Here is a 57,671-nt window from a genome sequence, read left to right as displayed (position 1 = left end):
TTCGAGCATCGGCTCGGCCGGCTCGGTAAAGGTCACGTCATGCCCGCGTTCGGCCAGCCACAGCGACATGTGGCCCAGACCACCGCCGATGTCGAGAACACGCAACGGACGATCCGGCAGCGCTTCGGCGAGGTCAGCCTGCAACACCGCGAGGCGAATCGCGCCTTTGGCGCCGCCGTAGATTTTTTCGGCGAAGCGGGTCGCCAACTGATCGAAATGCCGGTCGCTCATCAGCTGAACCGCCGTTCGCTGTCAGCGAGCTTGCTGCGCACCACTTCATTCATGTCCAGCCCCAACTCGCTGCACAGCAGCAACAGATACAGGACGATGTCGCCGACTTCCTGCCCGGCGTGGGCGAGTTTGTCCGCCGGCAACTGGCGCGACTGGTCTTCCGTCAGCCATTGGAAGATCTCCACCAGCTCAGACATTTCGACGCTGGCGGCCATGGCGAGGTTTTTCGGGCTGTGAAATTGCCGCCAGTCATTGCGGTCGCGAATGGCGTGCAGGCGTTCGGTCAGTTCAACAAGGTTCATCGGGCTCTCCTGAAGGCGTATAGCTTCGGGGGGATGTCCACCAAAGGCAAGCAGCGCAGGTGATCTAATGTGGGAGCGAGCCTGCTCGCGAATGCGCTGTGTCATCAACCATTGATGTCACTGACACAACGCCTTCGCGAGCAGGCTCGCTCCCACAGAGATTGAGTAAACCCACTATCATGCAGGGAACTCGGCCACCTGCGTTGTGGCCCAAGGCTCAGCTCTTTCATCAGGATGCACACATGCAGGTAGAAAGCTTTTTCGAATGGCTCGGCCAGGCGCTCGGCTCGGTCATCCGCTTTATCGTTGATGGCCTCAGTGGCCTGTTCAACATTCTGAGCAATGCCGGTGGCAACTTTGTCGACGGGCTGGCCAAGACGCTGGGGATGGACACGTCGATCATCAGCATCATCGCGCTGATCGTCGGGTTGATGCTGCTGTGGTCGGCGATTCGCGCGTTCATGAATGCGTCGATCATTGCCGGGATTATCTGGTTGCTGCTGGGGTTGTGGTTGCTGAGCTGGATTATTCATTAACACCACCGCCCCCCTGTGGGAGCGAGCCTGCTCGCGAATGGCCGGCACCCCCGAGATCTACGCCGACGTACACATCGCCTTCGCGAGCAGGCTCGCTCCCACATTGGATCGCATGAATCGCTACAATCCCGCTCCCCCAAGGAGCCCGCATGTCCAACCTGATTGCCGACTGGCGCGACCGCCCGACCCATCGCAAGGTCTGGGCGCTTGCCGCGCCGATGATCCTCTCCAATATTTCCGTGCCGCTGGTGGCGCTGGTCGACAGCACCGTCATCGGCCATTTGCCGCACGCCCATCAACTCGGCGCGGTGGCAGTTGGCGCCAGCCTGTACACCTTTCTCGCCTGGGCCATGGGTTTTCTGCGCATGGGCACTACCGGCTTCGCGGCTCAGGCCGCCGGGCGCAGCGACGGTGCAGCGTTGCGGCAGATCCTCTTGCAGGGGTTGTTGCTGGCGATGGGGCTGGCACTGGTCCTAGGCATCCTGGGCGTACCACTGAGCGGTGTCGCGCTGCACTTCATGCAGCCGTCGGCGGAGCTTGATCAACTCACTCGCGACTTCTTCCACACCCGGCTGTTTGGCCTGCCGGCAGCGCTGGCCAGTTATGCACTGGTCGGCTGGTTCCTCGGCACCCAGAACGCCCGGGCGCCGCTGGCGATTCTGCTGACCACAAATCTGATCAACATCGCCCTCAATCTGTGGTTCGTCATCGGGCTGGACTGGGGCGTGGTCGGTTCGGCCCGGGCCTCGGTGATTGCCGAGTGGTGCGGTGCCCTGCTCGGCCTGTTGCTGACGCGCAAGGCGCTGCGCGCCTATCCCGGGCACATCGTCTGGGCCGCACTCAAGCTGTGGCAGAGCTGGCGTCCACTGCTGGCGGTCAATCGCGACATTTTCATTCGCAGCCTGGCGCTGCAATCGGTATTTTTCCTGATCACGGTGCAAGGCGCGCGACTCGGCGACGCAACAGTCGCCGCCAACGCCCTGTTGCTCAACGGTTTGCTGTTGACGGCCCATGCGCTGGACGGTCTGGCCCACGCGGTCGAGGCATTGTGCGGCCACGCCATCGGCGCTCGTGATCGCCTCGCCTTGCGTCGCTCGCTAGTGGTTGCCGGAGGCTGGTCGCTGATCGCCAGCCTCGGTTTTGCCCTGTTGTTCCTGCTGGCCGGGCACTTGTTCATCGAAATGCAGACCGATATCCAAAGCGTGCGCGACACCGCGTTCATTTATCTGCCGTACCTCGCCGTGCTGCCATTGATTGCGGTCTGGAGCTATTTACTCGATGGCTTGTTCATCGGCGCCACCCGTGCCCGGGAAATGCGCAACGGCATGCTCATGACCGTGGTTTTTCTCGTGCCGTTCGCATGGCTGCTACAAGGTCTGGGCAATCATGGTCTGTGGATAACGTTTCTGCTGTTCATGGTGCTGCGCAGCCTGACCCTCGGTGCGCAAGCCTGGTGGCTCAAGCGCAACGACGGCTGGTTCAACGGCGTCGCTCACTGAGTCGGCGTGTGTTCGATGAACCCGACCACTTGATCGAGCACCGGTGCCAGTCGCCGCAACGGTCGCGACAGCGTCGCGACCAAGGTGATGTGACTGGGCCGAGAATAGTACAGATCCTGCACCGGCACCCCGGCTTCGCGCAGTTTGCGCGCCAGACCGCCGGTGTTGCGTGTCGGGTTGACCAGGTCATCCTTGCTCGCCGCGATCAGCAGGGCGGGTGGTGCGCCGCGACTGACATGATTGATTGGCTGCGATTGCGGCGGTGAGTCCGGCCAGAAAAACACCGGACGCACCTCGGGATTCTTGATTGGCAGAAAATCGTAGGGCCCGGCCAGGCCGATCCAGCCGCTGAGATCCTTCGGTGACATGCCCACCGCACCGAGCAAGCTGCCATCGAGCGCCAGCATCGCCGCGTTGTAGCCACCCGAACTGTGCCCCATCAGATACAAGCGCTGCGGATTGCCGGAAAACTCGCCAATGTGCGCCCGGGTCCAGGCCACCGCTCGCGCGCCATCCTCAAGAAACAGGGGATAACGCACCTGCGGAAACAACCGATAATCCGCCACGACCGCGACGATGCCGCGAGACGCCAGCGCCTCGCCGACAAAGCCGTAGTCTTCGCGCGCACCGCTGTTCCAGCTGCCACCGTAGAAAAACACCACCACCGGCGCATCCGCCAGCGCCCGACGTGGCACGTACACATCGAGTTTCTGCCGAGGATCGTCGCCATAAGCAATGCCGGCGGTTTTCTCGAACGTGCTGTCCGGGGTCAAGGCATTGAGCAGTTTCACCGGCGAACAGGCGCTCAGCGCCAATAGCACAACAGCGCCGATCAACGCGCTAAACCTTTGCCGAAAAAAAGCTCTCATAGGCGCCAAACCTCATGTCAAACCGGACCATCGCGCCATTGGCGCCGCACATGCTCAAGCCGCTCCTGCTGGGTCAAGCCCTCGGGTGGCGGCACCAATACGGCACGCGGATGCAGCAAGCGTAGCCACAACCAGCCATCGAGCACGGTGCGGTCGCTGAAGCCCAGCGCCAGCCCCTGTTGAACATGGGAGGCCATCGTTATGTAGTCGGTTCCCAGCGATTGGCACCACCGCCAGATGTGCTGTTCCAGCAGGCACGTTTGCAGATGTTCGCGTTGACGCCGGGTGAGGCTTTCTTCGATGTTCAGGGGTTCGACCACCAGTCCGGGATTGCGCAACTGCTGCCAGCCCTGACTGCCGATTGCACGGTCGGCCCAGGTGCCGCCGAACCAGCGCAACTGGCGGATCGGCCCGAGCCAGCGGCTCAATTCGCCGGCATCGCAGGCGTCGAAAAAATAGCTCGCGGTCTGGCGGTTGTAGTAGCTGAGCAAGGCCCGATGATTCAATCCGAACGAGACCGTGAGCATGCGCTGCAAGTGACTCAGCAACACCTGCGCAGGCGCGTTGCTGCTGAGCAACAGCCCACGCCAGGTGTCCGGATCGCTGTGACACAAGGCTGACAACGCGGAGCTGTCGCACAGGTCGACCAATACCGGGCCATGTTCGCTGACCGGCTCGAATTCGGTCCCCTCGAACAGCCAGAAGCGCCGTATTCCGGGAAACGCCTGGCGTAACACCGTCAGCGCCCGCGCAGCATCCGGGCTGTCGAGCAGCAGCCATTGCGCCTTAGGCTCAAGCGCCGCGCCGCTCATGTTGCGCCGCTCTGTTCAAGCGAAGCCATCAACCGACAACTGCACACGGCCTCTGCGCAGTGGCTGAAACTGCCGCCGCCCGGGATCAGGCACAACAGCAACAACGGTTCGCCAGACGCCAGCAACTGCTGCAACCCTTCACTCACCAATTTGTCCGGCAGCGGCAACGGAGGATCATCGGTGATCTGCGCGACGGCCATCGGCGGTTGCAAGACGCCGCTGATCATCGGCTGATCCGGGTCACCTTCAAAGAAGCTCACCACCACCTCGACCCCATCACCCAGTGCCGCCAACGGCGCCTCGGCCAAGGACGGCGCGAGCGGCAGCCAACAGTGACTTGGCGCCGCACCCTCGCCCTGATAGAGCCAGTCGAATTGCACCGCCACCGGCCGCAAACGGTCGGGCTGCGGTTCGTCGACCGTCACCACCCAGGCCCGTTGCAGGCTATGCATGCGCAGCCGTGACGCTGCCGCAACCGCCGCCGGCGACAGCTGCGCAGCGGCAAACAGCCGGTTGGCATAAGGCAGATCGAGGGACGGATCAGCGCAATGTTCAATACGGGTCAACAACCACTGACGATTGCACTCGGCGAAAGGATGGCCGACCAATCGCAGCCAGTGACCGCTGCGCAACGTGGTCAGATCGCTGCGCCCTTCGGCTCGTTGCGCCTGCCGCGAATCCGCCTGCAAAATTTCTTCAAATTGCCAGTGATGCACGGTGGGGGCGACGCGATGGCCGTCATCTACGTCCTGATACAGCGCAGCGCCTGCCAATGGCAACTGCGCCTGATCGTCGCCGAACACCAGGCAATGCCGGTCGCGCCCGTGCTCGAAGAAATAGTGAATCCGCGCCTGCGCACACAGACGCTGCAGCAGTTGCAGATCCGATTCACGGTATTGCGTGCAGAACGTGCGGGCCGGGTAGTCGCCGTGCAGCTCGAAGCGTCGCTGAGCGCCGACAATCCCATGCTCCCTGAGCACTTGCTCGATGATCTGCGGCACCGAACGGCCACTAAAAATGCGTTGACTGATGCGCAGATCGAGGCAACCGAGTTTCGGCCCCAGACGAATCCGGCACAACCTCGAACCGAGCCCGTGTTCATGCTGGACAAGGCTCTGCAATTGCCCGTGCACGCCCTCCCCTGACGGTCCGAAACACAAATACGCGAAACGGTAAAGCAGACCGGCGAGATCCAGTTGCGGATCGTCGATCAACACATCGATTTCGAACGCAAAGGGTTCGCTGATGGCTTCGCTACCGGTAAAGGCCAAGACTTCGAAAGGGTCGGACAGGCCCGCTACATCGAGACGAAACGACGACTCGCAGACTGGATCGAACATAGGCGGATCTCTACAGGAGGGGCGGTCGGGGATTCTCGCCGAGAGCCATGGCCGAGTAGAGAGCTGAAGTACAACTTAGGAAATGACCTACGCGAAAAGCAGACCGGATGACTTTGCTGGCGGGGATAGCCAAGCATTTCGCGAAGATTTTGGGATATATCCCACCGGGTCATCCGAATTTTCCACAGCTTTCGGGAAAATTTCAGACAACCCGGCAAGATAGCAACCTGGCCTCAGGAAGACAGGTAGGAGGAGCGGGTCAGGCCCAGACGCAAGGCATCGAGAAATTGCGTGCGCTCGCTGGCACTGATGCGGGCACTGGCGCATTTGTCGCGGTAGTGAGTCATCAGTTCTTCCGGCGACAAGTGCACGTAACGCAGCATGTCTTCGATGGTGTCGTGGGTCTCGATGCCGGCGTGGTACACGCTGCCATCGGCGTTCTGATAGATGTTCACCGAGTCGGTGTCACCGAACAGGTTGTGCATGTCGCCGAGGATTTCCTGATAGGCGCCGACCAGGAACACGCCCAGCAGGTAGTCTTCGCCTTCGTTCAGACCGTGCACCGGCAGACTGGTCTCGATGCTCTGCTCGTCGACGTACTGGTTGATCTTGCCGTCGGAGTCGCAAGTCAGATCCTGCAGCACCGCGCGGCGCAGCGGTTCTTCGTCGAGACGGTGCAGGGGGATGATCGGCAGCACCTGATCGATCGCCCAGGTGTCCGGCAGGCTCTGGAATACCGAGAAGTTGCAGATGTACTTGTCGGCCAGCTTGTCGTTGAGCTCGTCGAGCACCTGACGGTGCGAACGCTGACGCGCCTTCAACGAGTTGTGCAGGCGACGGCACACGGCGAAGTAGCACTGCTCGGCCAGGGCTTTCTCGGCCAGGGTCAGTTTGCCGTCGGCGTACTGTGCGGCCACATCGCTCATGTAGTGGGTGGCGCGCCAGTAGGTTTCGGTGACCATTTCAATATCGGTCGGACCCAGCAGGTCAACCAGCCACTGCACGGTTTCCGGCAGGTTTTCCTTGTTTTCGATCAGCGGGATTTCGTCGTTGTGTTTCTCGACGTCAGTCACCTGCACCACCAGCATCGCGTGGTGGGCGGTCAGCGAGCGGCCGCTTTCGGAGAAGATGTGCGGGTGCGGCAGGCTCTGCGCGTCGCAGAATTCCTTGAGCATGCCCACAACGACACCGGCGTAATCGTCCATGTCGTAGTTGATCGAACTGGCGTTGCGCGAGTGAGTGCCGTCGTAGTCGACGCCCAGACCGCCACCGACGTCGATGTGATCAACCGGCAGACCAAGGTTGCGCAGCTCGCCGTAGTAGCGGATCGCTTCCTTGAAGCCGTGCTGATAGTCAGCCAGGTTGGCGATTTGCGAACCCATGTGGAAGTGCAGCAGGCGAATGCCCTGATCCAGACCGGCAGCGCGGAAGCGCTCGACTACCGACAGCAACTGCGCCGCCGACAGACCGAACTTGGATTTCTCGCCACCGGTGTCCGCCCATTTCGACGACGCCAGCGACGACAGACGTACGCGCAGACCAACCTGCGGCTTGACCTTCAGCGAGGCGGCTTCTTCGATCACCAGACCGACTTCGGATTCTTTCTCGATCACGATGAACACGTTGTGGCCGAGCTTCTGGCCCATCAGCGCCAGACGGATGAACTCGCGGTCCTTGTAACCGTTGCAGACGATGGTGCCGCCCTTCGGTGCCAGTGCCAGTACGGCCAGCAACTCAGGCTTGGAGCCGGCTTCCAGACCGATGGAAACGTCCTGGGTAGCGATGATGTTCTCGATCACCGCTTCTTGCTGGTTGACCTTGATCGGGTACAGAGCGGTGTACTTGCTCTGGTATTCAAGACGCTCGATGTTCGAATCGAATGCACCGGTCAACTGGCGAACACGGTCTTGCAGGATGTCGGGGAAACGAACCAGCAACGGCAACGACAAACCGCTTTTGCGCAGTTGGTCGACTTGCTCGAACAGGTCGATAGGCGAGCTGCTCGGGCCGTTCGGACGAACTTCGACGCGACCGGCGTCATTGATCGCGAAATACCCGGCCCCCCAATGGCGAATCCCGTAAACACTGCGGCTGTCCGCAACTGTCCATTGGCTGCCATCGTCTTTGCGTGTGCGTCGTACGGACATCGAAGTCCCCTATAAAGAAGTCATAGTGCGTCGCCTGACGTTCAGGCCGGCGCAGTCTAAAGAATGAAAATGACGGTTCGTCAGCGCGGTGGTAGACCGCGCTGACTGCGTGGAGTTTAGAAACCGGTCATGAACAGGCTCTGTGAAAACCATGGAGACGACGCCGGAGCCGAAGATATTCAGAGCCGGATCAAGCCGCAGGTGGTTTTCACAGAGGCTGCTAGCCGCCGGACTTCTTCGCTTTGAAACCGTGCTTGATCAGTTCTGCCAAGAGTAGCTCGACATGATCGCCCTGGATTTCGATGATCCCGTCCTTCAACGCGCCGCCGGTGCCGCAACGTTTCTTCAACGTTGTCGCCAACTCTTTGAGCGCGTCTTCGGCCAGTGGTACACCGGTGATGGTGGTCACCGTCTTGCCGCCACGGCCCTTGCTCTCGCGACGCACGCGGGCAATGCCGTCGCCGGCCGGGATCACGGTTTGTTTGCAGATACAGGCGTCCACCGGCTTACTGCATTCCGGGCAATGACGACCTGCGTCGGTGGAAAATACCAGGCCACCTAAGGCGGCGAAGGATGCGGCTTTTTTGGCCACCGGCAATCCTCTTGGGAGGACAAAGACTGATCGCGACCTTGGGCAAGGTCATCGACCGCGAAGCCCCACTCAGGCAGGGGCAGCGCTACTGCACCGGTTCTTCAATAAAAGCAGGCCGGTGCAGCTTGAAAAGGTCGCGCAGTGTAACGGCAAAAAACCTAAATGCTAAGTGCCAATCGGCGCCAATTTATGTGTTCTTTGCGACGTCGCTTTGCTGAGCCTTGAGATAGCGCTTCAACGCTGCCAGAGAGTCCGGGCAGTAAGGCTTTTGCTCGATTTCAAGCAGCACTTGTTCGACCGGAATGAAGCGCGCTTCCAGGACTTCTTCCGGCTGCAGTTTCAACGGACCGTCCCAGACTGCGGAAAATGCCGAGCACCACAGGCGATTGCCGGTGTCCTCGAAGTAGAAATGGTCGTGAGCGGTGAGCGCTACGCCACTCACACCCAGCTCCTCTTCCAGCTCACGGGCTGCCGATTCGGCGTAAGTCTCGTTCGCCTGGACCATGCCGCCCGCCGCCACGTCCCAGTAACCGGGGTAGATCGCCTTGCTCAAGGTGCGCCGGTGCACGCAAAGCTCACCGGCGGAATTGAACAGCATGATGTAAGTGCCACGGCCGATCAGCCCGCGCTCGCGCAAATCGGCCCGTACCAAGGCGCCGAGCAGGTTGTCCTGCTCGTCGACCCAGGCGATCTGTTCGGCATCGGAGGCGGCGCGGTGGGCCGCCTCTTTGGCGCTATCGACCATGGCTCAGCCCTGATTGAGCAGTTGGCGCAGATCGATCACTGCGGCGTTGGCTCGGGAAATATAGTTGGCCATGACCAGCGAGTGGTTGGCCAGCACACCGAAGCCGCTGCCATTGAGGATCATCGGGCTCCAGACCGGCTCTTGCGAAGCTTCGAGTTCACGGATGATCTGACGCACGCTGACCGTGGCGTTCTTCTTCGCCAGCACATCGGCGAAGTCGACTTCGATGGCACGCAGCAAGTGCGACAGTGCCCAGGCCTGACCGCGTGCTTCGTAGAACACGTTGTCGATCTGCATCCACGGGGTCTCGACGACTTCTTCATCAACCTGCGGCACTTCGCCGACTGCCGGGACTTCGGTTTTCAGCGCGGTGTTGAGTTTGACGCGACCGACGCTGGCCGAAAGACGTTGCGACAGCGAACCAAGACGGGTACCGACGTCGCCCAGCCAGTTGTTGAGGTTGTCGGCGCGCGCATAGAACAGCGCGTTTTTCTGGGTTGGATCAGACAGACGTGCCTGATAGCGGCTCAGAGAATTGATGCCTTCCTGATATTCCGATTCGCTGGACGGCAGGATCCAGCTCTTGTTGTCGAAGTTGAAGCGCGGTTCGGCCTTGGCCAGATCGGCATCTTCCGCCGACTGCGATTGCGAACGGGCGAAATCCTTGCGCAGTGCACGGGTCAGGTCACGCACCTGCACCAGCACGCCGTATTCCCAGCTCGGCGTGTTGTCCATCCACAGGCCCGGCGGGAAGCGGTCGTTGGAGATGTAGCCGCCCGGCTTGTCGAGCAATGTGCCGGCGACGGTCTTCAAGGTTTCGACCGTGGTGTAACCGACTACCATTTGCTTGCCTTCTTTTTCAGCGGCCGCCTGGGCGTTTTGCGCCACCGGAAACAGCGCCGGCTCCTGGCTCCAGTACCAGCCCAGGCCAATGGTCACCAGCAGATAAATACCGATGAGCGTAGCCAGCGCGCGGCTGAACAGCAGCCCACCGACATAGCTGCGGGTGGCCGACTTGGGCTCGGCGGCACGTTCAGGCGCGCTGCCCGCGCGGTTTTTCCAGTCCAGCATGGCGATATCCTTTCAATCACTTGAGTTCATCGGTTCGACCACAACCATACAACAACGTGCCAAGGCCGGGCACCCGCGCTTAAAGATAAGCAGCAAATCGCGCAGGTCGCTGGTGCATCTGTCAGATCTAAGGGAATCCCTGATGCCACCTCCCCTATGACTCCTTCGCAGCGCATTGATAACCCTCGAAAAGCGCATTCACCACGATGATGTCAGCGGCGCAGAAATTCAACGAATTGCCGGCCTGTTCGCTGCTATCCCCAATGCGTACGGGGACTTGACCGACGAAGAGGTCAAAAACAAAACCACTCGGTCAGAAACTGAATAGTGACGCATTGCAGATTATTGACGTGCGACACTCGTCTAAGGGAAAAGAGGTGCTAGCATAGAGCCACCAGTCGATCTCAGCATGCACCCTAACTAGTAGTCAGGATATGACCGAGCCAGAAGACCCCAGCCGTGAGCGTCTCAAGCACCACTTTGCCCAGCGGGTAATTCATCAGGCACGTCAGATTCTTGAGATATGGCAGCGCCTGCAACGCAGTGAATGGTCCACCGTCGACCTCGCCGAACTGAGCGAGGCCAACTTGCGCCTGCTGCGTTTTGCCGAGCGTTTCGAACAGCCCGAGCATACCCAGCTCGCGCGCCATATCAGTCAGTCGCTGGAAGCGGTGGACGCTAATCGCGGACGCCTGAGCAGCGGCCTGATCACTGACCTCAATCGCTTGATGCAGCGCCTGTCGCGCACCGGCCTGCGCCATGGCGATCAACTCGACCAGACGTTCCTGCCGCCATTGCGCAAGCCGATCTACGTGATGTTGCAGGATCACGACCGCGCCGAGCGCTTGGCCAAGCAACTGGAGTTTTTCGGTTTGACCGCGCAGGCGCTGGACAGCGTCGCGGCGTTTCGCTCCTCGATGGTCGAACGCTTGCCAGCGGCGATCGTCATGGACGTCGACTTCAGCGGCCCCGGCATCGGCCTGAAACTGGCCGCCGAAGCCCAGGTAGGTCTGGACGAACCGCTGCCGCTGCTGTTTTTCAGCCTGCACGAAACCGACACGCCGACACGCCTCGCCGCTGTACGCGCCGGTGGTCAGGAATTCCTCACCGGCACCCTCGAAGCGTCGAGCCTGCTGGAAAAGATCGAAGTCCTCACCTGCGTCGCCCAGTACGAACCCTATAAAGTGCTGATCATCGACGATTCGCGTGCGCAGGCCTTGCACACCGAGCGCCTGCTCAACAGTGCCGGGATCGTCACCCGCACGCTGATCGAACCGATTCAGGCGATGGCGGAGCTGGCGGATTTCCAGCCGGACCTGATCATCCTCGACATGTACATGCCGGCCTGCACCGGCACCGAACTGGCCAAAGTCATCCGCCACAACGACCGCTACGTCAGCGTGCCGATCATTTACCTGTCGGCCGAGGACGATCTGGACAAGCAGCTCGACGCCATGAGCGAGGGCGGCGACGACTTCCTGACCAAACCGATCAAGCCACGGCATCTGATCACGACGGTGCGCAACCGCGCCGCCCGCGCGCGCAATCTCAAGGCGCGCATGGTCCGCGACAGCCTCACGGGGTTGTACAACCACACGCATATCCTGCAATTGCTTGAAGACTGCTCGTTCCGCGCCCGCCGCGAAAACAAGCCGCTGAGCTTTGCCATGCTCGACATCGACCACTTCAAACGGGTCAACGACAGCCACGGCCACCCGATGGGCGACCGCGTGATCAAGAGCCTGGCGCTGTTCCTCAAGCAACGTTTGCGCAAGACCGATTTCATTGGTCGTTACGGCGGCGAAGAGTTCGCCATCGTCATGCCCGACACCGATATCGAGGCGGCGCACAAAGTGCTCGACGAGATCCGCCAGCGCTTCGCCGAAATCCATTACCCGGCACAGCCGCAGGACTTGTGGTGCACTTTCAGCGCTGGCGTGGTGGAAATGCGCGACGACTCTGACAGCCTGATGATGGCCAGCCAGGCCGACGAGGCGCTGTACCGCGCCAAGGGTGAAGGGCGCAATCGGGTGCAGACCGCGCGGGACTCAAAGCAAAGTGCCACTTTTTCATCGGAATCCACCGATTCGGTCATAACCCTGTAACAGAACCGCAATAAATTCAGGCGCTTACCATTTCTGCCGTTGGTAGCCGTCATGCGCCTGAAGTTGCTCACCAATCTCAATACGCTGCTGCTGGTCGCCGTGTGCCTCGCACTTGGCGCCACGCTGTGGTGGTCACAAAAAGCCCTGGAACGCCCATATCTGCTGATGGAGCGTTATCTGGGGCTGTCGCAGCGGTTTCAGAACGAGGTGGCGCGCAACGTCGAGGACTACCTCGCCAATGGCGACGCCCTACGCCTGAGCAGCGCCACCCAGGCCATCGAGGGCTTGCAGAAAGAACTCGCTGAACTGCCGCCAGCGCTCGCCGACAGCCTGCGCCCGAGCCTGACCGGCCTTGAAGAATTCAGCAAAACCGACCTGCTCGCCGCCGGCAAACTGGCCGGTGATCCGCAAGCCTTGCTGTTGCAGGCCGAGCGCGAATTGAGTGCCAGCCTCGAGCAGCTCAGCACCTATGCCAATGGCAACGCGACGTACCTGACGCCACTGCTCGCCGCTTCGCAGCACTTGGGCAAACTGTCGCTGGCGCGAGACAAACTGGTCAGCAGCGGACGCAGTGAACTGGCCGCCGACGTTGAGCGCGAGGTCAGCAATATCCGCGCGCAGGCGCATGTGATCGATGCCCTGCCCTTGCTCGGAGTGGTCACCAGCACTGAATCGAGCAGCGATGATTTCGCCGCCATGATGGGAATCGAAAGCACCGAAAAAGCCGTTGCCGAAGATGCCGGCGTGGGCCTCAAACGTGAACTCAACAGCCTGCTTGGCCGCTACCCCGCTGAACTTGCACGCACTCGCGATCAGATCCAGAAACGCGCCGACCTCAGCGCCGCCACCCATCAGAAAATCGCCGCCGTACAGCAGGCCATCGCCGGCCTGGAACCGGTAGTGCGTGCGCAACATGGGCAGATTCAATCAGAAGTGCGACTGATGCAGGGCGTGATGATCGGCCTCATTCTGCTGATCGCGTTGCTGATCGATACCTTGCAGCGCCGGCTCTCGCGCACCCTGACCAATCTGGCGCCGGCACTGTCGACCTGGGCCGAAGGCGATTTCAGTCGCGACATTCATCTGGGCAAGACCAACCGCGAATTGCACGACATCGAAGCCTCGCTGAACCGCTTGCGTGCCTATCTGGTGGATCTGGTCGCAACCATTCGTGGCAATGCCGAGCAAGTGGCGGGCAGCAGCCGGACCCTCGCCGAATTGAGCAACGACTTGCACAGCGGCGCCGAGCATCAGGCCGGTGACACCGCACTGATTCGCGATTCTTTGGGTGAACTGGAAGCGACCATCCAGCAGGTGGCCGGCGATGCGCGGCAGGCGGCGGATGCCAGTCGCCATGCGGGGCTGGCCGTCGAACACGGTCAAACCGTCATCGGCCAGAGCCTGACCGGGCTGCACGCCCTGGTTGGTGAAGTGCAGGGCAATGCGGAGATGATCGAACATCTGGCCGAGGAGTCGGCGACCATCGGCGGCGTGCTGACGGTGATTCGCTCGATTGCCGACCAGACCAACCTGCTGGCATTGAACGCGGCGATTGAAGCGGCACGGGCCGGGGAAATGGGTCGCGGTTTTGCCGTGGTGGCCGAGGAAGTGCGCTCGCTGGCGCAGCGTACGGCCGGGGCGACGGCGGAGATTCAAACCCTGATTGCCGGCCTGCAAAGCGCCGCCCGGCAATCGGTTGAAGGTATGCGCGCGCAGGTCGAACACGCCGAAGCCACGGCCAATCAGGCGCAAGCGGCTGACGGGGCGCTGGATAAAATCGTCGGTGCGATCCAGACCATTTCCGACACGGCGATCCGCATTGCCGATATCACCGCCCAGCAAAGTGGCGCGGTCAGCGAGATTCGTGATCACAGCGAGCGGATTCATCAGTTGGGTGGGGATAACTTGCTGCGTATCGGCCGTGGGCGCGAACAGGGCGAGAACCTGCTGGTGCTAGGCGGCCAGCTTCATACCGCCGTCCAGGCGTTCCGCGTCTGAAAATCGCTATCGCGAGCAGGCTCACTCCCACATTGAAATACATAACCCTGCGGGAGCGGGCTTGCCCGCGAAGGCGTCGGTCCGTACACCACAAATGACCGGATCAAATCACACGGTCACATATTTTGCGCAAACATCGGCTATCGTGCTGGCTATTGCATAGAACTGGACAGTCACAAAGTCTTTGCGGCATAGTCGCCGGGTTCTGACGACTGCTCATTCATCACAAGGACTACGCAGATGGCAACCCTACTGGTGCTGCACGGCCCCAACCTGAACCTGCTTGGCACCCGCGAACCGGGCACCTATGGGTCGACGACCCTGGCGCAGATCAATCAGGATCTGGAGCGCCGCGCCCGTGAAGCCGGCCATCATCTGCTGTATCTGCAAAGCAATGCCGAGTACGAATTGATCGACCGCATCCACGCCGCACGCGGCGAGGGAGTGGATTTCATCCTGATCAATCCAGCCGCATTTACACATACAAGTGTTGCATTACGTGACGCGTTGCTGGGAGTGAGCATCCCATTCATCGAAGTGCATTTGTCCAACGTGCACAAACGCGAACCTTTCCGCCATCACTCTTACTTCTCCGATGTAGCGGTGGGAGTGATCTGCGGCCTTGGCGCCAGCGGTTACCGACTGGCCCTGGAGGCTGCACTAGAACAGCTTGAAACACAGGCAACGGCTTGAACTACAAGCGTTAAACGCCCCTGACCGACCCTTGGGAGTTGATGATTCATGGATATCCGTAAAGTTAAGAAACTGATCGAATTGCTGGAAGAGTCCGGCATCGACGAGCTCGAGATCAAGGAAGGCGAAGAGTCCGTACGCATCAGCCGTCACAGCAAGACGCCGGCTCAGCAGTACTACGCGCCGGCTCCGATGCAAGCACCGGCCGCTGCACCTGCCGCCGCTGCTGCTCCGGTCGCTGCTGCAGCCCCGGCTGCCGCTGCTGCTCCAGCGCTGAACGGCACTGTTGCCCGTTCGCCGATGGTCGGCACTTTCTACCGTAAATCTTCGCCAACCTCGCCGTCCTTCGTTGAAGTCGGCCAGACCGTGAAGAAAGGCGACACTCTGTGCATCGTCGAAGCCATGAAGATGATGAACCACATCGAAGCTGAAACCAGCGGTGTGATCGAGTCCATCCTCGTCGAAGACGGCCAGCCGGTTGAGTACGACCAACCGCTGTTCACCATCGTTTGAACTGCGGAGAGCCTTTGATGACTGCGAAGTTGGAAAAAGTTCTGATCGCTAACCGCGGTGAGATCGCCCTGCGGATTCTGCGTGCCTGCAAAGAGATGGGCATCAAGACCGTCGCCGTTTACTCCAAGGCCGACAAAGAGCTGATGCACCTGGGTCTGGCAGACGAATCCGTCTGCATCGGCCCGGCTTCTGCCGCGCACTCTTACCTGCACATCCCGGCAATCATTGCGGCGGCTGAAGTGACTGGCGCTACCGCCATTCACCCAGGCTACGGTTTCCTCGCGGAAAACGCCGACTTTGCCGAGCAGGTCGAGAACTCTGGCTTCGCCTTCATCGGCCCGAAAGCCGACACCATTCGCCTGATGGGCGACAAGGTATCGGCCAAGCACGCGATGATCGAAGCCGGCGTGCCAACCGTTCCAGGTTCTGACGGCCCGCTGCCGGAAGACGAAGAAGCGGCGCTGCGCATCGGTCGTGAAGTCGGCTACCCGGTGATCATCAAAGCCGCTGGCGGCGGTGGTGGTCGCGGCATGCGTGTGGTGCACAAGGAAGAAGACCTGATCGCCTCGGCGAAACTGACCCGCTCCGAAGCTGGCGCGGCGTTCGGCAACCCGATGGTCTATCTGGAAAAATTCCTGACCAACCCGCGCCACGTCGAAGTGCAAGTGCTGTCCGACGGCCAGGGCCACGCCATCCATCTGGGCGACCGCGATTGCTCGCTGCAACGTCGTCACCAGAAGGTTCTCGAAGAAGCACCGGCACCGGGCATCGACGAGAAAGCTCGCCAGGAAGTTCTGGCTCGCTGCGTCAAAGCGTGCATCGACATCGGCTACCGTGGCGCCGGCACTTTCGAGTTCCTGTACGAGAACGGCCGTTTCTACTTCATCGAAATGAACACCCGTGTTCAGGTGGAGCACCCGGTTTCGGAAATGGTCACCGGTATCGACATCGTCAAGGAGATGCTCAGCATCGCCGCTGGCAACAAGCTGTCGTTCACGCAGGATGACGTGGTTATCCGCGGTCACTCGCTGGAATGCCGGATCAACGCTGAAGACCCGAAAACCTTCATGCCGAGCCCGGGTACGGTCAAGCATTTCCACGCCCCAGGCGGCAACGGCGTTCGCGTCGATTCGCACCTGTACAGCGGTTATGCGGTTCCGCCGAACTACGACTCGCTGATCGGCAAGCTGATCACTTACGGCGCTACCCGCGACGAAGCCATGGCCCGCATGCGCAATGCCCTGGACGAAATCGTGGTTGACGGGATCAAGACCAACATCCCGCTGCACCGTGATCTGGTTCGTGATGAAGGCTTCTGCAAAGGCGGAGTCAACATCCACTACCTGGAACACAAGCTGGCCAGCGAACACTGATCAGCCCTGTGTAACACCCGAAAAGGCCGCGTACTGCGGCCTTTTCTCATTCTGCAAGGACGCAAAACATGACATTGAAAACCCGTTGCCAATCGATCGGCAGCGCCTTCGGCGAAGCCATGACCTGCCTGGCCCTGGCGTTACGCTCCAGCCTGCGCCCCGGCATTGTGATGCGCTCTAGCCTCCTGTGCCTGCTGGCCTTCGGCCTGTGGAGCTGGCTCTTCTACAACCACTTTGAATTGATCAGCATCGCTTCAGGCTACCTCTCCTTGTTCATCGTCGGTGGCGGCGCGGTGCTGGGTTTTATCCCCACCGGTGGCGGCCTGGGACTTGGCGGTGTAGGGGCCGGGGGCGGTTTTACCGGGGTCGCCAGCGGCGCCGGCGTCCTTGGCATGCTGTTGATCTATGCCGCCCTGCTGACACTGGCCGTGATTGTCTTGTTGTATCTCAGCCTGATTGTGCTGAGCATCCGCCTGGCCTTGCGCTGGGTGTTGATGGGCAGCCTGCGCCAACGTGCCCTGCAGCAATACCCACACCTGACTCAGCAGACTCGCGGCTCTGCGAAGCTGCTCAGCGGCGCACGCTACTTCGTCGCCCCGTGGCTGGGCCTGGGGATCGGCCCTCTTGTGTGTCTGTTGGTTCCCGTCATCAACGGTGCATTGCTGATCGTACTGCTGGCCTATCTGAACGTACGCTTCCTCACCGCCCCCGCACTCTCCGGCATCGCCAGTGGCAGCGAACAACTGCAAGCCGTCCGACAACAACGAGGCGCCATGATTTTCTTCGGCCTGCTAATCTTCCTCATCGCACTGGTGCCCGTCCTCAATCTGCTGGTCCCGGCGCTACTCGGTGCAGGTTCTTGCCATCTGGCCTATCGAGGGATGGAGCGCGCGCAAAGCCCGGCTGGCGCGGTCTGCGCACCTCAAGTAAGCTTGCCGCCCCTGTAAAGGTCCATTTTTCAGCGTCTTCGAGGTTCCACAATGCCCTGGTTACAAGTCCGTCTCGCCATCACTCCGCAACAGGCCGAGACCTACGAAGACGCGCTGCTTGAAGTCGGCGCCGTATCCGTGACCTTCATGGACGCCGAAGACCAGCCGATCTTCGAGCCGGAACTCAATACCACCCCGCTGTGGAAGCACACGCACCTGCTGGCGCTGTTCGAGGGCGGTACCGAGCCTGCGCCGGTCCTGGCCCATCTGGAACTGCTGACCGGCAGCCCGCTGCCCGAGCATCACAGCGAAGTCATCGAAGACCAGGACTGGGAACGCAGCTGGATGGACGGTTTCCAGCCGATGCGTTTCGGCCAGCGCCTGTGGATCGTGCCGAGCTGGCACGCCGCGCCTGAGCCCGACGCGGTGAACCTGCTGCTGGATCCGGGTCTGGCGTTCGGCACCGGCACTCATCCGACCACCGCGCTGTGCCTGGAATGGCTCGACGGTCAGGACCTGAAAGGCTGCAACGTGCTCGACTTCGGTTGCGGCTCGGGGATTCTGGCGATTGCCGCCCTGCTGCTCGGCGCCAAGGAAGCCGTCGGTACCGACATCGACGTGCAGGCACTGGAAGCTTCACGCGATAACGCCGGGCGCAACAACATCGCCGACGAGCTGTTCCCGCTGTACCTGCCGGAAGATCTGCCGCAGGTTCAGGCCGATGTGCTGGTTGCCAACATTCTGGCCGGCCCGCTGGTTTCACTGGCGCCGCAATTGACCAGCCTGGTCAAGTCCGGTGGACGCCTGGCCCTGTCGGGCATCCTCGCCGAACAAGGTGAAGAAGTCGCGGCCGCGTACGCCCAGGACTTCGATCTCGACCCGATCGCCAATCGCGATGGCTGGGTGCGCATCACCGGCCGTCGGCGCTAGAATGGCCGACTGCATAATCCGGATCGCCGCATGACCGACAGTTTCGTCACCCAGTGCCCGCATTGCCAAACCAGTTTCCGCGTCAGCCATGCTCAATTGAGCGTGGCCCGCGGGGTGGTTCGTTGCGGCTCCTGCCTGCAAGTGTTCAACGCCGCCAAACAGCTGCTTGAGCAACACGCCGGCAAGGACGCGGTGACGCCGGTCGCCCCCTCAATTGTCGAGCCGACGCCGGTTGCACCGCCGCCGGTGGTGGAATCGCCCACTGTCGTAGAGCCACCCGCGCCGCGCGCCATCAGCCAAAAGCAGTGGAGCGCCTCGGAGCTGGATCTCGACAGCCTCGATCTGGACGAAGAACTCGCCCGGCTCGAACAACGGGAAATTCAGCCGACCACCGAATTCGGTCGCCCACGTGAAGACGCCTTGAGCGCCCGCCGTGACAGCGCCGAAGCCGATGAAACCGAGTGGCGCGACAGTCTGTTCAGCGCACGCGACGATGAGCATCTGCCCGAGGCCGAGCCAGAAGCCGAACCCGAGATCGTTGAACCCGAGCCGGCAAAAAGTACGCGCACCGAACCTTCGCTGTCGCTGGAACCGGTGGATCTGGATGACGAGCCAGCCATTCCGCAACTGCGCCTGCACGATCCGATCGATCCGAATGCCCGCCGCGAACACCTGTCGGCCAGCGACGAAGTCGACGACGACCTGCCTTCGATCGAACCGCCACGCAAAAAACGCGAGCGCGCAGAACCCGGCGTGCGCGCCGAAGTCCTGCAAGACCTGACCGACGATCCGCTGCAACTGGACTGGCAAAAACGCCGTTCGCCGTGGGGCCGCCGCCTGCTCTGGCTGTTATTGGTGCTGATTGCAGCGTTCGGCCTGGCGGCTCAGTACATTGCCTACCATTTCGATGAACTGGCGCGACAGGATCAGTACCGCCCATGGTTCCAGCAAGTCTGCCCGCAGATCGGTTGCACGGTGCCGTCCAAGGTCGACATCGCCAGAATCAAGAGCAGCAATCTGGTGGTGCGCAGTCATCCGGAGTTCAGCGGCGCGCTGGTGGTCGATGCGATCATCTATAACCGCGCAACTTTCTCGCAACCGTTTCCACTGCTGGAACTACGCTTCGCCGACCTCAACGGCCACTTGATCGCCAGTCGTCGCTTCAAACCCGGCGAATACCTCAGTGGCGATCTCGAAGGTCTGGCGGAGATGCCGCCGCAGACACCGATTCACATCGCGCTGGATATTCTTGATCCAGGCCAGAAAGCGGTGAATTACAGCCTCAGTTTTCACTCGCCCGAGTGAATCGCTTCACGCTTTTCAATTGACGGCAATTTTCTGACTTCGCGTGGCGCAACCAAACCGCTGGCGATAACAGAATAACTGTTCAGATTTTGTTCAATTCAGCCTTTATCCAGTCATCGAGAGCGGGTATCATGCCAACCCTTTTTCGAACTCTCATGATCCGGCCCCACTTCAGGGAAGTCCTATGTCGGCGGTACGCATCGGCCCATATACATTGCAGAACGGCTTGATTCTCGCCCCGATGGCGGGCGTCACCGATCAGCCCTTTCGTCAGCTGTGCAAGCGTCTGGGCGCAGGGCTTGTAGTCTCGGAAATGGTCACCAGTGACATGAGCCTGTGGAATACCCGCAAGTCGCGCATGCGCATGATCCACGAAGGCGATCCCGAGCCACGCTCGGTACAGATTGCCGGTGGCGACGCGCAGATGCTGGCGGATGCGGCCCGGGCCAACGTCGAACTGGGCGCACAGATTATTGATATCAACATGGGTTGCCCGGCCAAAAAGGTCTGCAACAAGGCTGCCGGCTCCGCGTTGTTGAAGGATGAAGCACTGGTGACCGAGATCCTGCAGGCCGTGGTGGCTGCGGTTGATGTGCCGGTCACCCTGAAGATCCGCACGGGCTGGGATCGCGACAACAAGAACGGCCTGACCGTGGCGAAGATCGCCGAACAGGCCGGGATCACCGCGCTGGCAGTGCATGGCCGCACGCGCGCCGATCTGTACACCGGTGAAGCCGAGTACGACACGATTGCCGCGATCAAGCAGGCCGTGTCGATGCCGGTGTTTGCCAATGGCGATATCGATTCGCCGGAGAAGGCCCGCTACGTGCTCGACGCGACCGGTGCCGATGGCCTGTTGATAGGCCGAGCCGCCCAGGGGCGGCCATGGATTTTTCGCGAGATCGATCACTTCCTGCGTACCGGCGAGAAATTGCCGGCACCGGAGCTGATCGAGGTGGAACGCATTCTGCTAGAGCATCTGGCCGCACTTCACGCTTTTTATGGGGACGTGATGGGCGTGCGCATTGCTCGAAAGCATGTGGGCTGGTATCTCGCAACCTTGCCGGGCGCCAGGGAGTTTCGCGCCCGTTTCAATCGTTTGGATGGTACGGAAACACAATGCGCCAATGTTCGGGAGTTCTTCGCCGAGCATTACAAGAGCCTGACAGGGGACGATGAAGGGGTGGCCGCATGACGATGATGACCGAGACTTTAGTGAGTGGAACAACACCCGTGAGCGACAACGTGAATTTGAAACAGCACCTCAACACCCCGAGCGAAGAAGGCCAGACCCTTCGCGGGAGTGTCGAGAAGGCGCTGCACAATTATTTCGCCCACCTTGAGGGCGCGTCCGTCACGGACGTGTACAACCTGGTGCTCTCCGAAGTCGAGGCTCCCCTGCTCGAAAGCGTGATGAACTACGTCAAGGGCAACCAGACCAAGGCCAGTGAACTGCTGGGACTCAACCGCGGCACGCTGCGCAAGAAACTCAAGCAGTACGATCTGCTGTAAGCATTCAATCAAACCAGAAAGGCGCCCGCGTAAAACCGGTCGCCTTTTTTGCTGACTTCCTTTGCTTTTGATGGAAATTGAGATGACCGACCAGACTACCCGCCTGCCGATCCGCCGCGCCTTGATCAGCGTTTCCGACAAGACCGGGATCCTCGAATTCGCCAAGGAGCTTGAAGCTCTGGGCGTCGAGATCCTCTCCACCGGCGGAACGTTCAAGCTGCTGCGCGACAACGGCGTTGCCGCAGTGGAAGTCGCGGACTACACCGGCTTCGCGGAAATGATGGACGGCCGGGTGAAAACCCTGCACCCGAAAATCCACGGCGGGATCCTCGGTCGTCGCGGTATCGACGACGCAATCATGAACGAACACGGCATCAAGCCGATCGATCTGGTGGCGGTCAACCTGTACCCGTTCGAAGCCACCATCAACAAGCCAGGCTGCGACCTGCCGACCGCCATCGAGAATATCGACATCGGCGGCCCGACCATGGTCCGTTCGGCGGCGAAAAACCATAAAGACGTGGCCATCGTGGTGAATGCCAGCGATTACGCCAACGTTTTGGAAAACCTCAAGGCCGGTGGCCTGACCTACGCTCAGCGTTTCGACCTGATGCTCAAGGCGTTCGAACACACTGCCGCCTACGACGGCATGATCGCCAACTACATGGGCACCGTGAACCAGGCTGCCGAGACACTCAGCACCGAAGGCCGCAGCGAATTCCCGCGCACCTTCAACAGCCAGTTCATCAAGGCGCAGGAAATGCGTTACGGCGAGAACCCGCACCAGAGCGCGGCGTTCTATGTTGAGGCCAAGCCTGCCGAAGTCGGTATCGCCACCGCGACCCAGCTGCAAGGCAAAGAACTGTCGTACAACAACGTGGCCGACACCGACGCCGCGCTGGAATGCGTGAAGAGCTTCGTCAAACCGGCCTGCGTGATCGTCAAGCACGCCAACCCGTGCGGCGTGGCCGTGAGCCCGGACGCTGAAGGCGGCATTCGTCAGGCCTACGAACTGGCTTACGCCACCGACACCGAGTCGGCATTCGGCGGCATCATCGCCTTCAACCGTGAACTGGATGCCGAGACCGCCAAGGCGATCGTCGAGCGTCAGTTCGTTGAAGTGATCATCGCCCCGAGCGTCAGCGAAGAAGCTCGCGCCATTGTCGCGGCCAAAGCCAACGTACGCCTGCTGGCCTGCGGCGAGTGGTCGGCTGACCGCGCAGCGGCCTGGGACTACAAGCGTGTCAACGGTGGCCTGCTGGTGCAGAGCCGTGACATCGGCATGATCGGCAGCGAAGACCTGAAAGTCGTGACCAAGCGTGCACCGACCGAGCAGGAAATCAACGACCTGATCTTCGCCTGGAAAGTCGCCAAGTACGTTAAATCCAACGCCATCGTCTACGCCAAGAACCGTCAGACCATCGGTGTCGGCGCCGGCCAGATGAGCCGCGTAAACTCGGCGCGTATTGCCGCGATCAAAGCTGAGCACGCCGGCCTGCAAGTTGCCGGTTCGGTGATGGCGTCGGATGCGTTCTTCCCGTTCCGCGACGGCCTCGACAACGCAGCCAAGGTGGGTATCACTGCGGTGATCCAGCCGGGCGGCTCGATGCGTGATGCTGAAGTGATTGCTGCTGCTGATGAGGCCGGCATTGCCATGGTATTCACCGGCATGCGCCACTTCCGTCACTGATTCAACTCGATCCAAATGTGGGAGCTGGCTTGCCAGCGATAGCATCCCCTCGGTCTGACTGATGAACCGAGTCGCCTGCATCGCTGGCAAGCCAGCTCCCACAGAAAAGCAGCTTCAATGCTGCCTCCAGAATTAGCGTCATCCGAGGTTTTTGAAATGAATGTTTTGATCATTGGCAGCGGTGGCCGTGAACACGCCCTGGCCTGGAAAGTGGCTCAGGATCCGCGCGTGCAGAAGGTTTTTGTCGCGCCGGGCAACGCCGGTACTGCGATTGAAGCCAAGTGCGAGAACGTCGCCATCGACGTGCTGGCCCTCGAGCAGCTCGCAGACTTCGCCGAGAAAAACGTTTCCCTGACCATCGTCGGCCCGGAAGTGCCGCTGGTCGCTGGCGTCGTTGATCTGTTCCGCTCCCGTGGCCTGGACTGCTTCGGCCCGACCGCCGGTGCTGCGCAGCTGGAAGGCTCGAAAGCCTTCACCAAAGACTTCCTCGCACGCCACAAGATCCCGACCGCCGACTACCAGAACTTCACCGAGATCGAGCCGGCCCTGGCTTATCTGCGTGAAAAAGGCGCGCCGATCGTGATCAAGGCCGACGGCCTGGCTGCCGGTAAAGGCGTGATCGTCGCCATGACCCTGACTGAAGCCGAAGACGCGGTACGCGACATGCTCGCCGGCAACGCTTTCGGTGACGCCGGTTCGCGTGTGGTGATCGAAGAGTTCCTCGACGGTGAAGAAGCTTCATTCATCGTCATGGTCGACGGCAAAAACGTTCTGCCGATGGCCACCAGCCAGGACCACAAACGTGTTGGCGACGGCGACAGCGGCCCGAACACTGGCGGCATGGGTGCTTACTCCCCTGCCCCGGTGGTCACCGCCGACGTGCACAAACGCGTGATGGATCTGGTGATCTGGCCGACCGTGCGCGGCATGGCTGAAGAAGGCAACGTCTACACCGGCTTCCTCTACGCAGGTCTGATGATCGACAAGGCCGGTAACCCGAAAGTCATCGAGTTCAACTGCCGTTTCGGTGACCCGGAAACCCAACCGGTGATGCTGCGCCTGCAATCGAGCCTGGTGCTGCTGGTTGAAGCTGCACTGGCGCAGGCGCTGGACAAGGTTGAAGCGCAGTGGGATCCGCGTCCAAGCGTCGGCATCGTGCTGGCCGCTGGCGGCTACCCGGGCGACTACGCCAAAGGCGCGGCGATCAATGGTCTGGAGGCTGCGGCCAGCCTGGAAGGCAAAGTCTTCCACGCCGGCACTGCGCTGAAGGACGGTCAGGTTGTCACCGCCGGTGGCCGCGTGCTTTGCGCCACTGCCATGGGCGCCAGCGTCAGCGACGCGCAACAGCAGGCGTACAAGCTGGCAGCGGCCATCGACTGGGAAGGCTGCTTCTATCGCAAGGACATTGGCTACCGCGCCATTGCCCGTGAACGTGGCGAAACCCAGGAATAAGCTGCACACCAAGTCCGGCGAAGGATGCCCTTCCTCGCCGGGCTGTTCCGCCGTCGCGCATCGTTATATTCTGGCATCAACCTACGAAGGGATTTCGCCGTGCGCTGGCTCAGGATTGCCATAAGCTTCACCGTCACGCTGCTGACCTTGCTCTGCATGCTTCCGGCCCAGGCCGCGCAAGGCAGTGGCTGGTCGGTATTGCTTGATGATCAGGGCAATCTGCAATTAAGCGACATCCGTTCCGCTCGCTACACCAATCAATTCAGCCCCATCGACCTTGACCGCCTCACCGCGGCCGAGCCCGATGGCGCCTTGTGGCTGCGCTTCCGGCTGGCGCCGGGCAAGCACGAACAAGTGCTGCGCGTCTTCGCCCCCGACCTGTCACACCTCAATCTGTACGTACTCGACGGCGACCAGCTGATCGAGCAACGCAACACCGGCACCGACCAGCCCCAGGCCGAACGGCCGTTGCCGAGCAGCGACTTCATGCTGCCGCTGCCGCAAAGCGACAAACCCCTCGACGTTTATCTGCGGATGGTTTCCGACCATCAGTTGCGCCCGCACATCACCCTGCAATCGGCGGTGATGAGCGCGGCCAATCATAATCAGACGCTGATCTTCGGTTTGCTGTTCGGCTGTCTCGGCATGCTGCTGCTGCATAATCTGGTGCGTTACGCCTATTCCCGTTCGCGCAGCAGCCTGTGGCTGGCGGTGTGCGAAGGCCTGCTGGGCCTCAGTCTGTTGTTGTTGCTCAACCTCGCCGGCCCGTGGCTGCCGAACTGGCACGCGATCCAGACCCCGGGCGCCTATCTGGCCTTGCTGCTGACCGCCCCGGCCGGGTTGATGTTTGCCTTGCGCTTCTTCGCTCCGCTCGGCCCGCACCCGCTGAACAAACTGCTGCTGGGCGACATCTTGTTCATCGTGACCTGTAGCTTGCTGCTGTTGTTCGTCAACACCCTGCCGCTGAACATCATCACTTACGCGCTGGTGGCGCTGGCCGGCCTGAGCATGTTGCTGGTCGCCTCCTATCACTGGCAGAAAGGCTACCGCCCGGCACGCCTGTTCGTGGCCGCGATGGTGGTGTTCAACATCGGTACGCTGATCATTCTTCCGGCGCTGCTGGGTCTGACGCTGGTCGCACCGCAAGGCTTGATCATGACGTTGATGGCGTTCATCTGCGTCAGTGGCCTGCTGATGAGCATTGCGCTGGGCGAGCGTCAGCGCAGCATCACCGAAAGCCGCTTCAGCATCAGCCGCGACCTCGCCGCCAGCAATGCCGAGATCAATGCCAAGGCCGAGTTCCTCGCCAAGATCAGCCATGAGATCCGCACCCCGATGAACGGTGTGCTGGGCATGACCGAACTGCTGCTGGGTACGCCGCTGTCAGTCAAACAACGTGACTACGTGCAGACCATCCACAGCGCCGGCAACGAACTGCTGACCCTGATCAACGAGATCCTCGACATCTCCAAGCTCGAATCCGGGCAGATCGAACTCGACGACGTGCAGTTCGACCTCAACGCCTTGATCGACGATTGCCTGAGCATCTACCGCGCCAAGGCCGAACAACAGAATGTCGAGCTGATCAGCTTCATTCAGCCGCAAGTGCCACGGGTGATCAGCGGCGATCCGACGCGTCTGCGCCAGACCCTGCTGAGCCTGTTGGAAAATGCCCTGAAGAAAACCGAAGAAGGCGAAGTGCTGATCGTTGTCGCCCTCGACGAGCGCAGCAGCAAACCGCGACTGCGCATCGCCGTGCAGGACAGTGGCGCACCGATGGAGCAAGAAGAGCGCGACGCGCTGATGCACGCCGAACTGCACAGCAAACACTTCCTCTCGGCCAATCGTCTGGGCGGCAATCTGGGGCTGGTGATCGCGCGGCAACTGATCCGTTTGATGCAAGGTGAATTCGGCATCAAGAGCGGCACCAATCAGGGCAGCACCCTGTGGTTGACCCTGCCGCTGGACCCTGACCGCCTCGAACATCCAACGTCCGATCTCGACAGTCCGCTGCAAGGCGCACGGGTGCTGGTGGTCGACGACAACGATACCTGCCGCAAAGTCCTCGTGCAGCAATGCAGCGCCTGGGGCCTCAACGTCAGCGCCGTGCCATCGGGCAAGGAAGCGCTGGCGTTGCTGCGTACCAAGGCGCACCTGCGCGATTACTTTGATGTGGTCCTGCTCGATCAGAACATGCCCGGTATGACCGGCATGCAACTGGCGGCCAAGATCAAGGAAGACCCGAGCCTGAACCACGACATTCTGCTGATCATGCTCACCGGCATCAGCAACGCGCCGAGCAAGATCATTGCGCGCAATTCGGGGATCAAACGCATCCTTGCCAAACCGGTGGCCGGCTACACCCTCAAGACCACCCTGGCGGACGAACTCAACCAGCGCAACAAAGGCCAGGTAGTGTTTCAGCCACAAGTGGTCACCCCGGCCACAGCGGCGAAAGTGCCCAGCGACTTCCGCATCCTCGTCGCCGAAGACAATACGATTTCCACCAAAGTGATTCGCGGCATGCTCGGCAAACTCAACCTGCAACCGGATACCGCCAGCAACGGCGAAGAAGCGCTGCAAGCGATGAAAGCCCAGCGTTACGATCTGGTGTTGATGGATTGTGAAATGCCGGTATTGGACGGTTTCTCCGCGACCCAGCAATTGCGTGCGTGGGAAGTCAGCAACCAACGGATCCGCACGCCGATCGTCGCGCTGACGGCGCACATCCTCGCCGAGCACAAGGAGCGCGCGCGACAAGCGGGGATGGATGGGCACATGTCCAAACCCGTCGAGCTGTCGCAGTTGCGCGAATTGATCGAGCACTGGGTTGCCCAGCGTGATCAGCAGAACCGGGCCACCCCACTACCGTCCTGAGCCGACAGACTGTTTGGCGCCTGATAGACTCCCTCGACTTCCCTCGCCAGTGAGCTTGCCCAATGCTCCACGTGTTATTCAGCGTTTACCTGAAGATGCTGGTGCTCTACAGCCCGTTCTTCGTGTTGTCCTGCTTTATCAGCCTGACCCGGGGTTATTCGCGCAAGGAGCAACGACGCCTGGCCTGGAAAGTAGCCATCGCCACCCTGGTCTCCAGCGTCCTGCTGTATCTGTTCGGGCGGGTGATTTTCGATGTGTTCGGCATCACAGTGGATGCCTTCCGGATCGGCGCCGGCAGCGTGCTGTTCATTTCGGCGCTGGGCATGGCCCAAGGCAAGTCAGTGGTGCAAACCGACAATGTGCAGCAAGACGTGACCATCGTGCCGCTGACCATTCCGCTGACCGTCGGCCCCGGCACCATCGGTGCGCTGCTGGTGATGGGCGTCAGCCAGCCGCACTGGGACGACAAACTCACGGCGATCATGAGTATTGCCCTGGCCAGTTTCACGGTCGGCGTGGTGCTGTATCTGTCGAACCGCATCGAGCGGATTCTCGGTGATCAGGGCTTGCAGATTGTCAGCCGTCTGATGGGATTGTTTGTCTGCGCCCTGGCGGCGCAGATCATCTTCACCGGGGTCAAAGGCTATCTGGTGCCCTGAGAGCTGACGCCGGGGTAATGACCGCACAGCAAAACGCCGCGAACGCTATCATTCGCGGCGTTTTGCTGTCGGCCTGACTTAACCGGCGCTCGCCGGCTCTGCCATCAGCGCCTGCAACGTCACGTTTTTCGTGCGCACGTTGCCGGCCTGCAAGCGCTGCACCCATGTCGATATGGCATGGGATTGCTGTTTTTTGAACGCGAGGAAGACCTCGCCACGCAACGTCACGTCAGCGGCACAGACATCTCGAAAGATCAGGCTGTGCTCACTGTCCGGGTCAACGATCAGCAGATGATCCCCGATGATCTCGAACAGCAGTTTTTCCGGCGAATCAAAATCCCAGATCAGCTTGCCCGGCACCGCCGGCACTTCACCCAACGCATGCCGGCAGTCGATGATCAGCGAGTCGAGCCGCAACCAGGCGGCCTTCGACAGCTTGCAGGTGACGTTACCCTGTCCCAGCCGCAGCACCATCGTGTTGACGTCATCGGGAATTAACGGCAGCAGATCATCCAGCCTGTTCTGCCCCGCCACGGTCACCACGTGAGCATCGCGCTCCAGGTAGTCGAACTTCCCGAGGCTGTGCATACCCGGGTAAACCTGCACCGTGCCGTCCCGAGGCTGGTGCAGCAACACCTTGGTTGGCGCCTCGCTCTGTGACGGGTTTTGCGTGCCGAGCAACGCGAAGTCAGTGGGCAGGGTGTTACTGGTGATGTGCAGCAGCCTGGCGCTTTGCACGTCATACCATTGCAGGTTGTCAGGCGCGGATTCGACGGAAACGAAATCTTCGTGATCCACGTCGTTCAACAACCCTTGCAACCGTGCGACCAGAGGGCCGTCCTGCGACATCACCCAGTGCCGATTGACCGCACAGACCACCTCCGGCGCCTGATAGCGCAGCTTCATCGACACGCCCTCGCGTGTTGTGCCATATAACCCGGAGCCATCAACACGCACTTCAGCAAACTGCCACTCGGCCCACTCCTGGCTCGGAGTCGGCAGTGCGTCTGCCTCTAACAGCTGCGAACCCTTGCCGAAAGCACGGTCGAGGTTCTGCGGCTCAATCAGTTCCTGGCTCCAGATCTCGCCACTGGACAGATTGAACAGCCAACCGGCCTTGTTATCCGGCGTCAGGCCCAGCAGGCGCACTTCCTGGTCGCGCCCCAGGTCACACAACAGTAGGCGGTCATTCACAAACCAGGCGTTGAGGTTGCCGTTACCGGCGACGTTGCGTAACCCGACAATGGCGAAACTGTCGACTGGATAGCGCTTGGCGACCGACGCCAGCGCCAGCCACCATTGCGACCGATCCTTGAGCCATTGTTCACCGAGGCCGCCCAAGAGCAGATCGCCCTGGACGGTCAGATTGAAGAAGCGTCCAGCATCGTCGATTACCAGATACCCCCCGTCGACGGCCACCACCTGCGTCAACCCTTCGGGCTCGATCCAGCGGTTGGACCATTGCGCCTGGCCCTGCGTAACGGCTCGCTGCTGGCGGCACAGGGTCTGGTCGATCCGGTTGTAAACGAAGAACACATCAGCGTCGTCCGGCATCGGCATCAGTACCAGATCGTTGAGGTTCCTGATCGAATTTTTCCAACCGCGAGCATGACGAGCCAGCGGCTGTGGATGGATCAGCAGTCGATCTGCACTGCGGATCCATACCAGGTCGCGCTTGTCCGTAGCGAATGCCCAACTGACCGAAACATAGGCCGCCGGCTGCCAGTCCACCACCGTGAACTCTTCCTTCTCGGGTAACACAGGGGCGGTCAGATACTGGCCCAATAACAATGACCAGTCGGCCAGCGTATCACTGGCAAACGCGATGGACTGCAGCTCACGGTGCAGATCGTAAGTCACCGAACTGAGCAGCAACTGACCGTCATGGATCAGATAACTCAACTCGCGCGGGCCATCGACATCGCTGACGGTTTGCACAAAATGAATCACGCCGTGGGCATCGGTCTGGAACTTGCCAATCGTGCTGTCGCCCTCGGCGAGCAGTAGACGGTATCGATACTTGAGCAGGCCGCTGAGTGCATCCACCTGCCAGATGTCGTAGCTGTCCGTTACGCAGAAGTACGCATAGCCACCGGCGACCAGCGCCAGTTGCGCCTCCTCGGTGTCCCCGGCGTCCTCGGTGCGGATGTACAGAAAGCGCTCTTCGTGGGCGTCATACCAGGCTGTGACGTGACGGGGCTGCTGCGGTGATTCGAACGGGATCAGCCAGTCATGAATCGGTGTGTAGGGCAGCAGCAGACGATGCTCGCCAGCCAACGCTTTGTAGTGCTCGAGCAACGCCTGCTCATCGAGCCCGGCGGGCGCACTCTGTTCGAGGATGTCCAGCTGACGCTTGACCTGATCAACGTAAAACAGTTGCTGACCGGCCGTGCGGATCAGCACGGCATGAGCCCCATGACCGGACAATTTCACGTGAACATCGCCGATGTACAGATCACCCCGTTCGATGCGGATATCCGCTTCACCGGCCCAGCCCGCCTCCAGCACCCAGCGGCAACTTTTCAGACTCGGCGACTGCAACTCGACGTTGGCGCCGCGATTGAGCACCAGTGTGCAGGACGCCCCGGCGCTGGAAATTTTGTAGGAGACTTTGCCTTTCCAGGCACTTGGCAGCGACGGCACCACGAGCGTGCGTTCGACCGCGTCCAACTGCACTTCGAGGGTGGTCTCGCGATAATCGGCAAACAGTCGCTGCACGATGTAATCGGAAGGAAACGAATAAAACGAAAACCGGAACAGCCATGTACCGTCCGCCTGAATTTTTTCCAGACGCCGAGCCGTATCGAATCCACTGTCGTGGCGCCAGTTGGCAAACGGCAACGCCTTGTACTCGTAGCCGTAGCAAGTCTGCGGTGTGCACGGCAGCACGATGGTCTGCCCGGCGGATGGCGTAAAGGCGATCTCTCCCGGCAGGTGCAACTGCTGGCGGATATCAATCGCCCGGGCATAGTCGACGTCGTAGTCCGGTACACCGAAGTGGTCACGTAACGGGTACAGCTTTGGGCTGTCGAGGTGCAATTTGCCCTTGCCCAGATCAATGCGTTTGACCAGCAGCGAAGGCTGCACAGTCCAGACCCCAAGAGTGGCATCGAAGCGGTATCCGACTCCGCGATAAGCGTGCTCCAGGTCAGCGAAGAATTTGCCGACGGCCTGCGCATCACGCGCAATGCCGGCAAAGCCCTGAGCGAGTGCCGCGACACCGACAGCAAGGCCGCCGACGATCACGCCGACCCCGCCCAAAACCGCCGCCGCCGTCGAGGCTCCGGTCAATGCCGCACCCACACCCGCCCCTGTCAATGCCAGGCTGGCCGAGTCAAAAGCCAATTGAGTGCCGAACTGAGCCTTTTCGACATCGTCCTCGGCAGTCGCCAACTGATAGATATCAAAGCCGACGTTGGCCAGCCCCAGCACAGCGCCGACACCCTCATTGGCGGCGTGGCCCAGCGCTTCGCTGACCACCGGCGCCACGATGCGAGCGATAACCTTTTCTTCATTGAGTGCCGTGCGCACCAGACGAATCAGTCCGACTACGTCCACCACGTTGCCATGCACCAACTGTGCATAGTTGACGTAAGCGTGCAGGCGCACGGCTGTGGTCAGCGTGCGGCCCTCGCCTTCGCGGCTGCGCAACGCGTTCATCAACGCTTGAATGGTGAAACCGGCATTAAGGGTATGCACGCTGCCGGCTTCGGTCGGATCGATCACGCCCGTCGTCGGCTGCGGTTTGCGCGCCAGATTGGAAAACTGCTCGGACAACCAGGTCTTGATCCGCAGCAGTCGATGGTCTTCGCTGAGCACTTCAACCACGTGTTCAGGCTTCGACGGATCAATCAGGCTCAGTCGATACTTGCCTTCGGGCGTGACCTCAAGGGTGTCGAACAACGGCACCAGCGTGCTTGCCGAAGGATGCAGCTCTTGCAGAGCCGTCGTCGCCTCAGCCATTTGCTGGCCCCACCAATGGCTGTCCAGCCCCAGCAGGCTTCGCCCCAGATGCGCATTGTCGGCCAACGACCGCCCATGTGCGCTATTCAAACGCTGGCGCAGCTTTTGTGCCGGTTGTCCCGGCAACGGGTCCGCTGTCAGGACTTTGGCCACTTCATACCCGGCCGACAGCGGCAAGGCCGCTATTCGTTCACCGTCCAGTTCGACCAGATCGAAGGTCGGCCGGGTATCGGCACCGTACGCGGCATAGTATTTCGCCATGCCCATCTTCAGCAGAAAATGCTCGAGCGCCGTCTTGAACATGACGGGATCGGTGAACTCGAAGACGCCGAAATTAGGGTCATAAAAGTGATAGGTGCTGACCTTGTCCACCACCGTTTTTGCCACCAGCATCGAATGATTGTCAGAGTTGAGCATCAGCGTACGGTTGGTCGCGTGGTTTTCCAGCGCAGTGGTGATCTGCGCCAGATCACCCCGACTCAAGGACGTGCCGACCTCGCCCAGTGGTGTTCCTCGCATTTCTTCCAACGCTTCTACAAAGGCAATCGAATCACTCTGCTGCGGCTCGAGAATGGCCAGATAACAACGTTCGCGCAGACGATGGGACGCCGTCTCGCCTTGGGTCAGGGCGGCGCTCATCATCAACGCCAAGGGGTAGCAGCGCGCGCCGATGGTCTCGCCGAGACCGTTGCGCATCAAATCCTGCGGTACCGGCTGGACGCTGCTGGCATTCATCTGAGCAAAGACCTGATCCACCCGCTCACCGATCTGCAAGCGATGCTCGAGGGTGGCGACCTGCTGGATCTGCGCCACATAACGGCCCCACTGTTGCAGGGTATGTGCCTTCGTCAGCGCGCCCTTCTTCAGCTCCAGCGCGCTGGTCGATGACGTTGAAGCGTCGATGACGTCAGCGGCCAGACCGTGAAGAAAGGCAGAGTCCTTGCGTTGATAAAGATGTCGCTCGATAGCCGCGTAACGACTCGATGCGCCGAGGTCGCGAACACCGTTGGCGAGGTTATCCAGAGCACCGCTGAATGTCGCGAAGTTCTGGTTATGCAGTGAATCCATCCCCAACAACGCGCCCAGTGCCAGACGCTGCAGCGGAGTCGTCTGGACAACGTCCAGTTCTCCATGTCCCAGCCCGGCCAGCACTTCGTCCGGCCCCAGCGTCTGGAATTTTGCATCGCTTGGAAACACTGGAGGCCGTGCACTGGCAGGTTGCTGCTTGATCGACTGACGATCGGCGAAGCTCAGCGGCAGCGGTTGCTCAAAGGTGATTGCACCGTTATGCCCTTCGCGCATCGCGTTGATGAAGGGTTCGCCAAGTCCGTCGACCAGGCGCTGCAAGACATCAGTGAGCAACACCGCGCGTCCTTCGATCAATGGCCAGCCGTGTTCAAACTCAAGGGTCGAGCCCTTGAGCAATTCGCCGAGATCACCGTTGTAGCGGGTCGTATAATCGCCGGCGCTCCAGCTTTCCTTCTCTATTTTCAGCCAGTCCGCGTCGTTTTCCGTGTTGTCTTTCCAGGAGTGATCCAGTTCCTCTTCGGTGGACCGGTTGACCGAGGCATAACGGGCAATGGCCGACTCTGCGTTGATCATGGCGGCCTGCGAATCACTGAAATGCACCATGGCGTAATCGGCCATGCCATCAATGACCGCACCGGGGCCGGTCAGATAGATGGTGCCCTCGCTGCCAGGACGGATGCCATCACTGAAGTAAGTTGCGGCGGAAAATGCCAGAAATCTTGCAGGAATCTCCTGAATATCCGGCAGTGCGCCCAGTGAACCGTAGAATTTCTCCAGAATAGACTCGGCCAGCTTCCACCTGGTTTGACCATCGGTCAATGCGATACCGCGCTGCGTCGCCAGCAGCATCGTGGCATCGATCAGTTGATAGTTGAACCGGATACGTTGAATAACCGTTTGCAACGTGGCGGACCCGGCGTGAGCCATCAGGAACGCGTTATTGATCTTCTGGCCTTCGGATACGGCACGCAGCATGAACGGGCGGGCCTGCAAATCGGTCGGTGCCTGAAACACCTGACTCAGTGCAGGAGAACTTTTCGCGAATGTCCGCAGCGCCGGCAAATGCTCTTCCGGAATGCGCATCAAGTGACCTTCGGAGCTTTTACGCCCCGGCATCCAGCCAGGGTTTTCATTCAGCAACAACTGCAAGACGCCGAGGCGCTCACTCGTCCCCATTGCCTGAACATCGACACCGCCCATTTTTTCCACCAGGGGTGGCAGGTTATCCACATCGGCATAACTGCCACTCTCGGTATACAGGGCTTCAAGACGAACGACGTCGGATGCCGCCGCAAGATTGCCGCGCAAGCGCATTTCACGCTCGTAGATATCCTGGAGTTGCAACGGTACTTCGCGCGTGTCCAGATCACGCAAATTGAAGCCGGCCTTGGCCATTTCCTGCATGCTGCCGCGATTACGTTCACGGAGTGCTTCGAGCGCATCGGCATCCTGGCCATAGGCGCGAACCAGCAAGTCGATTCGCGCATCATCGGCGGTGCCGCCGTTTGCCACGGCGGCATTGATGTGGGCGTACATTTGTTGCTTCAGAACAATCGCCCGTGCCTCGTAATGGTCAGCCAGTTCTGTTGGCGTAAGATCCTGGCCTGCGAATTGACCCAAGGCATCGGCCTTGGCGGCTTCGACAATCAGCTTGTTGGTTTGATGCGCCAGCAGGGCATCACTGTCGTACCAGAGATTGAACGTGTAACCGTGATCCGCCAGCACCTGTTTCCAGATATTGAGGTAATCGCACTGAATGGTGCCCAGGCCACCACCCAACCAGGCAAAATGCAGGTTTTTGGGTACGGCGCTCGTCGGAGTTTTCAGCAACGCAATGCCCGATTGAACACGTGATTCGAACCCTTGCACTTTGTCGTAGATTTGCCCTGCCGCCGAAGACGCCGGGAGTTCGCCATCGCGGCGGACCCGCCCCTTGCCGAGCATTTGCTCAAGCGTCTGACGGAACAATCCCAACGGTTCAGGTAGTTGCGACGAATCTGTTGCGGCCACGCAAGCGAAGTAATAACGCAACATCGCCTCATAACTTTTGTTGCCTTTATGAGCGGCTAGCGCCGTTTCAAGATCCGCCAGCTTGAAAAGTTTTACGAATTCGACTTCACCATTAACGCCTTGAACATTGCGCATAATTTCCAACTCATCAGATTAACCAAAGAGGACACGCTAACGATTGAAAACAGCGAATTCAAACCGCAAAAGATTCAATTATTTTCCGGCACTTGAAAAACTCGCACCGGCAAAATCCGGTAACTTCGCCTTTTTGGAGCTTTATATTTCACTCCGGCACCCAGGCCACTTGAACCCCAACAAATACTGAGCACCCGCACACACTTCATCATCATTTAAAATAAAAAAGGCCGTGAACTTATTGTTCACGACCTTACACTTTTAATTCTCCTTTATATGTCAAATGTCGTTATTAAAGAACGCCGCAATTGTGACCTCCCCATTATTACCCTGACGCTGTTCCAAAACATTCAGCCAGTGATCCAGCAGTAACCTCTCGTACTGACCGTCGACGTTAATGCTGATTTGCACCGGCACGCCCGATGCACCGTCTTCGGGTTTGACGTCACGCACAATCAGCGTGTGCGCATTGTCCGGATCGCTGAACAGCAAGTGCCCGTCGACCAGCGACACCAGTAGATGTCGGCAGTCGGCCATGTCCAGAACCAGCGTACCGATGACCGACTCTTCAGCGCCCTCCGGCTGCCGGGGATCGAGCACGATACAGTCCAGCCGCTGCCAGGCTTCGTCCGAGATCCGATAGGTCGATGCCTGCGCACCGAACGTCAGTAGCAACTTGTCGACGCCATCGGGCAGCATCGCCACGACATCGCTGACCACGCCGTTCATTTCCAGGGTCAGCACCTCTTTTTCACGCTGGGCATAGCTGTTCCCAAGCCAGATATCAGGCGCCGCACCACGACTGAAGATCAGTCCGTCCACCGGGTCGAAGAGCATCGGTACCGACGCGTTGCGCGTCCCCAGAAAAACCGCCCATTGGCCATCCGCACGCCCGGCGACGTCGAACAGACGATCCAGTTGCGGCACGTAGTATTTGTAACGATTTCCGGCGTTTTCCACGGTCAGCACCGGCGCGTGGGTTTGGCCCTGCAGCAGTGTTTTCAAACGTGCCTGCAACTGTGTCGGCGTTTGCCCCGGAAGATACGACCACTGATTTTCCACGCCGATGACAAGCGCGGGCTGCTGATCCAGCAGTTGCAGATTCACCCCATCGCGAGTGCACCCGAGCAGGCCTTGTCCGTGTGCCGTCACCTCGGCAAACGTCCATTGCGCCCAGACCTTCTGTGCCACTGGCAAGCGTTCGGGACGCAGCAGTTGCCCGCCGGCAAACGCAGAATGCAATGCATCGATCCGGACCAGCGTCTGACGGTAGAGTTGCCCCGCCGAAACATCCAGCAGCCAGGCAGCCTGTTGATCAGGGGTCAGCCCCAGCAGCGACAATTCCCTGCCGTGGCCGATGTCCGCCAACAGAAGCCGCTCACCGACGCACCACGCCGCGAGAACGCCACTGCCAGATGCATTGCGCAAACCGATGATCGGAAACGGCGCCTCTTGCGTGGTTTTCATCAACGCGGGAAGTACCGCCAGCCAGTCCGGGTGGCTGGCGAGCCAGCGCTGGCCGACACCGACGAATTTCAGCGAGGCATCGCGGTCGACTTCGAACAGTCGTCCGTCCGTTCGGGTGGCGATGTACCGACCGCCAAGCGAAGCGACTTCAACGACATCCGTCTCGAGAATGTCATCGATAAAACCGCCCGGGTCGTTCGGGTCGCCGTAACTGCGAATCAGCGCTGTCCGGTGCTTGTCGAAAAACAGCTGGCTTGATGCATCGGCCTGATCCCACATCAGCATGGCACGTTCGGGCGAACCACTGTCGTCGCGATAGAACGCGTTGTCGTGCAAACGAATCCACACCGAATACTGGAATTCGCTGAACAGATGCACACGCCCGTTCACAAACGGAGTGGGTTTCCAGGTGCTGATCGACTCAGCCATGGCTGGCGTTCCGTCATCGAAGGTTTGCTCTGGCTGCAAGCGCTCGATCCACAGGCTCCAGTCCTGTTCGTCATTGGCAAACACCCGATCATGGCGCCAGGTTTCCCAAGTGTTGATGCCGACGAGTGTCAGGCTCTGGGCGGCGATCACATAATCCATGGTCATGTTGGCGCCGAACGTTGTCCTTTTGCTGATGTGTTGCGTCACCCGCAGTTGCCCGTCAGCGAATTGCTCGACAGCGCTGATCGTTGAACCGCCGTCCGCGTTCATCAGCCGATAGCGGTGATTGACCGTGCCGGTGACGGTGTCGACACGCCAGAGGGTGGGATGGTCAGGGTGGTAGAACCAGGCGTGTTGACCACTGACGCCGCCGAGCAGAAGGCCTTCATTGACCGCCTTCGGCAAATCCCGGGCATACAGCACCCGATCATTCGCGGTGTCGAAGTAAGCCGTGGTGAACACCGGTTGAGCTGCCGGCGTGAAAGGCACCTTGAACTTGTACAGCGGAAGGTAGGCCGCGGCCAATCGCTGCGCCTTGGCCAGTTGACGGATCCGCGCCAGAGCTTTCGGCAGACTGCCACGGTCTTCAAGGGTCACCCCAAAGGCGCCTTCGCCCGGCGCCACGCTGTTGTCCTCGACCGTGATGGACAGCAGACTCAAGCGCTTGCCTGTGCGATCAACCTGAAACAGCTCGCCACCGGCCAGACTGAGAAAGTCCACGCGCCCATCCAGCCGTATGCCGTCGATCAGCAGGGAGTCGCCCTCAAAGTGAATCTGCGTGTCTTTGACCCACGGTGCGTTGACCGCCCATTGACCGGGCTCTGCCACTTTCAGTGCAACGGTCACCAATCCCGGGGTCAGCCTGAGCTGAGACACTCCCGTCGAGCGGGCAGTGATTTCGTAACTGATGAATGTGTGCCACTCCGGTGGCAGTTGCGGCACCACCAACTGGCGAACCAGGGCATCCAGTGTCACGACTATTTTCGTCGGCTGGCAGACCGGCGTCAGCTTGTAAAGAATGTGCGGAATCGGCGTATTGGCAAAGAAATAGAAACGTCGATTGCCCTGTTTGTCGAGTTCCAGCTTGTCCACGGCGCTGTTACGCAAATGGGGGTATTGGGTTTCGATACGCGGGTTCAACAAGTGCTGGATCAACGCGCCGGGGTTAACAACCGATAAAAGATCCGGCGAGCTGATCTCACTTGATGTCAGCGGCTCGCGCTCCAACTCTCCGGCGCTGGGCTGATACGGGTAACCGGCTGTGCCAACCTGATACTCATAAGCGTAATAACAGCCCGGCGTGCAGGGCAGTACCACGGTGTGCAGCTCATCGGGCGAGGGGCGGATCAGGCCGATGACCTGCGGCAACTCCAGCGCCTCACGGATATTGATCGCCTGACCCAACCGCTGCGGACTCGGGTCGATCTGCGGCAGTTCCAGGCCACCGCGAGTCATTGGGTAAAACTTCTGACTGTCGAAGCGGATCTGATTGCCGTGCAAATCGAGATGAGTGATCACAGCCTCCGGCTCGAAACTCAGCACACCATCCTTGCGCGTATAAGCGCCTTGCCCGTAAGCGTCCTGAATCTTGCGCAGATGCGCGCCCACAGCCTGCGCCTTGTCGCTGATCTGCCCGAGGTTGCTGGCGATGGCCGTCGCACCAATGCCGACACCGAGCAACGGCACCGACAGAAACGTTGCCGCAGCGCCTGCGGCTCCACCGACGGCCATGGCGAAAATATCCAGCCCCAATGCCGCGACATCAAACGCCAGTTGCGTAGCGAATCGCGAACGCTGCTCCTGGTTTTGCGCGACGCTCAGTCCATAGATGTCGAAACCGATATTGACCAGGGAAAATCCGACCCCAACCCCCGTCGACACACGCCCCAACAGTCGTCCAGACAAAGACGACTGACGCAGCGCCAGTGCCTGCTCGCTCGCCGCCACCTGTCGCACCAAACCGATGATCTGCGCCGTGTCACTCAATACGCCATAGCCCAGTTGGGCATAGTTGACGTAGACCTGCACTTGCAGGGCGATCGACAACGCCGGTACTTGCGCGTCGCCGGCCAGGTAGTCGCGATGGCGCATCTCCGTGATCAGCGTCTGGATCGCAAAGGCAAAACTCAAGCGACTGCCGCCATCGGCTTCGCTCGCGCCGCTGTCCCTGCCGGCCAGTGTTTTTACCAGGCGCTGCAAGTGCTGTTTGATCTTGCTGAAGCGCACATCGACGGTGGTGACCTTGAAGGTATTTTTCGGCTGGCGCGCGTCGACCAAGGTCAGCGAATACCCTGCCCCGGGGGCTTTTTCCACCGTCTCCAGCAAGGGCAGGTATTCACGCCCCAGCTTGTACTCGCTGCGCAACCGTGTGGTCGCCTCATCGAGTGCCTGCGCCCAGTAGCGGGCATCAAGTTGCGCGAGGCTGGCGCCCATGCGCGAGTTGTCACCCAGCGAGCGCGTGCGTCCGACAGCTTGCTTTTCCCAGACCGAAGCGCCTTGAGCATCAGTGATCACGCCGTTTTGCAGAAAACGACCGATCTTCACGTTCGACGACAGCACCTTGTCGGCAATCCTCGCCGCATTCAACTCGGTCACCTTGAACTGCGCCGTGTCGAGCTCACCCAGGCCATAAAGACGCGCTATCGCTCCGTCACCATCACCCAAGTAGCGTTCCATGCCCAATTGCAGCTCGCGTACCCCGGCAAAGCCGAAGATCGCAAAGTTGGGATCGTAAAAACGATAGACAACCTCACCCCTGAGTAAAACCTTGGCCAACAACAGCGCATGATCACCGGTATTGAGCAGCAGTATCGCCGGCGCGGATTTCGCCTCCAGCGTCTGCACGATACTCTCCAGGCCATGCACGCCCTGCGGCGTACCCACCTCGGTCGCGGTGGCTTCGTGCAACTCATCCAGCGCCAGCAGTAATGCCCGCGAATCAGGGTCGTCCGGCGACAGGCCGGCATTGGCCACCCGACCGATCAGCGCACGCTCGGCCGACTCGCCCAGCCCCAATGCCGAGGCCATCAGTAACGCCAGCGGATAGCAGCGACGACCCGGATCGCCACCGGTGCGCATCAGCAGATCCTGCGGCACCTGCCGCGCGGACACCGCGCCGGCCTTGAAAAACACGTCTCGTACCTGCCCGCCGCGCTGGAGTATTTGCGTGTGATATTCGCGCTGTGCAGTGCTGTTTATCTGCCCGATACGCTCGCGCCATTGGGTCAGCGTCAGCGCTTCGTTCAACGCGAGCACCTTGAGCTCTTGCGCGGTGTGTGGGTCAGGTTGGGCAAGGCGCGTAACGCCGCTCTCAAGTGCCGGCGCCTGCCGCTGACGCAGGGCGGTTTCGATGGCGTGGTAACGGGCAAACACGCCAGCCTCGGTGGTGTCCCGGGCGATGTTCGACACCTCCTGCCACACCTTGCCGAAGCCCTCGGCGTCCAGACTCGTGGCGCCGAACACGCCCCCCAGCATGACGCGCAACAACGGGCTCAGGTGCTCGACACCGAGCGAGCCATGAGCAACGCGGGTGAACAGTTCGTTGAGGTTACTGGTGGACTCGGCGCCCAGCGAAACCGGGAGGTCACTGACGGGTTGCGCAAGAATTTGCTGACGGCTGTCGAAACCTATGGAAAACGCTTTATCGAAGGTGATGTCGCCGCTCAACTTGTCCTTCATCGCACGGATGAACGGTTCGCCGAGGTCGTCCATCAGTTGTTGCAGCACGGCCGTCAACAACACCGGTTTGCCTTCGATTACCGGCCAGCCTTGTTTGAAGGTCAGGGTTTGTCCTTTCAATAACTCGGCGAGATTGCCGGCGTAACGGGATTTGAGCTTGCCGGACTGCCACTTTTCCTGTTCTTTTTTCAGCCATTGCTCGGGCTCATCATTCACGGTCCAGCCGGTGATGTTTTCTTCCTCTGTGGATAAATTAAAGCCTTCAGTCAACTTGAGTTCTTTGCGAACGGCTGCCCACTGCTCAAGCAATAGATGTGTTTCGGTGTACTTACCGACGCCTGCACTCGCCGCAGACGGACCGGTCAATACAATCGTGCCGCGCGCTTCGGGGCGAATCCCGTCCGAGTAGTACTTGTGAATTGCAGCACCCAAGAGCCCCATGTAGCGCATATCCGCGTGGGAAAGTGTGATGCCCTGGGACTTTCTCTCCTCCAGCACCTCAACAATGATGTCCTCCACGCGACGAGCGTTTGCCCAATCAGCCCCTGTTGCAACCATCCGGCGGTCAACCTCATAAAGGCAGTCATAGTTGAACCGGATGACTTCCATAATGGACAGGGTCATGTCCGCGCCGGGATGCGCCAGCATATGAGCGTTCATTTCCCCTCTTGAAGGATCGCTAAACGCAGTACCCAATCGAACAGCGTCTTGGGGAACCCGACTGACTGGTGGGGGAACGAAAATGTCCTGAAGAGCGGGCTTACTACGTGCAAACGCGGTTAACGCCTCTTCATGACCTGCGGGAATTGCGCCTGTTTCGTTCTTGTACCGAAGGGGGTCCCGCCCTGGCATCAACTCCTGGTTGTGATCCAGCAACAGTTTCAATACCCAGAGTCGTTCGTCTGGATGGAAACCTGTTATATCGACGCCGCCCAACTTCTCGGCCAGCGGCGGCAAGTAGTCTATGTCGCTGTAACGGCCACCTTCCAGATACTCGGCCTGCAACCGCACGACATCACTGGCCGCCGCGAAATTGCCGCGCATGGCGACTTCCCGCTGGTAGACATCCTGCAAAAAGTGCCCGGCAAATTCGTGGCGAACGTCACGCAAATGCAGGTCCGGCCCGACCATGTTCAGGTGCGTGTCCAGACACTTCTGGCGAAAGGCTTCGAGCGTTGCGCGATCCTTGCCGTAGGCGCGCACCATCAGGTCAATCCGCGCTTCGTCCGCGCGCCCGGCCCACTGTGGCTGGTTGAGATACGCAAACATCTGGTGCTTGAGGACGCGGGCGCGGTCTTCGATCATTTGGGCCAGGATGCTGGGTTTTGTGACTTGATCCCCTCCAGTTTCCATCGCATGAACCCTGGCGCTGTCGAGAATGACCCGGTTCATCTCGAAGGCCAGCAGCGCGTCACTGTCGTACCAGAGGTTGAAGGTGTAATCCTGCGGTTTCAGCACTTCGCGCCAGATGTTCATGTAGTCGCGCTGATTGACCCCGACTTCACTGCCTCCTACCCAGACGAAATGCATGATATTCGGCACTGGTGAACTGGCCCCGGACAACAGCGTCAGCGTATTGGTCAGCCGCGAAACATAGTGTTCCACCCGCGTACTGATCCGATCGATCAATGCTGACGCGGGTGTCTTGCGGTTACGGCGTATTGCTGTCATGACTTCTTGAAAGAGTTTCACCGCCAACAGCTTTTCATCCAGCTCGACCGTTTCAATCGATGACTGGTAGTGCTGGATAAGTGCATCGTATTGCATCGAGCTGGCGTACTTCTTCACTGCCCGGGATAGGTCTGAAAACTCTTCTGGCGAAATAAACTCGGGGTGCTCTGTCTGACTTTCAAAATTTCTCATCACTTTCCGTCCTTGAATGAATATGCAGCCATGCGCTTTGGCGGAAAGTTATTGCGCAAGGGCCGCGTATTCAAACGCGAAGCGATTCAAGTGATGACCATCGAAACATCAGACGACATTCAAACTGTTCCGCCGAATACTCCGGCGACAATTGCATTCAAAGATTACCCGTTGCATTAACGCACAAAGCCGCGAACCCGGAGGTTCGCGGCTTTGTTGTTTGCAGTGATTATTAAAGCCAAAAGTCTTGACCAGATCTCACCGCAATCGAAGTTGCTTACAAATACTTCTGTGCCGCAGAGAAGTGCGATCAGGTATTCGGCTTTTCACCATACCAACGCGGTGTATAGACCCAGTCACCACCCGTCGCCCGAGGAAACGTGCAGGTGGTGGACGAACCAATCAGCACCATCGTGCGCATGTCCACTTGATCCGGGGTCAGCGCGCCCAATGTCGTGGTCCGCAAGGTTTGCCCCGGCCGGCCAATGTCACGCCCTAGCACCACCGGCGTTTCAGGCGTGCGGTGCTGCGCGACGATTTCCAGCGCCCGACCCAGCTGCCATGGGCGGGCGCGGGAGATCGGGTTGTAGAACGCCAGCGCCAGATCCGCCTCGGCGGCCAGATCCAGACGCTTTTCGATGATCGACCACGGCTTGAGGTTGTCCGACAGCGACATCACGCAGAAGTCGTGGCCCAGCGGTGCGCCGGCCTGCGCGGCGGTGGCCAGCGAGGCCGAGACGCCCGGGAGGATTTCCAGATCGACGCTGTGCCAGGCCGGATCATCCGACTCGTGCAGTGCTTCGAGCACCGCCGCCGCCATGGCGAACACACCCGGGTCACCGGACGATACGACAATCACCGAACGGCCCTGAGCGGCCAATCTGAAGGCGTGGCGGGCGCGCTGCATTTCTTCGCGGTTGTCGGTGCAGTGCTGCACTTGATCGTCGCGGAACGGACCGGCCATGCGCACGTAGGTTTCGTAGCCGAGCACATCGGTGGCGCGGGCCAGTTCGGCTTTCACCGCTGGCACCATCAATTCAGCCGCGCCGGGGCCGAGGCCGATCACGGCCAGACGACCGCGTGGGCGGCCGACTTTCTCGACGTCCAAGGGCTGTTCGGTGATCGCGATTGCCATGGCGTTCGCCGTGACGACTTGCGCCTCCGGCACGGCAGCAAGCGCCAGTGCCTCGATGCCATCCTGTGCCGCGACAAAGCGTAACGGCACACCCAGTTCAAGCGCTGCTTCGCGCAGATTCGCCGCAGCCATTTCAGTATCGGCCGCCACCAGACAGGCCAAAGCCTGCATCGCGACTTTCGCCTGCTGCAACGCTGAGCGAACGGCATTCGGCAGGTCCGCCACTGCGCTGCTCACCGCCACCGCGACACTGCGCGGGTAAATCAGCAACTCATTGGCACTCGCTGCACGCTCGGCGCTGCCAACATGAATCGAGCGCTGCGCCTGCGGATCTTCCGGTAATTGCGCTTGCTCCAGCCACGGCGCCGCACCTTCGATGCGCACACTGTGCCCGGCCAGGAGATCGGAAACAAAGCGCTTGCCCAGCTCCAGATCGGCCAGCGCATAACCGCTCGGCGGGTTGAGCAGGCAGGTGCCAAAACGCAATTCGCCACTGGTGGTGATCGCTGCGGCGACGTGCAGCCCGGCCGCGATTTCCCGCGCCATGACATTCACGCCACCGAGACCACCGAGCAGTGGCACCACAGCGCTGCCGTCTTCGGCGACGGCCAGTACCGCTGGTTCGGCGCCTTTTTCCAGCAGCAGTGGCGCCAGTGTCCGAATGACAATCCCGGCAGCGCACAGGGCAATGATCGGCGTGTCCTGCTGATACAGCTCACGCAGGGTCGCGCCGAATTCCTGATAGATGCAGTCGGCGCCTTCAACCCGTCCGGCGAGGCCGTGGATCTGCGCGGCCGGGTACACCTGCTGAATCCGGCGGGCCGTGGCCAGGCTGCCTTGGCCGAGTATGACGATGGCAGGAGTGGATGCAGTCATCAGCCTTGCCACCGTTCGCCGGGCACAATGATCAGCGAGAAGTACGGCGACGACATCGGCTCGACCTGATCCATCGGCACAATTTTCTGATTGGCCATGGTCGCGCGCTCAACGTACAGCGCGCGCTCGGCCAGACCGAGTTCTTCCAGCACCTGACGCACCTTGGGGAAATTGCGCCCCAATTTCATGATCACCGCTGCGTCGGCATCGGCCAGACGACGTTTCAGTTCTTCGTGGGGCAACACGCCAGAGAGCACCGACAGACTCTGATTGCGATACACCAGCGGCGCACCCAGCACCGAAGCGCCACCGAGCATCGAGCACACACCCGGCACCACTTGCGCTTCGTAGCGGTTGGCCAGCCGATCATGCAGATACATGTAGGAACCGTAGAAGAACGGATCACCCTCACAGATCACTGCCACGTCACGACCGGCATCCAGATGCGCGGCCACGGTTTCGGCGGCTTCGTCGTAGAAATCGCTGATGACCTGCTCATAGGACAGCGGTGCCGGCAGGACTTCAGTGGTCACCGGATACACCAGCGGCAGCAGATTTTGCGCGTCTTGCAGGTGTGCTTCGATGATGCCGAAAGCGTTGCCCTTTTTACCCTTGGCGACGAAGTACGCCACCACCGGCGATTCGCGCAGCAGGCGCAGGGCCTTGACGGTAATCAGCTCCGGATCACCGGGGCCGACGCCCAGGCCAATCAAACGTCCTTTTGCCTGCATCATTCGATCTCCGTGGCGAGGGCGTTGACCGCAGCGGCGGCCATGGCGCTGCCGCCGAGCCGACCTTGCATGATCACGAACGGCACGCCGCGACTGTCAGCGGCCAGCGCTGCTTTCGATTCGGCGGCACCGACGAAGCCCACGGGGAAGCCGAGGATCAGCGCCGGTTTCGGCGCGCCGGCGTCAAGCATTTCCAGCAGATAGAACAGCGCGGTCGGCGCATTGCCGATCACCACCACGCTGCCTGCCAGATGCGGACGCCACAGTTCCAGTGCGGCAGCAGAGCGGGTGTTGCCCAACTCGCGGGCCAGCTCAGGCACGCTTTCGTCGCGCAAAGTACAAATCACTTCGTTATTCGCCGGCAATCGCGCGCGAGTCACGCCTTCGGACACCATGCGCGCATCACAGAGGATCGGTGCACCGGCGGCCAGCGCATCGCGCCCGGCCTTGCCCGCACCTTCAGAGAACTGCAAACCGTCGACCGCCTCGACCATGCCGCAGGCGTGGATCACCCGCACCGCGAGTTTTTCCAGATCGGCCGGGATGCGCGCCAGATTGGCCTCGCTGCGAATGATCGCGAAGGAGTTGCGATAGATCTCCTGACCGTCGCGGATGTAATCAAGCATCAAGGGGGCTCCGGGAGCGGGCGGCGAGCAGGGTCGCGGCCGCTTCAATAGTAAGATTGCGTGCGTGCAACGCGCCGAAACCCGGCAGCGCTGCATCGCGAAAATAGAGGTCGTAATGACCGGCACTGACGGCCAGCAACGTCGCCGGGGCACAGTGAGCGGCTGCGCATGAACGCGTGCAACCGGACAAGTGCACGCTCTGCGCCTGGGGCAACAGCGTCCCCAGTCGTCGGGCATCGTGCTTGGTGTCGGCCAGACCTTTGCCGCAGCCGTTTGAGCCGGTGCAGGCAATGATTCTCGACAAGGGCTCAACGGCCTCGGTCAACAAGTTCAGGCTCTTGAGGCTTTCGAGCAATTGAGCGGCATCGCTCGCTTTTACGTTGGGCAGCAACAGACTCTGCCACGGCGTGAAGCGCAGGCTGCCGTCGCCAAACTGGCGGGCCAGTCGAGCGGCACCGCGCAGCATGATCGGGTCGAGGCGACCGAGGGGCGGCACCGCGCCGACGTAAACAAGGTTGTCCGCGTTTTGTTGGTGAGCGCCGATATGCAGATCGCCTGTTGCCGGGGTGCGCTGCCAACCGCTGTTCGCCTTGATCGGCAGGCGTGTCCTGAGTTGTTCAAGAAACGCCAGCATCGGCAACTCATCGAGCAAATGACGCATCCGCGTCTGCTCGGGTCGAGCCAGATCCAGGAACAACTCCAGCACCACCACCACCAGCGCATGTGCGTTTTCCAGCGTCACGGCGCCGACCGCACGATCCGTCGGGCACCCAGCCAGACCGAACGCGAGCAACGCTTCGCCGTCGCGTTCGAAAGCCGACAACCACAGATCATGCGGGTGTTCGAGCATCGCCAGTGCTTCACCGCCATCCAGTTGCACAGCGAACTTGGCGCTCAACTCGTGGAAACGGGGGTGGCTTTGCAGCGTGTCGAGAATCTGCTCGGCGAGTGCGCGGGTGTCGAAGCGCATCTGCCGGTCAATCCCGGCGGTCGGGCTGAGCATCAGGTTGCGCACGTCGTCGCCCGCTGCGTTGCGTGGCCCAAGCCCGGCGGCGAGCAGGCTGTCGATCAGCGCACTGCTTTGCTCGCCGATCCCGCGAATCTGCAGATTGGCGCGGTTAGTCGCCTCGATCGCCCCGCCCGCGAATTGCTCGGCGGCATTGGCCACAGCATCTGCCTGGTCGGCGCTGATTGAGCCGCCATTGAGTTTGATCCGGCAGATGCCACCGTCCAATGCCTGGACAATACGCAGCAACCCCGGGCAAGCCGAGGGGCGTATGGCGGTGGACATCGGGCGTTCGTTCAAGGGGCTGACCGGTTGCGTGTGAAAGGCGCGGTATTATGCCTGCTTTGTCCGACGGCATGAAAAGTCTGCCGTCGGATCGTCTGACTGACCGGACAGCAGTTGAATTGAAAGCGCTTGAGCGACGAGCAATCCCTTAAGCCAAAGCGATAATGTGTTCATTGCGAAGTTCGCCCAACAACGAAATGATTGTTGCGCGAGAAAACTCATAGTCCTCCGGATCTGCCTGCGCCCTATAACCGTCTACAGATAAGTTACCCAGTACTTTTTCTGTGTTGAATCGGTGCTGAAGAACATTGCCGCCCATGACCTCATCAAACTCGAAAGCGATCATCACCGTCGTGATGGTCAAATCGGCGGAAATGAGGCTGAACATAAACCGTACCCATCTGCCCTGATGCACAACGTGCTGTTGAAGCGTCTCAATCGCGGGTGTCGAAAATGGCAGATCAAGCCGACTCTGCCCTGTTGAATCCAATACCGACGCAGCTGTGCCAAGCGGCCAGTTGCGTAAAACCTTTTGCACCAACTCGATCAAGCTGAAACTTTCGTGCATCGGGGCAGGAAGACTTGCATCGGGATCGTCCAGCAGCATTGCACCGGTCACCCTCATCGCGATTTTGTGGGCGTTGGTCCATGACGCTGCCTGGGAAAAGTCCGTAACGTTATTAGCGGCAGCGGTTTGTGCGTAAAGCAACGCATCAAGAATGTCGCGGGTATTCGATTCCGACAAGTCATTCGCCACCAAAATAACAGCGCCCGCACATATGAACGGTTTATATCCAGAGTTAAAGTCCATTTTTTCCATCTCCTGAAAACCAGAGGCTTACGCCTCTGGCTTTATTTGAATTCAGGCTGCTTTGCCAAACTCTATGCTCAGTGCTTTTTTACGCTGTTCGGCGAGTGTTTTGATGATCAATGGCTCGACATCCAGATAGTCTTGTTCTTCGATAGTCATGGTGGTGGCGCCGTTGTAGATCTCGACACTGGAACTGGACCATTCAACAAACAGGACCTTGGTGGGCTGAGCCTTGGCGAAGTACTGCACCGCGGCGACTGCCATGGTGATTTCACCATCAGCATCCTCCAGCGAACTGGTCATGCAGAAGTTGCCACCTTCGGCTCTTTTCGAGTTTTTCTCAAAGAGCTTCAATGCTTCCGGCTCGTTCTTGAGAGCTTCCAGAGTGGCGTCCGCTACAGTCGATAGCACTTTTAATGCGGCTTGACCTTGATTGACTGCCGCACCCACCGCTGTATGGATCAAAGACAGCGCCAGGTTATCCATGGTCAGTTTCTGCGAAGACGCTGTGTAGCGGTTATAGGGTTGGCTAAACGGAAACCAACCGGCCAGCTGCATGATTCGCATGAACTCGGCGTAGCGCTGCTCTCTCTGATTGGCGTTCGGAAATTTGAGCAGGGCGCTCAGGTCCGCATACATATAGGTATTTTTGACAATCCGTTTGCTGCGCTTGGACATGCTTGCATCAAAACCCGCAACACCCGATCCCATAATGGCGGCGTTCAGTTCATCCTTGTCGACTGGCAATACGGCACCGAAGCTGGCGACACGCGGTTGCAGTACCGGTTGGGATTGCGCAGCAATGACTTCATTATTCTCCTTGATAAACGCAATACGTTGCGCAGCGGTAAGAACGTGACCAGTAACTTCATTCATAAATACGATTCCTTCGAGTTAGTTAGAACGCCGTCATGGCGTAGTTGCAAAGTAACCGTCATCCAGCGCCCAGGCAACTTGCATTTCATTCAATTAGTTTCAGAAAACAGAACACTAATACGGCCATATTTTCAGCAAATCAGACGCCAGCCGAAAGTTCTATTTCCTTCATGCGCATTTCACGCAATGATTCTGCCAATGAATCCCGATATCGATCCATCTGACGCGGCGTGATCACAAAGCGTCGGGACTGAATATCAAGTTGCGAAGTCGTGTGCCGGAGATTCCAGAACAGATGAGTTGATACCCATTCGGAACTCAGCAAACGAACGTTACTGATCACAATCTCCAACTCCTTGTGAAAATTGTATTGCGCTGGGGAAAAACGGAAGTCGCCCCACTTGCGTGTGCTGTCGGTAAACAACTCGATCGCTCCCGGGTTGTACTCAAGCCGCTGAAACGTCTCTTTCATCCGGCTGACCTTTTCCCTGCTTAATTGAGTGGACAATGAATTCGCCCACACCTCCAGCACATCACCGGAAAAATCACGAGCTGCGACAATGACCGGGGCATGCTCCAGACCCCAACCGACGGACCACATGACGCCTGAGTAAAACTCGAACCAGTCTGCAGAAGACCGCTTTCTGTTAAAGCGTTGGTCAGCCCGGTATTCCGCCCAGCGCATGCTGTTCTTGATGAACTGCTTATCCGCGTGCGTCAGCCCGGCAAAAAAAGACAGTACATTACTGCCCATTACCGTTGAACTGCTTTCATCAGAGAGTGAATTGAACGGTTGTTGAACGGTGCTCATATACAAGTTACTCCTTAACATTCATTGGCCTGGCGGCACTTGACGATTAATACTGCGCGCACATCCGTTAATAAAGTTGCGCGCCACTCAACAACAACTTAACAACAAATAAATAGCCTTTAGAAAAACAACCTAAACATTTGATTTCCGCTAGTTCTTTAAAAATCGATAGCAGTCAGTGCGCAGCCATCGCGTTATCATGTCGCCCATTAATGGTTAAGCACGCGATTGAGGAACGGCATGACACCCTGGCTGACGGTTGTGGGAATCGGTGAAGACGGCTTCAAGGGCTTGGGCAAAAATGCCCGGCGAGCCCTGATGGGCGCCTCGCGGATCGTCGGCGGCCAGCGCCAACTGGACCTGTTGCCGGTGTGCATTCGTGGTGAACGGCAATTGTGGCCAAGTCCTTTCTCCCTGGCGCCCGTGCTGGAACAGCGTGGCGAAGCGGTGTGTGTCTTGGCCAGCGGTGACCCGATGTTCTACGGCGTCGGCGCCAGCCTGGCGCGGCAGATACCGAGTGACGAGATGCTGATCCTACCGGCGCCGTCTTCCTGTTCGCTGGCTGCCGCCCGTCTCGGCTGGCCGTTGCAAGAGGTGGTGACGCTGTCCTTGGTGGCCCGGCCGCTGGCAGCGCTCAACGCGCATTTGTTCAGCGGCGTGCGCCTGTTGTTGCTGAGCAATGACGGACAGAGTCCGGCGGCGGTCGCGCAATTGCTCCGTGAGCGTGGCTTCGGTCCGAGTCGGATGAGCGTGCTGGAGCATCTGGGTGGTAGCGCCGAACGCCGCGTCGATGGCACGGCCAATGACTGGAACGACTCACCGATTGCCGATCTGAATGTCATCGCCCTCGAATGTCTGGCCGATGCCGATACGCCGCGCCTGTCGCGTTTGGCCGGGCTGCCCGACTCGGCTTTCCGGCATGACGGCCAACTGACCAAACGCGACGTGCGCGCCATCACCCTCGCCCGGCTCGCCCCAACGCCCGGCGAACTGCTGTGGGACGTCGGCGCCGGCAGCGGCTCGATCGGCATCGAGTGGATGCGCGCGTATCCGAGTTGCCGAACACTCGCTATCGAGGCCGATGACGGCCGCCAGCAATTGATCGAATACAACCGCGATGCGCTGGGCGTGCCCGGCCTGCAATTGATCCGTGGTCGTGCACCGCAGGCACTCGCCGGACTGGAGCGCCCGGACGCGATATTCATTGGTGGCGGCGTGACCCGCGACGGTGTGTTCGAGACCTGCTGGGAACAACTCAAACCCGGCGGCCGACTGGTCGCCAACGCGGTCACCCTGCAAAGCGAAGTCACCCTGATGAACTGGCGCGAACGCTTCGGCGGCGAGTTGACACGCATCCATGTCGCCCAGGCGCAACCGCTCGGCGAGTTCGACACCTGGCGCCAGGCGCTGCCGATCACTCTGCTCGATCTGGTCAAACCTCTCGATGCGTGACGAAACCGCCGAACAACCCGCACCGCTGCGCAGCGGCCTGACCACCGGCAGTTGCGCCACCGCCACCAGCCTCGCCGCCGCTCGCCTGTTGCTCGGCGGGATCTCGGCCGACGCGGTGCAGATTGTGTTGCCCAAGGGCAAGCAAGTGCAGATGCGTCTGGAGTTCTGTCGCCTGACCGCTGACGGCGCCGAAGCCGGGACCATAAAGGATGCCGGTGACGACCCGGACGTGACCCACGGCGCGCTGCTTTATTCGCGAGTGCAGCTGAAAGACGAACCGGGAATCCGTTTCATTGCCGGTATTGGCGTCGGCACCGTGACCCGCCCCGGACTGGTGCTGGGCGTCGGCGAACCGGCGATTAATCCGGTGCCACGCAAGATGATCAGCGATCACCTGAGCCTGCTCGCCACCGAAACCGGTTATGCCGGCGGCTTCGATGTCACGGTCAACGTCGAAGGCGGCGAAGCGCTGGCGCTGAAAACCATGAACCCGCGCCTGGGCATTCTCGGCGGCCTGTCGATCCTCGGCACCAGCGGCATCGTCCGGCCATTTTCCTGCGCGGCTTACATCGCGTCGATCCATCAAGGCATTGATGTCGCCAAGACCAACGGCTACCTGCATATCGCCGCGTGCACCGGCAATGCCAGCGAAGACACCATGCGAAGGGTCTACGACCTGCCGGAAATCGCCCTGATCGAAATGGGCGATTTCGTCGGCGCAGTGCTCAAGCATTTGCGCAAAGTACCTGTGGATAAACTCAGCCTGTGCGGGGGCTTCGGCAAGATCAGCAAACTCGCGGCCGGGCATATGGATCTGCACTCCCGTCACTCGAGCATCGATCTGCCGCAACTGGCGCAGTGGGCGGCGGCGATTGGCGCTGATGAGGTTTTACAGCAAGGTATTCGTGAGGCGAACACCAGTCAGCAGGCATTGGCCATGGCCAGTGCGGCGGGGATCGCGCTGGGCGATGAGGTCTGTCGCCATGCGTTGAATTTCGCTCGCAGCGTGGTGCCGGCGCAGGTGCAGGTCGAGGTGTTTGCGATTGATCGTCAGGGCGGGATTGTCGGCCATGCTGGAGGTTTTTAATGAAGCGGATTCTGCTGCTGGGCGGTGTGACCGAAGCGCTGGCGATTGCTCGCACGCTGGGGCCGGAACACATTTACAGTTTGGCCGGGGTTGGCCGGGTGCCGACTGATTTGAGCTGTCAGGTGCGCGTCGGTGGCTATGGCGGTGCCGAAGGTCTGGCGCAATTCGTTCGTGACGAAGGCATCGATCTGCTGCTCGATGCGACTCATCCTTATGCCGCGCAAATCAGTCTGAACGCCGCCACCGCCGCGCAACTGACTGGCATCCCCTGCTGGGCCTTGCGTCGTCCTGCGTGGCAGCCGCAGCCGGGCGATGACTGGCGCGAAGTCAGCGATTGGGCCGAACTGATCGCCGCACTCAAACCGTTTCACCGCCCATTGTTCACCCTCGGTCGCGAGCCGCTGCAACACCTCGACGAAATCCCTGTTGACCAGTTCTGGACCCTGCGCGCACTGGATGTTTATCCGGACAACGAGCGCTGCGAAGTGATCGGCGCCCGCGGGCCGTTTCTGCTCAAGGATGAACGGGCGCTGTTCGAGCGGCGGCAGATCGATGTGCTGATCAGCAAGAACAGCGGCAGCACCGCGACCGAGCCGAAGCTGGAAGTGGCGCGCGAGCGTGGGGTGCCGGTGATTGTGTTGAAGAGGCCGGGGTTGCCGGCGGTTGATCGGGAGTTTGCATCAACGTCTGAAGTCCTCGCCGCCCTCGCGACTGTTTGTTAACCCTGAAACATCGAAAACGTAAGTCCGCCTTCGCGGGCAAGCCCGCTCCCACAGTAATCGGTGGTGTATCCAGATTTTGTGTACGCCTCGCAACCTGTGGGAGCGGGCTTGCCCGCGATGACGTCTGTTCTGCCTGCATATGCCTTTAATCCTACAACCACGCAGGACACAGCCCACAACAACTTAACGAATCACCGACTTTCAGCATCCAGAGTCCACACTTACGCTCACCGTCTTTCAATCCTAAGGCGTGTACATCCTATGTCAGAAAAATTCCTCCGTTTCGACGTCAAGGACTTTCTCAAAACACCTGCCGATCTTGGCCAGTACGTCAAGGGTTGCGAAGTCGAAGACTCGGGCGATGGGCAACTCAACCGATTAGCATTCCGAGACGTCATGCAGACCATTCGTGAACGAATAGAAAACGACCCGAATTTCGCCCAGGCATTGCGAATCGAAGCCGCTACACTCATTCACAGTGGCGAAATCGAACTCGGGCGCAGACTCCTCAACCTCTTGCAAGAGGCACTGCGACACCAAACCGCACGACGCTTTTTTACTTATCGGCCCTGATCAGGCTAAATAGCCGCGCCTGATCGCCCACCCAACGGATCTGTCCCATGAACCGACACCGGTTAGCATTTGCCTGGATCGCCTGCTTTGCAGTGCTGTTCAACATGCTCGCCATGCCGATGACGGGAGCGATGGCGCAGGCGGCCAATTCACCGGCCGAACAATTGCTCTGGAGCAGTTTCTGCACCGGCAGCGGGACGAAGATGGTCGCGATCAACATTGCCGCCACCGATCAGCAAGCCCCGCCCAACGACAGCCATTCCAACATGCAGCATTGCTGGTGCTGCTCGGGCTCGGCGCCTTTGGTGGCGCTGCCGGGGCATACGCCGCAGCTGTATTTCACCCGCTATGACAGCAATCGCAGCGTGGCGCCCGCCTCACTGCAAACTCCCACACCGCGCCAGCAATGGCCAAGTCTCAACCCCCGCGCTTCCCCTCTGGTTTGATTTGTTCGCGCAATTGACCTGCGTTTCAAATCATTCTGGAGAACTGCCATGTTGAACAAACTGATCGTCATCGCTGCGCTGCTGGTGCCTGCGTGCTTCGCCCATGCCCACGAATACAAGGCCGGCGAGCTGGAAATCGCTCATCCGTGGTCGCAAGAGCTGCCGCCCAACGCGCCGACGGTTGCCGCCTATTTCGTGATTCACAACGCCGGCAAAACCGCTGATCGCCTGCTCAGCGTTGATTCGCCAATCGCCCCTGAAGCGCAACTGCACGAGCACGTGATGCAGGGCGATCTGATGAAGATGCAGCAAGTGCCGAGCGTCGAAGTCCCTGCCGGCGGCGAGGTAACCTTCGCGCCGATGGCTTATCACGTAATGCTGCTCAACCCAACCGATCGCAGTCAGCTCAGCGACGGCAAGCGCTTCCCCCTGACGATGCATTTCGAAAAGGCCGGTGACGTCACCGTCGAAGTCGCCGTGCAGAAGAAGCCGCCGCAAGACATGCCGGAACACGCGCACGCCCAATAACCGATCCGGTTGACGTCGCCCATGCGCCCGTTGAGCGCCAGGCCCTCCGCGCCACGCCGTCAGGCTGAACACCTGACCTGCGGCAGCTGGATCGCCCTGTTCGCCATGTTGATGATCTTCATCGGCCCACTGATTTCTCAGTCGATGCCGATGGATCAGCACGCCTCGACATCCATGCCAATGAGCATGGACATGTCGATGGAAATGCCCGGCATGGATCACTCCGGGCACGCTGCAAAACCTGTCGCCGAACACTGTCCGCCGCAAACCTCACATCACGCGATGTGGGAAAAGTGCGGTTATTGCAGCCTGCTGTTCAACTGTCCGGCGCTGACCGGCGGTGGTACTTTTGCCACGTTCAGCATCGCCCACGTCAACACCTTCACAGCGCCCTCTCCACGCCTGGGCCACGCCCGGCAAACCTTCTTCCCCGGCGCCCGCAGCCGCGCACCGCCCATCGCAGCGTAATCACCCGCCTCTGATTGCACACGGTTGAGAAGACAGCTTCAGGCTGCCGGCCGTGTCGTTTACGACTGTTTGATGGAAATTGTCATGTCCAGGTTTTTTGCTGTTCCACGCTCGGGCTCTGCCCAGGCGTCCTTTGCCTTGAACGAATCGCGGATTCGTTTCTCGCACGCTACCGCCGTCCTTTGCGGCATATTGCTGGCCCCGCTGGTGCTGGCCGATGAGCACACCGGCCATTTGGAAGAACTGAGCCCGACGGTGATCACCGCCATCGCGCCGAGCTCGCCACTGACCATCGTCACCAACCCCAAGGACCCGCGCCAACCGGTGCCGGCCAGCGATGGCGGTGATTACCTGAAGACCATCCCGGGCTTTGCCCTGGTGCGCAATGGCGGCACCAACGGCGATCCAGTGCTGCGCGGCATGTTCGGCTCACGCCTGAACATCCTCACCAACGGCGGCGTGATGCTCGGCGCCTGCCCGGGCCGGATGGACGCGCCGACCTCGTACATCTCGCCGGAAACCTACGACAAACTCACCGTGATCAAAGGCCCGCAAACCGTACTCTACGGTCCCGGCGCCTCGGCGGGCACGGTGCTGTTTGACCGAGAACCGGAGAGCTTCGGCGAACTCGGCACCCGAGTGAATGCGAGCATTCTGGCCGGCTCCCACGGGCGCTTCGACAAAGTCGTCGACGCCGCTGCCGGCGGGCCATTGGGCTACGTGCGGGTGATCGGCAACACCGCGCATTCCGACGACTATCGCGACGGTAACAACGACATCGTCGGCTCGCGTTACGACAAGTGGAACGGCGACGTTGCGCTCGGCTGGACGCCGGACGCTGACACCCTGATCGAACTGACCGCCGGCAAGGGCGACGGCGAGGCGCGCTATGCCGGGCGGGGTATGGACGGCTCGCAGTTCTTGCGTGAAAGCCTCGGTCTGCGTGTTGAGAAATCCAACATCAGCGACGTGCTGGAGAAGCTGGAGGCGCAGGTCTACTACAACTACGCCGATCATGTGATGGACAACTACACCCTGCGCAAACCATCCGGCACCGGGATGATGGCCGGGCCGATGGCGTCCAACGTTGACCGTCGCACCCTAGGCGCACGGATCAAAGCCACCTGGCGCTGGGCTGATATCCAGCTGATCACCGGTCTCGATGCGCAGACCAACGAACACCGTCAGCGCAGCGGCATGGGAATCGATACCTACAAGGATCAGCCCTACACCAAGGACGCCGACTTTCATAACTACGGCGTGTTCAGCGAAATGACCTGGTACGCCGCCGACCGTGATCGGCTGATCACTGGCGCCCGGGTTGATCGCGCCTCGGCCAAGGATTATCGGCAGAGCAGCGGCTCCGGAATGATGTCCCGGCCGAATCCCACCGCCGATGAAACCCGCGCCGACACCCTGCCAAGCGGCTTCGTGCGTTACGAGCATGACCTGGCCGACAGCCCGACCACGCTCTACGCCGGCCTCGGTCACGCGCAACGCTTCCCGGATTACTGGGAGCTGTTCTCGCCGAAATCCGGCCCGGCGGGCTCGGTCAATGCCTTCGATTCGATCAAACCGGAAAAGACCACTCAACTCGACTTCGGCGTGAACTACAAGAGCGCCGACCTCGAAGCCTGGGCCTCGGGCTACATCGGCGTGGTGCGTGACTACATCCTGTTCGACTACACGCCGACGAGGATGGGCATGAGCACTTCGCGCGCGGAAAACATCGACGCGCGGATCATGGGCGGTGAACTCGGTGCTGCTTACAACCTCACCGACAACTGGAAAGCCGATGCGACCCTGGCCTACGCCTGGGGCAAGAACAGCAGCGACGGCAAGGCACTGCCGCAGATGCCGCCGCTGGATGCACGCTTCGGCCTGACCTATACCGAAAACAACTGGAGCGCCGGCGCGCTGTGGAGGGTGGTTGCTGCGCAAAACCGCATCGACCAGAACAAGGGCAACGTGGTCGGCAAGGATTACGACAAGAGTTCCGGCTTCGGCGTGTTCTCGCTCAACGGTGCCTACCGGATCAACAAAAACTGGAAGGTCAGCAGCGGCGTCGACAACCTGTTCGGCAAGGCGTACGCCGAACACCTGAACCTGGCGGGCAACGCCGGTTTCGGCTACCCGGCCAATGACCCGCAAGCGATCAATGAACCGGGGCGCACGCTCTGGACCAAGGTGGACATGAGTTTCTGACACCCACCCATGTGGGAGCGAGCCTGCTCGCGAAGGCATCGTGCCAGACGACATCAATGTTGGATGTGCCGTCCCCTTCGCGAGCAGGCTCGCTCCCACAGGGAATGCGGTGTAGCAACCTGAATGAACAACTAAAAGATCCAAGCCAAGCGGAGCAAACGTGATGCAAAAGCCCAAACCGAATTTCTACAACCTGGCCTGGCGTTGGCATTTCTATGCCGGATTGTTCGTCGCGCCTTTCATGGTGATGCTGGCCCTGACCGGCATCATTTACCTGTT

General features: G+C 60.2%; 43 protein-coding genes (2 of these 43 cut by a window edge). 25 read left to right on the top strand and 18 right to left on the bottom strand.

Features of this window, described 5'->3' with window-relative positions:
* Positions 1-231, bottom strand: partial view of a methyltransferase gene (locus KI231_RS03400; RefSeq protein WP_213027441.1) — the beginning only. The gene continues 519 nt to the left of window position 1, outside the view; the window shows 231 of its 750 coding nt (coding positions 1-231); it begins with the start codon at positions 229-231; its stop codon lies off the left edge, out of view.
* Positions 231-533, bottom strand: a complete 303-nt coding sequence (locus tag KI231_RS03395; RefSeq protein WP_007951009.1) for a MazG-like family protein — start codon at positions 531-533, stop codon at positions 231-233. The genes KI231_RS03400 and KI231_RS03395 overlap by 1 nt, the downstream gene beginning before the upstream one ends.
* Positions 534-775: 242 nt before the next feature.
* Between KI231_RS03395 and KI231_RS03390 the strand changes: the two genes are divergently transcribed.
* Complete coding sequence (locus KI231_RS03390) at positions 776-1,069, top strand: hypothetical protein (protein WP_007914623.1); 294 nt, start codon at positions 776-778, stop codon at positions 1,067-1,069.
* Between the two features lie 149 nt (positions 1,070-1,218).
* The gene (locus tag KI231_RS03385) at positions 1,219-2,568 is read left to right on the top strand and encodes an MATE family efflux transporter (protein ID WP_213027440.1); all 1,350 of its coding nucleotides are present in this window, start codon (positions 1,219-1,221) and stop codon (positions 2,566-2,568) included.
* Here the strand turns inward: KI231_RS03385 and KI231_RS03380 are convergent.
* The 7 genes from KI231_RS03380 to KI231_RS03350 all read right to left on the bottom strand — a co-directional run bounded on the left by KI231_RS03380 (position 2,562) and on the right by KI231_RS03350 (position 10,144).
* Positions 2,562-3,437 (bottom strand): alpha/beta hydrolase, encoded by an 876-nt coding sequence (locus KI231_RS03380; RefSeq protein WP_213027439.1) that lies wholly within the window; start codon positions 3,435-3,437, stop codon positions 2,562-2,564. The genes KI231_RS03385 and KI231_RS03380 overlap by 7 nt on opposite strands.
* Positions 3,438-3,454: 17 nt before the next feature.
* Positions 3,455-4,249 carry a DUF4123 domain-containing protein gene (locus tag KI231_RS03375; protein ID WP_213027438.1) on the bottom strand — a complete coding sequence of 265 codons (795 nt, stop codon included), beginning with the start codon at positions 4,247-4,249 and terminating at the stop codon, positions 3,455-3,457.
* A complete protein-coding gene (locus KI231_RS03370) occupies positions 4,246-5,589 on the bottom strand; it encodes a type VI secretion system Vgr family protein (protein WP_213027437.1) in 1,344 nt (447 codons plus the stop codon). The genes KI231_RS03375 and KI231_RS03370 overlap by 4 nt, the downstream gene beginning before the upstream one ends.
* Positions 5,590-5,822: 233 nt before the next feature.
* Positions 5,823-7,736 carry an arginine decarboxylase gene (gene speA / locus KI231_RS03365; RefSeq protein ID WP_093430253.1) on the bottom strand — a complete coding sequence of 638 codons (1,914 nt, stop codon included), beginning with the start codon at positions 7,734-7,736 and terminating at the stop codon, positions 5,823-5,825.
* Between the two features lie 220 nt (positions 7,737-7,956).
* Positions 7,957-8,328: a translation initiation factor Sui1 gene (locus KI231_RS03360; RefSeq protein ID WP_007914613.1), complete on the bottom strand. Its 372-nt coding sequence runs from the start codon at positions 8,326-8,328 to the stop codon at positions 7,957-7,959.
* A gap of 187 nt (positions 8,329-8,515) precedes the next feature.
* Complete coding sequence (locus KI231_RS03355; protein WP_103306139.1) at positions 8,516-9,073, bottom strand: NUDIX hydrolase; 558 nt, start codon at positions 9,071-9,073, stop codon at positions 8,516-8,518.
* A 3-nt stretch (positions 9,074-9,076) separates the two neighbouring features.
* Positions 9,077-10,144 carry a DUF2333 family protein gene (locus KI231_RS03350; RefSeq protein WP_103306138.1) on the bottom strand — a complete coding sequence of 356 codons (1,068 nt, stop codon included), beginning with the start codon at positions 10,142-10,144 and terminating at the stop codon, positions 9,077-9,079.
* Positions 10,145-10,578: 434 nt separating this feature from the next.
* Between KI231_RS03350 and gcbA the strand changes: the two genes are divergently transcribed.
* The 14 genes from gcbA to tspR all read left to right on the top strand — a co-directional run bounded on the left by gcbA (position 10,579) and on the right by tspR (position 28,180).
* Positions 10,579-12,249, top strand: a complete 1,671-nt coding sequence (gene gcbA / locus KI231_RS03345) for a diguanylate cyclase GcbA (protein ID WP_103306137.1) — start codon at positions 10,579-10,581, stop codon at positions 12,247-12,249.
* A 51-nt stretch (positions 12,250-12,300) separates the two neighbouring features.
* The gene (locus KI231_RS03340; protein WP_213027436.1) at positions 12,301-14,247 is read left to right on the top strand and encodes a methyl-accepting chemotaxis protein; all 1,947 of its coding nucleotides are present in this window, start codon (positions 12,301-12,303) and stop codon (positions 14,245-14,247) included.
* A 240-nt stretch (positions 14,248-14,487) separates the two neighbouring features.
* Positions 14,488-14,940, top strand: a complete 453-nt coding sequence (gene aroQ / locus KI231_RS03335) for a type II 3-dehydroquinate dehydratase (RefSeq protein WP_093430249.1) — start codon at positions 14,488-14,490, stop codon at positions 14,938-14,940.
* Between the two features lie 48 nt (positions 14,941-14,988).
* Positions 14,989-15,453 carry an acetyl-CoA carboxylase biotin carboxyl carrier protein gene (gene accB / locus KI231_RS03330; protein ID WP_103306135.1) on the top strand — a complete coding sequence of 155 codons (465 nt, stop codon included), beginning with the start codon at positions 14,989-14,991 and terminating at the stop codon, positions 15,451-15,453.
* Positions 15,454-15,470: 17 nt separating this feature from the next.
* Positions 15,471-16,826 (top strand): acetyl-CoA carboxylase biotin carboxylase subunit, encoded by a 1,356-nt coding sequence (gene accC, locus KI231_RS03325; RefSeq protein ID WP_213027435.1) that lies wholly within the window; start codon positions 15,471-15,473, stop codon positions 16,824-16,826.
* A 68-nt stretch (positions 16,827-16,894) separates the two neighbouring features.
* Positions 16,895-17,773 carry an EI24 domain-containing protein gene (locus KI231_RS03320; protein ID WP_213027434.1) on the top strand — a complete coding sequence of 293 codons (879 nt, stop codon included), beginning with the start codon at positions 16,895-16,897 and terminating at the stop codon, positions 17,771-17,773.
* Positions 17,774-17,806: 33 nt separating this feature from the next.
* Entirely contained in the window at positions 17,807-18,685 is an 879-nt protein-coding gene (gene prmA, locus KI231_RS03315) for a 50S ribosomal protein L11 methyltransferase (protein ID WP_103306132.1), read from the top strand.
* A 30-nt stretch (positions 18,686-18,715) separates the two neighbouring features.
* Positions 18,716-19,990, top strand: a complete 1,275-nt coding sequence (locus KI231_RS03310; RefSeq protein ID WP_213027433.1) for a DUF3426 domain-containing protein — start codon at positions 18,716-18,718, stop codon at positions 19,988-19,990.
* 184 nt (positions 19,991-20,174) lie between these two features.
* Positions 20,175-21,185, top strand: coding sequence for a tRNA dihydrouridine synthase DusB (dusB, locus tag KI231_RS03305; RefSeq protein WP_103306130.1), 1,011 nt, complete (start codon positions 20,175-20,177; stop codon positions 21,183-21,185).
* Positions 21,182-21,502, top strand: a complete 321-nt coding sequence (gene fis, locus KI231_RS03300) for a DNA-binding transcriptional regulator Fis (RefSeq protein WP_002555375.1) — start codon at positions 21,182-21,184, stop codon at positions 21,500-21,502. The genes dusB and fis overlap by 4 nt, the downstream gene beginning before the upstream one ends.
* A gap of 82 nt (positions 21,503-21,584) precedes the next feature.
* Positions 21,585-23,192 (top strand): bifunctional phosphoribosylaminoimidazolecarboxamide formyltransferase/IMP cyclohydrolase, encoded by a 1,608-nt coding sequence (gene purH / locus KI231_RS03295; protein ID WP_103306129.1) that lies wholly within the window; start codon positions 21,585-21,587, stop codon positions 23,190-23,192.
* A gap of 156 nt (positions 23,193-23,348) precedes the next feature.
* Positions 23,349-24,644 (top strand): phosphoribosylamine--glycine ligase, encoded by a 1,296-nt coding sequence (gene purD, locus KI231_RS03290; protein WP_103306128.1) that lies wholly within the window; start codon positions 23,349-23,351, stop codon positions 24,642-24,644.
* A 99-nt stretch (positions 24,645-24,743) separates the two neighbouring features.
* Positions 24,744-27,521, top strand: coding sequence for a hybrid sensor histidine kinase/response regulator (locus KI231_RS03285; RefSeq protein ID WP_213027432.1), 2,778 nt, complete (start codon positions 24,744-24,746; stop codon positions 27,519-27,521).
* Between the two features lie 62 nt (positions 27,522-27,583).
* Positions 27,584-28,180 carry a type III secretion system genes modulator TspR gene (gene tspR / locus KI231_RS03280; RefSeq protein ID WP_064593220.1) on the top strand — a complete coding sequence of 199 codons (597 nt, stop codon included), beginning with the start codon at positions 27,584-27,586 and terminating at the stop codon, positions 28,178-28,180.
* A 78-nt stretch (positions 28,181-28,258) separates the two neighbouring features.
* Here tspR and KI231_RS03275 read toward each other — a convergent pair whose 3' ends face one another.
* The 9 genes from KI231_RS03275 to KI231_RS03235 all read right to left on the bottom strand — a co-directional run bounded on the left by KI231_RS03275 (position 28,259) and on the right by KI231_RS03235 (position 49,911).
* Entirely contained in the window at positions 28,259-35,317 is a 7,059-nt protein-coding gene (locus KI231_RS03275; protein WP_213027431.1) for a TcdA/TcdB pore-forming domain-containing protein, read from the bottom strand.
* A 279-nt stretch (positions 35,318-35,596) separates the two neighbouring features.
* A complete protein-coding gene (locus KI231_RS03270) occupies positions 35,597-42,658 on the bottom strand; it encodes a TcdA/TcdB pore-forming domain-containing protein (RefSeq protein ID WP_213027430.1) in 7,062 nt (2,353 codons plus the stop codon).
* 406 nt (positions 42,659-43,064) lie between these two features.
* The gene (gene cobJ, locus KI231_RS03265) at positions 43,065-44,765 is read right to left on the bottom strand and encodes a precorrin-3B C(17)-methyltransferase (RefSeq protein ID WP_213027429.1); all 1,701 of its coding nucleotides are present in this window, start codon (positions 44,763-44,765) and stop codon (positions 43,065-43,067) included.
* A complete protein-coding gene (locus KI231_RS03260; RefSeq protein ID WP_502937263.1) occupies positions 44,765-45,499 on the bottom strand; it encodes a precorrin-2 C(20)-methyltransferase in 735 nt (244 codons plus the stop codon). Before KI231_RS03260 ends, cobJ begins: the two co-directional genes overlap by 1 nt.
* Entirely contained in the window at positions 45,496-46,122 is a 627-nt protein-coding gene (locus tag KI231_RS03255) for a precorrin-8X methylmutase (protein WP_213027428.1), read from the bottom strand. Before KI231_RS03255 ends, KI231_RS03260 begins: the two co-directional genes overlap by 4 nt.
* Complete coding sequence (cobG, locus tag KI231_RS03250) at positions 46,115-47,413, bottom strand: precorrin-3B synthase (protein ID WP_213027427.1); 1,299 nt, start codon at positions 47,411-47,413, stop codon at positions 46,115-46,117. The genes KI231_RS03255 and cobG overlap by 8 nt, the downstream gene beginning before the upstream one ends.
* Before the next feature lie 148 nt (positions 47,414-47,561).
* A complete protein-coding gene (locus KI231_RS03245) occupies positions 47,562-48,224 on the bottom strand; it encodes a hypothetical protein (protein ID WP_213027426.1) in 663 nt (220 codons plus the stop codon).
* 51 nt (positions 48,225-48,275) lie between these two features.
* Entirely contained in the window at positions 48,276-49,100 is an 825-nt protein-coding gene (locus KI231_RS03240; protein WP_213027425.1) for a hypothetical protein, read from the bottom strand.
* 139 nt (positions 49,101-49,239) lie between these two features.
* Positions 49,240-49,911 (bottom strand): hypothetical protein, encoded by a 672-nt coding sequence (locus KI231_RS03235; RefSeq protein WP_213027424.1) that lies wholly within the window; start codon positions 49,909-49,911, stop codon positions 49,240-49,242.
* A 240-nt stretch (positions 49,912-50,151) separates the two neighbouring features.
* On the opposite strand from KI231_RS03235, the gene cbiE reads away from it, so the two are divergent.
* From cbiE to KI231_RS03190, 9 genes are all read left to right on the top strand, one after another.
* Positions 50,152-51,363, top strand: a complete 1,212-nt coding sequence (gene cbiE, locus KI231_RS03230) for a precorrin-6y C5,15-methyltransferase (decarboxylating) subunit CbiE (RefSeq protein ID WP_213027423.1) — start codon at positions 50,152-50,154, stop codon at positions 51,361-51,363.
* Positions 51,356-52,450, top strand: a complete 1,095-nt coding sequence (locus tag KI231_RS03225; protein WP_213027422.1) for a cobalt-precorrin-5B (C(1))-methyltransferase — start codon at positions 51,356-51,358, stop codon at positions 52,448-52,450. The genes cbiE and KI231_RS03225 overlap by 8 nt, the downstream gene beginning before the upstream one ends.
* Positions 52,450-53,172, top strand: coding sequence for a cobalt-precorrin-6A reductase (locus KI231_RS03220; RefSeq protein WP_213027421.1), 723 nt, complete (start codon positions 52,450-52,452; stop codon positions 53,170-53,172). The genes KI231_RS03225 and KI231_RS03220 overlap by 1 nt, the downstream gene beginning before the upstream one ends.
* Before the next feature lie 261 nt (positions 53,173-53,433).
* Complete coding sequence (locus KI231_RS03215; RefSeq protein WP_213027420.1) at positions 53,434-53,745, top strand: hypothetical protein; 312 nt, start codon at positions 53,434-53,436, stop codon at positions 53,743-53,745.
* Positions 53,746-53,792: 47 nt separating this feature from the next.
* Entirely contained in the window at positions 53,793-54,191 is a 399-nt protein-coding gene (locus KI231_RS03210) for a DUF2946 domain-containing protein (RefSeq protein WP_213027419.1), read from the top strand.
* 48 nt (positions 54,192-54,239) lie between these two features.
* Positions 54,240-54,719 carry a copper chaperone PCu(A)C gene (locus KI231_RS03205; RefSeq protein ID WP_213027418.1) on the top strand — a complete coding sequence of 160 codons (480 nt, stop codon included), beginning with the start codon at positions 54,240-54,242 and terminating at the stop codon, positions 54,717-54,719.
* 21 nt (positions 54,720-54,740) lie between these two features.
* Positions 54,741-55,187 carry a DUF2946 domain-containing protein gene (locus KI231_RS03200; RefSeq protein WP_213027417.1) on the top strand — a complete coding sequence of 149 codons (447 nt, stop codon included), beginning with the start codon at positions 54,741-54,743 and terminating at the stop codon, positions 55,185-55,187.
* An 84-nt stretch (positions 55,188-55,271) separates the two neighbouring features.
* Entirely contained in the window at positions 55,272-57,392 is a 2,121-nt protein-coding gene (locus KI231_RS03195; protein WP_213027416.1) for a TonB-dependent copper receptor, read from the top strand.
* Positions 57,393-57,555: 163 nt separating this feature from the next.
* Positions 57,556-57,671, top strand: partial view of a PepSY-associated TM helix domain-containing protein gene (locus KI231_RS03190; protein WP_213027415.1) — the beginning only. 1,264 nt of this gene lie beyond the right edge of the window; the window shows 116 of its 1,380 coding nt (coding positions 1-116); its start codon is at positions 57,556-57,558; the stop codon falls past the right edge of the window.

It is taken from the genome of Pseudomonas sp. Seg1, from assembly GCF_018326005.1.
GTDB lineage: Bacteria > Pseudomonadota > Gammaproteobacteria > Pseudomonadales > Pseudomonadaceae > Aquipseudomonas.
This window is presented reverse-complemented; position numbering and strand designations above follow the sequence as displayed.

Bases quoted from the DNA above. Each gene is read 5' to 3' on its own strand.
- KI231_RS03395 (WP_007951009.1), bottom strand. From the start codon at position 533: ATGAACCTTGTTGAACTGACCGAACGCCTGCACGCCATTCGCGACCGC.
- KI231_RS03390 (WP_007914623.1), top strand. From the start codon at position 776: ATGCAGGTAGAAAGCTTTTTCGAATGGCTCGGCCAGGCGCTCGGCTCG.
- KI231_RS03385 (WP_213027440.1), top strand. From the start codon at position 1,219: ATGTCCAACCTGATTGCCGACTGGCGCGACCGCCCGACCCATCGCAAG.
- KI231_RS03380 (WP_213027439.1), bottom strand. From the start codon at position 3,437: ATGAGAGCTTTTTTTCGGCAAAGGTTTAGCGCGTTGATCGGCGCTGTT.
- KI231_RS03375 (WP_213027438.1), bottom strand. From the start codon at position 4,249: ATGAGCGGCGCGGCGCTTGAGCCTAAGGCGCAATGGCTGCTGCTCGAC.
- KI231_RS03370 (WP_213027437.1), bottom strand. From the start codon at position 5,589: ATGTTCGATCCAGTCTGCGAGTCGTCGTTTCGTCTCGATGTAGCGGGC.
- speA (WP_093430253.1), bottom strand. From the start codon at position 7,736: ATGTCCGTACGACGCACACGCAAAGACGATGGCAGCCAATGGACAGTT.
- KI231_RS03355 (WP_103306139.1), bottom strand. From the start codon at position 9,073: ATGGTCGATAGCGCCAAAGAGGCGGCCCACCGCGCCGCCTCCGATGCC.
- KI231_RS03350 (WP_103306138.1), bottom strand. From the start codon at position 10,144: ATGCTGGACTGGAAAAACCGCGCGGGCAGCGCGCCTGAACGTGCCGCC.
- gcbA (WP_103306137.1), top strand. From the start codon at position 10,579: ATGACCGAGCCAGAAGACCCCAGCCGTGAGCGTCTCAAGCACCACTTT.
- KI231_RS03340 (WP_213027436.1), top strand. From the start codon at position 12,301: ATGCGCCTGAAGTTGCTCACCAATCTCAATACGCTGCTGCTGGTCGCC.
- aroQ (WP_093430249.1), top strand. From the start codon at position 14,488: ATGGCAACCCTACTGGTGCTGCACGGCCCCAACCTGAACCTGCTTGGC.
- accB (WP_103306135.1), top strand. From the start codon at position 14,989: ATGGATATCCGTAAAGTTAAGAAACTGATCGAATTGCTGGAAGAGTCC.
- accC (WP_213027435.1), top strand. From the start codon at position 15,471: ATGACTGCGAAGTTGGAAAAAGTTCTGATCGCTAACCGCGGTGAGATC.
- KI231_RS03320 (WP_213027434.1), top strand. From the start codon at position 16,895: ATGACATTGAAAACCCGTTGCCAATCGATCGGCAGCGCCTTCGGCGAA.
- prmA (WP_103306132.1), top strand. From the start codon at position 17,807: ATGCCCTGGTTACAAGTCCGTCTCGCCATCACTCCGCAACAGGCCGAG.
- KI231_RS03310 (WP_213027433.1), top strand. From the start codon at position 18,716: ATGACCGACAGTTTCGTCACCCAGTGCCCGCATTGCCAAACCAGTTTC.
- dusB (WP_103306130.1), top strand. From the start codon at position 20,175: ATGTCGGCGGTACGCATCGGCCCATATACATTGCAGAACGGCTTGATT.
- fis (WP_002555375.1), top strand. From the start codon at position 21,182: ATGACGATGATGACCGAGACTTTAGTGAGTGGAACAACACCCGTGAGC.
- purH (WP_103306129.1), top strand. From the start codon at position 21,585: ATGACCGACCAGACTACCCGCCTGCCGATCCGCCGCGCCTTGATCAGC.
- purD (WP_103306128.1), top strand. From the start codon at position 23,349: ATGAATGTTTTGATCATTGGCAGCGGTGGCCGTGAACACGCCCTGGCC.
- tspR (WP_064593220.1), top strand. From the start codon at position 27,584: ATGCTCCACGTGTTATTCAGCGTTTACCTGAAGATGCTGGTGCTCTAC.
- KI231_RS03275 (WP_213027431.1), bottom strand. From the start codon at position 35,317: ATGCGCAATGTTCAAGGCGTTAATGGTGAAGTCGAATTCGTAAAACTT.
- KI231_RS03270 (WP_213027430.1), bottom strand. From the start codon at position 42,658: ATGCAATACGATGCACTTATCCAGCACTACCAGTCATCGATTGAAACG.
- cobJ (WP_213027429.1), bottom strand. From the start codon at position 44,765: ATGACTGCATCCACTCCTGCCATCGTCATACTCGGCCAAGGCAGCCTG.
- KI231_RS03260 (WP_502937263.1), bottom strand. From the start codon at position 45,499: ATGATGCAGGCAAAAGGACGTTTGATTGGCCTGGGCGTCGGCCCCGGT.
- KI231_RS03255 (WP_213027428.1), bottom strand. From the start codon at position 46,122: ATGCTTGATTACATCCGCGACGGTCAGGAGATCTATCGCAACTCCTTC.
- cobG (WP_213027427.1), bottom strand. From the start codon at position 47,413: ATGTCCACCGCCATACGCCCCTCGGCTTGCCCGGGGTTGCTGCGTATT.
- KI231_RS03245 (WP_213027426.1), bottom strand. From the start codon at position 48,224: ATGGACTTTAACTCTGGATATAAACCGTTCATATGTGCGGGCGCTGTT.
- KI231_RS03240 (WP_213027425.1), bottom strand. From the start codon at position 49,100: ATGAATGAAGTTACTGGTCACGTTCTTACCGCTGCGCAACGTATTGCG.
- KI231_RS03235 (WP_213027424.1), bottom strand. From the start codon at position 49,911: ATGAGCACCGTTCAACAACCGTTCAATTCACTCTCTGATGAAAGCAGT.
- cbiE (WP_213027423.1), top strand. From the start codon at position 50,152: ATGACACCCTGGCTGACGGTTGTGGGAATCGGTGAAGACGGCTTCAAG.
- KI231_RS03225 (WP_213027422.1), top strand. From the start codon at position 51,356: ATGCGTGACGAAACCGCCGAACAACCCGCACCGCTGCGCAGCGGCCTG.
- KI231_RS03220 (WP_213027421.1), top strand. From the start codon at position 52,450: ATGAAGCGGATTCTGCTGCTGGGCGGTGTGACCGAAGCGCTGGCGATT.
- KI231_RS03215 (WP_213027420.1), top strand. From the start codon at position 53,434: ATGTCAGAAAAATTCCTCCGTTTCGACGTCAAGGACTTTCTCAAAACA.
- KI231_RS03210 (WP_213027419.1), top strand. From the start codon at position 53,793: ATGAACCGACACCGGTTAGCATTTGCCTGGATCGCCTGCTTTGCAGTG.
- KI231_RS03205 (WP_213027418.1), top strand. From the start codon at position 54,240: ATGTTGAACAAACTGATCGTCATCGCTGCGCTGCTGGTGCCTGCGTGC.
- KI231_RS03200 (WP_213027417.1), top strand. From the start codon at position 54,741: ATGCGCCCGTTGAGCGCCAGGCCCTCCGCGCCACGCCGTCAGGCTGAA.
- KI231_RS03195 (WP_213027416.1), top strand. From the start codon at position 55,272: ATGTCCAGGTTTTTTGCTGTTCCACGCTCGGGCTCTGCCCAGGCGTCC.